The following is a 57,671-nucleotide window of genomic DNA, read 5'->3' on the forward strand; positions in this document are numbered from 1 at the left end:
TCTTCGCCGTGCTGAGTGATGTAGACGACGGTGTGATAAAATTCCGTCCCCTGCGTTTTAGCCGTGGAAATCAGGAGCGATCCAGCCTCCAGTTGTTCGTAGTGTATTTGCGGCGATTCGGCCGCGGCTAAAGAGGCCATCAAGGTGAATACGGCAAACAGTAATGTGGATGCAGTTTTGTTGGTGTTTAGGATTGCCATAGCGGCTTACCTCTTGGTAACGTTCAAAGAGTTATAGCAATACTCAAACCATCGCAGAAAGCCCGGATTGTTTTTTTTCTGGCAAATCGTTCTTCATGAATATTCTTGTATGATCAGCGAGTTAATGCTGATCTGTCTACACTGTTTGTAGTTGTTTAATGGAGTCGCTACATTGGAAATCAAGTCTTCGCCCGTAAAGCTGTTACTACTGGACGAAGCGCGTCGTGAAGAAGCCGATTTCCTGGCACAAAGTCTTGGCGTGAAATGTGTCGCTGAAGAGTCAGTGGATACATTGCGTTATCTCGTTTTTGCTCATCAATATACGGGTCTTCGCTACAGGGAAATAGGCAAGCACAACGACATCTATGTGGACTTTATTGGCGGCAAAGTTGGGCACCGACATCGACAGGGCGAAGGGCGTGGACAAACACTAGCGCGCGCGATAGGAATAAAAGCCAACTATCGTCCGCGTGTGTTGGACGTGACGGCAGGATTGGGAAGGGATGGCTTTGTATTAGCATCGCTTGGTTGCAAAGTGACGCTGCTTGAGCGTTCACCCTGGTTACATGCCTTATTGCGTGATGGAATGTCGCGTGCGTCGCAGGATGAATCTGCAGCCTTGGTGATCAATCGTATGCAGCTGCATTACTCTGATGCCCTGTCATTTTTAGCAAAACTGGCTAAAGACGAAAAACCCGACGTCATTTATCTCGACCCCATGTATCCACATCGCGAAAAATCGGCCCTGGTAAAAAAAGAAATGCGCGTTATACGCGCATTTGTTGGTGATGATACGGATACGCAAACTGTTTTAGATATGGCAATAAGAAGCGCAATGAAACGCATAGTCGTCAAACGGCCGAAAACGGCATCGCCAATTGATGAGGAGCGAGTGAATTTTTCTGTCGCGGGTAAAAACACACGCTACGATGTTTATTTACCCGTTGAACAGAATTAATTGTCTTCTGGCAAAGGTAGGTCGCGCCCGAGCATACGATTGATTGCCGCGATACCAAACAATCTAAAGCCGCGTAACGCTTCTGGCGGATGTCCAGCGACACAGACGATAGGCTTGCCCTGGGCGATACCCATGATTAATGGTCGGCCGGATTTCATCGGTACGCCGTCGACTAACAACTCACCCAGCTCGCGGATTAAATCCGAAATAAAATCACGGCCGCCAACGGCTGTACCGCCGCTGATTAACAACATGTCGTTTTCCTGCAAGGCCTGGCGTGCTGTTTTGACGAAGGCGTCGAAATCATCACCTTGTATTCCCTTGGCAACTGCGATTCCGCCAGCGGCGTTAACTGCCGCAGACAACATTGGCGTGTTGCAATCATAAATAGCGCCGATTCGAAAAGAATCGGTGTGTGGAATAACTTCATCGCCCGATGCAAACACCGCGACGCGTGGCGGCATGCACACCTGCGCCTGGTTTAACCCCAGGCTGGCGAGTGTGCCGATAGCAACTACATCTAAGACCTGTCCTGCGGCAAGAATTTCGCTACCTTTTGCGATATCACAGCCTTGTGCTTCGATGAAAAAACCGGGTGGAAAGGGACGGCTAACGCTGACCTTGTCGCCATCGACCTTGCATTCCCACATGCGTGCGATAGCGAAATCACCTGTTGCCACGACGCTGCCAGTGACGGTTTCTATCGCACCGTCCTTACCGGGATCAGGACAGTTGGCGTCACCAGGGTTCACGCTTCCAATGATATTAAAAGATACGGGGTTTTCTTCGCTTGCTGACTGGGTGCTGGCGCTGGAAACCAGATAGCCTTCAACTATAGCGCGGGGATAGGGTGGCGAATCCATAGGCGCGGTCACGGCTTGATGGAGTGTGGCGCCAAGAAGCTGATCCAGATTTCTGGTCTCCCTTGCCAGGCTACGAAATGCGACTGCCTGGACGAATTTCTCTTGTGCTTCACGTAATGGTGATGTCTCGCTCACGTGTATATCCTCTTGTTATCGTAGTTGTCATTCTAACCCGTTGTTATTGGAGGATATATAAAAAAACAGCGCCAAGATGGCGCTGTTTTACGAATTCGAACCTTTAATCAGGCTCGCACATTGATATTGTTGCCCAGATGAGGCTCTGAGTTCTCTACCTTGGGGATGGAATTGATCAGTTGTGCCGCCTGAGAGCTCTGATGGTTAAGAGCTTTTTTCAGTACCGATACACCGACCGAATCCCCAACCTTGTTGCCGACTCCCAGCGCTGTGGTTGTCGCAATCGGGCTATTGGCTATGTTCACGGTATTTCCTCGCTATAGTATGCCCATATTGCGTATCGTCCTTGATGGGAGATTCATGAATTAAATCAGAGGGTTTAGGCTGGTTTTGTGAACTGGTCTGCAAATGAAAAGGCCCCGTGATAACGGGGCCTGTTTAACTATTTGATTTTTTAGAAAGTGACGCCAACTGCTACCAGAGCGCCTTCATCGTTTTCTTCGTAATTGACCATTACGTGTCCGCTGGCGCCATTTAAAGCGGCCATAATGTCGCTGCCCGCTTTGAAAGTGATGGCGTTGCTGCTTTCCATGTCACGGATAGTAAAAGTTTTATTGTTGGCATCCACTGCTGTGATGTTGCCAATATGTTTGCCGGAATTCGCGCCGCCACAGGCCAGAACCGCACTTGATACTGATGCCATACCGAGCAACAGGCCTACTAATAATACAGATTTCTTAAACATCGTATCCTCCGCAGAAAGTAAAGTAATGGAATCTGAGTCCCGTATTAGGCAATCATAATATGATTCCGTTCCCCGGCGTCAAGCTAAAAAAGTTCGACGCTGTCCGTACCTTTGGTCTTTCCATTACCTTCCGTGGCAATACGGATGGCTTCTTTGATTGAATTGCCCTCCATCATCGCCTCAAAGAAACGACGATCTGCCTCGGTGTTGTAACGACGGTGGACTTCTTCCTTAAAAGCCTTCCATGTAGAGGTGTCTTTTAGTTGTTCGGGTTCCTGCATCATGTCCTGTAGTTGACGGATGCTTTCGGTAGTGTGGGTCAGGCGTTGGGTCAGCTTGTCGTAGAATTGGAAGCCTACTGTGCTTTCTTGCACTTTGTTGAAATACTCATCACAGATGGTGTTAATTTTTTCCAGATTCTTTGCATCAGGGTTGCGGTGCATTTCCTCCGCCAGGGCTTTGATTTCATGTACATCTCTGACCATTTCCATAAACGTGCGAGTCAGCATCTGTACAGAACCACTTGCGTCTTTCATTGAAAGACGAATCTCACCATTGGCAAGTTGAAGAAAAGTGCTCATTTCCTGTTCGAATATGGAATCTGTTTGTGCCGATGAGTTTGCCATGTGTATCCCCTGTAAATTGTGCATAAAAAATTCAAATCTCTGCCTTTCATATCGAGCGAAGCGGATTAAAAGTTGAGTCTCGACTTGATCTAAGTATTATCTAAGGCAAGAAGACTAATTTTGAGGGCCCAGGGAGAAGGAGAAAAATAATGACAAACGGACAAAACCCCTCAATCACCAATCTTACTCAGTTGTTTCATCGTACCTTGATGAAATATCCCGGCGGATCGGCTTACCGGTGGTTCGATGAACAGAAAAATTCCTGGCGCGCCTGCAGTTGGGCGGACGCCTTTCGTCGTACATGTCGAATTAGAATGGCGTTTAGTGAGCTGACACCGGGCCAACGGGTCGCATTGATATTGCCGAACTCACCGGACTGGGTGTGTATCTCACAAGCTGTGCTAAGCAAGGGCGGGCAAATCGTGCCTATTATTCCGTCCACCACATTGGAACGATTGATACATGTTTTGAAAGAAACACGGCCTCAATATCTTTTTATCGACGATAGTCTTGATGATGAATATATCCGGCGGGTATCACGTGTGTTGCCCGAGTGCCAAATAGTAAGTGTTGGAACGCGCGCACGGCAGCAAGTTGTTATCGCAATGTCAGAGTGGATGATCGCAGATGTGAAAGCTGGCGGCGAAACCTATGAGGCCAGGCCAGACGATGTTGCCTTTATCCTGTATAGCGCAGGTAAAAATGGAATACCTCGAGGCGTGTTGATCACCCACGGCTGCATCCTGCAACAATTGCAACAGTTACAATTGCGCACGGAGTTAAGTGAACGGGATAGCATCTTCTGCACCGAACACTTTTCATTTTCGTACGCATTAATCTCGACACTTTACCTCGCTATGCAAGGTTCAGCGTGCGTGATTTTTCCTCATTCTACGAACTTGTTTAAGGACTTTCACCGCCTCGGTGCCACCGTAATAATAGGTGCGCCGGGAGTGTTTGATCACTATCAACGGGCGTTCCAGGCAGATCTGTCTAAGCGCTCACATCTGCGTCTTCAGATGTTTCGATTTATGCGCGTGATTTCCCAGTGGCGATTTAAATCTGGAAAGTGGGCATATGCGACGCTCATGCTGCCTGCTGTCGCTTTTTTTTGTCGAGCGCTGATGAGGCAGATTGCAAGGCGCTTTAACGGCTCGTCGCTGAGATTGAAGATGGTTGTCGGAGCAAGTGCGAGTTGTCAGTTTTACTTAGACCAATTTTGTACCGGCGGAGCGATTTCCGCTATTTACGGTTTAACCGAAGTTGGGCCGCTTGTGGCAATTAATCAGCAGCCATATTGTGCAAACCACATTGGTGAATTTGTCGGAGGTGTGGAATGGAAGTTAGACGATAACGGCGAATTGTTGTTGCGTGGCGGAAGTGTCGCGAGTCGCTACATTTCCGGGAAAGCGGTCAGAAAGCATGGCTGGTTGCCAACCGGTGATAGATTGCGTAGGAGTGGAGATCGCTACTACTTAGACGGAAGAGTCGATGCATCGATCAGGCTTTCTACGGGTGAATATGTATATCCAAGAGTGATCGAGGATCAGCTTACAAAAGACGAATTATTCACACAGGTCGTAGTGCTTGGACACGGGCGTGAATTCTTAAGCGCCATGTTATTTCTCGAAAAATCCAGACTGGCGGCTCTAATGCCTGCTAGAAATACGAGTGATAGTGTTGTGGAGTTGAATGCCTATCGCCTTCGTGATTTTCTGTCTACTCGGGTACGCCTTGCATTGATGCGTTTGCCACACGCGTGGCAGATTAAAGACTTTCTGGTCTATGACCAAAGTTGTCTCAAACCAGAATGGTTTGACGATGAAGGCCGATTGATGCGTGACATGATGATAGACGCGATGCATGCCGATATAGTGCAGCTTTATCAGCCGCCTCATCCCGATACGCGAAATAACTCCCGTATAACTACCCGTAATACCGCTTCGGCACTGATACGCTAGTATGTATATTCAGTGTACACAGGTCGAAAAGCAGTCAATTTGTTTTGTCTATCGTAAATAAAGCAACTGCAAGACATCGTGTGTTTAAGTAAAGATGGAATCGGTTTAGCCCGAGTGTTTGGCATGAAGATTCGTCAGTCGATATTTCATTGCCTGTTTTCGAGAAAACTATAAGTCAACGCAGATGTATCTGCGTTGACTTTCGTGAGGCTAATTTGATTTTGCTTTTTGAAACGCTAGCGCGAAGGCATTGTTACCCGTTTGTGTGGCCTGGGTCGAAGTTTGTTTTTGGCGATTTTTTGGCTTTGACGGTTCTGCACGTTGCGTCTTTTCAACATCACGAGAGGAATCCGTCAGACGCATGGTCAAGGAAATGCGCTTGCGATTGACATCAACTTCCAGCACTTTTACTTTGACGACGTCCCCCGTTTTAACCACGTCGCGTGGATTCTGAACAAATTTGTCTGCCAGCGCGGAGATATGAACCAGTCCGTCCTGATGTACACCGATATCAACGAAAGCACCGAAATTGGTGACATTGGTTACTACGCCCTCCAAAATCATATCGAGTTTCAGGTCAGTAATTTTTTCGACACCTTCCTTGAAACTCGCCGTGGTGAATTCAGGGCGAGGATCGCGTCCCGGTTTCTCGAGTTCCTGCAGAATGTCACGAACAGTAGGCTCTCCAAATTTTTCGTCTGTGTATTCCGCGGCATTAAGGCTGCGTAGTAAATTTGTGTTGCCGATGATGTCATCAATTCGCTTACCCGTGCGAGCCAGAATATTTTCCACAACCGGGTATGCTTCGGGGTGAACCGCCGAACGGTCGAGGGGGTTGCTGCCCTGGTCGATGCGTAAAAAGCCCGCTGATTGTTCGAATGCCTTGTCTCCCAGACGTGCTACCTTCAACAATTGCTTGCGATCCTGGAAGGCGCCATGCTGGTCGCGATAGGCAACAATGTTCTTTGCCAGGGTAGAATTGAGTCCTGAGACATAGGACAACAAGGAAACAGAGGCTGTATTTACATTAACCCCGACCGCATTTACGCAATCCTCAACCACATCCGAAAGACTGCGCGCCAGTTGCGTTTGATTAACATCGTGTTGATACTGACCGACGCCGATTGACTTTGGATCGATCTTCACCAGTTCGGCAAGTGGGTCTTGCAGGCGGCGTGCAATAGAAACCGCGCCGCGCAGAGAAACATCCAGATCCGGAAATTCTTCCGTCGCTAAACTCGACGCAGAATAAACCGAGGCGCCCGCTTCTGAGACCATGATCTTGGTGAGCTTGAGTTCCGGATTGTTTTTGATAAGTTCCAAGGCTAATTGATCAGTTTCACGAGAAGCGGTGCCATTACCGATACTGACAAGTTCAACATTGTGTTTTTTCGCAAGCGTACTAAGTATGGCCAAGGCCTGTTTCCACTGATTTTGCGGTTGATGCGGATAGATTGTCGCCTGTTCTAGTAACTTGCCTGTGATATCAACAACCACGACCTTAACGCCGGTACGGAAACCTGGGTCTAACCCCATGGTGTTGCGCGCGCCTGCAGGCGCTGCCATCAGCAAATCATGTAGATTATGAGCGAAGACCTTGATGGCTTCATTTTCCGCGTTTTCACGTAGGCGTAGTTTGAGCTCGTTATCGAGACGGGTAAGAATTTTTACTTTCCACGTCCATTTCACGCATTCCTGCAACCATTCGTCGGCCGCGCGTCCCTTGTTCTCAATGTTGAAATTGCGCGCAATCAATTGTTGGCAGCGTATATTGTCGCCAGCATTGGCATGTGCTTCCTCACCTTCAGGTAAAGTGATGTTTAATTGCAGTATCCCTTCACTGCGTCCGCGAAACAACGCAAGTGCACGATGTGATGGCAGCTTGTGTATAGACTCTGCGGCATCAAAATAATCGGAAAACTTAATACCCTCTTGTTCCTTGCCTTCGATGATGCTGGATTTGATGCTGCCTTCTTGCCATACATGCTCACGCAGTTTTCCATTGAGCTCGGCATCTTCAGCAAAATCTTCCATCAATATCTGCTTGGCGCCATCGAGCGCAGCTTTGATATCGGCTACATCTTTATCGGCATCGATGTAGTCACTGGCCACTGTAGCAGGGTCAAGAGTCGGGTCTTGCAGTAGCGCTTTAGCTAGTGGTTCCAGCCCTGCTTCACGGGCTATCTGTGCCTTGGTGCGGCGCTTAGGCATGTAAGGGCGGTAGAGATCTTCGAGGCGGGTTTTGGTATCAGCGGCGAGGATCTGCTGTTCGAGTTCCGGCGTAAGTTTGTCCTGTTCGCTGATGCTTTTGATGACGGTCGCCCGGCGTTCCTCCAGTTCGCGCAAATACACCAGGCGCTCCTGTAAGGTACGTAACTGGGCATCGTCCAAGCCTCTGGTGACTTCTTTGCGATATCTCGCGATAAAAGGTACCGTTGCGCCTTCGTCCAAAAGAGTAACTGCCGCCTGGACCTGGGCATCCTGGACGCTAAGTTCATTCGCTATACGGGAAATGATGTTTTGAACTACCAAACTGCATACCTCGAATTTGTCAGACTCATAGAAGGCGCACAGTTTAGGTAGCGGGATGGTATGAGGCAAGCACTAAAACAAAAGCCCCTTGCGGGGCCAGTTTGAAGGCTTCCAGAGTTTGTTGGGGACCCTAGGAAGGAGCTTTATTATGAGAATAGGTGCTCTGAGCCAAACGAGCGAAGAGTCTGACAGCTTTGAACGATTGGCAGGCACATTTAAACAACTGGGACTTAATCGGTTCTTAAACGATCGGAAGCCTAATTGCCGTTGACGTAAAAACGCTTTACCGCAATTGGGACGTCATCTCCAAGAAAATCAAGCACTTCCTGGCGTCGTTCCATGGTATCGCCATAGCCAAGGTGAATAAGTTCGCGGCAGAAAGATTTTTCAAACAGGATATAACTGATCAGATTCGATCCCTTTTCAGGAGAGGCGCCGATACCCTTGAGGAAGAAACGTACGCTCCGAGGGACTTCCTGTGCGTGTTTGGCGGCGATCTTGTACAAGTCCTCGCTAGGTGAAATGTACAACATATCTACCTTGCGCATGGTGCGGCTATCACCAGGCAGGTGTTTGTCTGGAATTTGTTCCAGAGCCTTGTTGATGCGCTGCATGCGTTCCAGGTCGAGGTCGATATTGTCGAGGAAGATACTGTCGAGTACCTGACCTGCGATTTGACCAAAGCTCGGATAACTGTCTGCGACCACGGTCTCACAGGTATCGTCCACGTGTTTAACCCCAATGACGAACAGCTTATCTGCGCCCAAATGTAGCGCCGGGCTAATCGGTGCGGTCTGGCGGATCGTTCCGTCCCCATAGAACTCTGCGCCCAGGCGTTCTGCGGCAAACACAAATGGGATCGCGGACGACGCCATGAGGTGTTTTACGGTCAATTTTGTCGGGATACCCATGTGACGGGAACGATACCAGGCTTCCAATTCTTCGGCACCCTGGAAAAAGGCCACCGAGTTGCCGGAGGTGACGCCAGAGGCCGTCAAGCTTAACGCATGTACAAGTCCATCCTTGATGGAGCGGTCAATATTGTTGAAATCCATGGCGTGGGATAGCAGGCGTTCCAAAGGTCCGCGGTCGAGTAGTGAGACAGGGTTGTACTTGCCAAGCCCACCCAAGGCCATAGCTGCAAGCCAGTGTGAAGCACTGCGTGACAGACCGAACCAGTCAGTCCGGAATACGTGATCCACATGAAAATTCCCCCAAACATGGACCAGGCGCCAGATGGCTTCACGAAACTGATGGGCATAAATGGCAAGCGCGGTTGCGTTGATTGCACCCGCAGATGTACCACAAAGAATAGGAAAAGGGTTCTGTGCACCCTTGGGCAGCATGTCTGCCACCGCTTGTAACACGCCTACCTGATACGCAGCGCGCGCGCCGCCCCCCGAAAGGATCAAGGCGATTTTCGCTGGTGGGTTATTTCGTTCCTTTTTCCAAAGCATATCCCAGTCCCCGGCATCCCAATTTTGCTTGTCCCATTATATGTATCGGTTGCCCTCCACGAAGAACTTAGACCGGGAATCGGGAAAATGATTGCGCCCGGTCACATCATCCGCGGAAATTTTCTATGCCTCTGAACGGAAGAGGTTTTTCTGGTCTAGACCAACTCCATAATGCCGTCCATTTCCACACCCGCATTACGCGGCAGACTGGCGACACCAATGGCTGCACGGGCGGGATAGGGTTGGTCAAAATAACGTCCCATAACCTCGTTGACTAGCGGGAAATGGCTAAGGTCGGTGAGAAAGATGTTGAGTTTGGCGATATCTGCCAGTGTTCCGCCTGCGGCCTCGGCAACCGCAGCAAGATTGTCAAACACGCGCACAATCTGGGCCTCCATATTGCCTTCTACCATTTCCATGGTTTCAGGTACCAACGGAATTTGTCCCGACAAATAGACGGTTTTGCCAACTTTTACGGCCTGTGAATAGGTGCCAATGGCTTTGGGTGCTTTGTCCGTGTGTATGATTTCTCTACTCATGATGGCTGACGTCCTGCAAAGTGGATAAAGATGTTGGCGGATGATAACAAGGCATTACTTCGTGAGAAAGGTTTGGCGTGCGGACTCTAACTATCCCCTATGGGTGTGCATTGATTAACGCGTACGCATGTGTGGTTGTGACACTTGGGTAAAATGTTAGAGGTGTTTGCTTTCTACCGGATATGAGACAAGAAATAGTAAGTGAGTAATTGCTGCGTCTTAAATTCCATTCTTTCGTTTTTTGCGCATAACCAGCATTAGGCACGGCGTATAAATTAGCCCCTGGTTCGTACGATCTTAGAGACGAGTTCAGTGCGCTTCAGACGGCGCATGATTTGCGCCAGGTGTTTGCGATTATGCACGGTGATGACGAAAAAGATGTCAGTAAATTTGCCATCACGATCCTCTATATGGACGTTTTCAATATTGGCTTCCATCTGCGCGATGGTAGATGCAACCGTGGCCAACACGCCTCGCTGATTAGAAACTTCCAGGCGTATTTCAACCGGAAAGTCACCGTCGATGTCTTGCTCCCATTTGAGTTCCAGCCAATTTTCCGGGTGCTTGGTATGTTCACGGATATTTTTACAGCCAGTGGTGTGAACTACGATTCCTCGGCCCGCGCTGAAGATGCCAATAATCGGGTCGCCTGGGATCGGGCGGCAACAACGCGCGTAATTGATGTTTATGCCTTCTGTGCCCTTGATCGCAAGCGGTCTAGGTGAATTTTTGTCACCGCCTAACCAGGAAGGTGCATAGCGGAACAGAATATTTTTCAGGCCAGTCGACCGACCGCGCTGACCGGCTTCCTTGCTCAAAAGGCTGGATACCTGTTTGGCTACCAGCAAAGGCATGCGATTACCCAGGCCGATATCAGAAAGCAATTGATCTAGCGTCTTGAGGTGATAAAGCTCCAGTATCTTGGTGATTTTTTCTCGCGGAATCTTATCTAACGCTAATGAGAACGTTCCCAGGCTACGGTCGAGCAGGCGCTTACCTAAAGACACTGCCTCTTCATCACGCAGTTGCTTGAGAAAATGTCGAATGTGTGTACGCGCCTTTCCGGTTACGACATAGTTAAGCCAAGCTGGATTGGGTTTGGCCCCAGGGGCAGTGATGATTTCAACATTCTGTCCGGTCTGTAACTGAGTTCGCAGAGGCGCAAGGTGTCTGTTGATCTTTGCAGCGATACAGGTGTTGCCGATGTCGGTGTGAACAGCATAGGCAAAATCCACCGGTGTCGCCCCGCGTGGTAGTTCCATGATTTCGCCTTGTGGTGTGAACACATAGACCACATCGGGAAACAGATCAACTTTAACGCTTTCAAGGAACTCGATGGAGTTCCCTGAAGTTTTCTGAATTTCCAGCAGACCACGCAACCATTCACCAGCCTTTGCCTGATTGCTGGGCAGTTTTTCGCTACCGGTTTTGTATAACCAGTGCGCGGCAATCCCTGCTTCGGATATGCGATGCATGTCGATGGTGCGTATCTGGATTTCAATCGGTACACCGTAAGGGCCGAACAATACGGTATGCAGTGACTGGTAACCATTGGCTTTGGGGATGGCGATGTAATCTTTGAAACGACCGGGCAAAGGCTTGTACAGGTTGTGCACCATGCCGAGGGCGCGATAACAGGTGTCTACGCTGTCGACGACAATGCGAAAGGCGTAAACGTCAAACACTTCAGAAAACGAAAGACGTTTTTTGCGCATCTTTTGGTAGATGCTGTAGATGTGTTTTTCTCGGCCTATGACTTCGCTGCTTATTCCCTCCTGCTCCAATCTGTCATGCAGGGCGGAGTTGATCTTGCTGACGATCTCCTTGCGATTACCGGCCGCTTTTTTAATGGCATTTTTCAGTATCTGGTAACGCAATGGGTGGGCAGCCTGAAAACCCAGGTCCTGTAAATCGACACGCATCGAGTTTATGCCCAGGCGATTGGCGATCGGGACGTAAATATCCAGTGTCTCTTTCGCGATTCGGCGTTTCTTCTGCGGCGGCATAATGCCGATAGTGCGCATATTGTGTAGACGATCGGCGAGCTTGATGAGTATGACGCGGATGTCTTTGACCATCGCCAACATCAGTTTGCGGAAATTCTCCGCCTGTGCTTCGGCCTTGGATTCAAATTTGATCTGTGTAAGCTTGCTTACGCCGTCCACTAGTTCGGCTACTTCGTCGCCGAATTCCTGTTTTAGCTGGTCTTTTGCAGTCGGGGTGTCCTCGATAACGTCGTGTAAAATCGCCGCCATCAGGGTTTTGTCGTCCATCTTTAGTTCGGCCAAAATACGGGCGACGGCGAGAGGGTGGTAGATATACGGCTCGCCACTGAGACGTTTCTGACCTTCATGGGCCTCTGCGCCGAATAAATAGGCACGATAGACCTCGGCGACCTGTTTCTCGTCGAGATAGGTCTCCAGCATTTTGCATAGGTCGCTAATCAGAAACAATTTATCCTCTGATATTGATTTAAGCTTTGAAAGCTATTGAAAATACGACGAAAACCGCAGACTTGTCGAGTTTGTCGAAGCGGGAATTTGATTGTATAGGTTTTTGCGTGGGGATGGGAGCGAGGATTTCGGGCAGCGGGTTTCCCCGCTGCACCGCAAAAAGACTATTCCTGCATGAGATCGTCGTCGTCTGCCGATTCAGCGTCTATCTTATCGACAGCGGCGTTGGTGACGTAACCCTCGGCGATTTCGCGTAGGGCCAGCACCGTAGGTTTGTCATTTTCCCAGTCGATCATCGCGGCCTTGCCATTGGCAAGCTGACGGGCGCGCTTGGTTGCCAGGAGAACCAGCTCAAAACGGTTATCTACGTGTTCCAAACAGTCTTCTACAGTAATACGGGCCATGATTGCCTCCAGCCAGAGAAAGCGAACCGCGGATTATAGACCAGACGAAACGCGATTGCCACGCCTAAACCGCCAACAAGTCGGCGATTAACAGGCGATTGCGTTCAGCCATGCGCGGATTCCGGTGTCGTTGCGCACGCACGATACTCTTCAGGTCGGTGAGGGCGGTCTGGAAATCATCGTTGATGACCATAAAATCGAACTCACTATAGTGGGACATTTCAGCCTTGGCTTCCTTGGTGCGGCGTTCAATGACTTCGTCGCTATCCTGTCCGCGGGCGCGTAGTCGTTGGAGTAAGGTGGTACCCGACGGTGGCAATATAAAAATGCCGATGGCGTTGGGGAACAGTTTTTTCACCTGCTGCGCACCCTGCCAATCGATTTCGAGTATCACATCGACGCCATCGTTTAGCTGTTTTTCCAGCCACGGTTTGGACGTGCCGTAGTAGTTGCCGAAGACTTCGGCATATTCGAGAAACTGATTGTCATCACGCATGGCGAGAAAAGCGGCTTCATCGACAAAATTGTAGTGCGTTCCGTTCTGTTCGCCTTCACGAGGTGAACGCGTGGTAAAGGAGACCGATACCACGATGTCGTTGGTGGTTTTAATCAGTTCTCTTACCAGGCTGGTTTTGCCTGCGCCTGAGGGTGCGGTAATGATGTATAGCGTTCCTTGTTCCATACTATCCCTCGAACATTTTTAAAAAAAGTTGCAAGGCCTGACCGCGATGACTAATGCGGTTCTTTTGTTGTGGGTCCAGTTGCGCTGAGGTGCATTGATAGGCTTCGACATAAAAGAGAGGATCGTAGCCAAAACCGTTTTCGCCTTCGGCCGATTCGGTAATGAACCCTTTCCATCCGGCTTGGGCTATCAGGGGAACGGGGTCATCAGCGTGTCGTACATAGACAATTGCACATTGGAAGCTTGCGCCTCTTTGTTCGCGTGGAATCCCGCCGAGTTCGCGCAGCAATAAGGCGTTATTGTCCTGATCGTCGCATTGTGGCCCCGCATAACGAGCCGAGTAAATGCCGGGTTTGCCCTGTAATGCGTCAACACATAGACCAGAATCGTCGGCAATCGCGGGGAGGCCGGTAATGCGCGCGGCGTTTCGTGCCTTGATCAAGGCATTCTCTACGAAACTAAGTCCGTTTTCCTCGGCTTCAGGCACATTGAAATCTGATTGAGGGACGACTTCGATATGCCTGTTGGCGAGTATCGCCTGAATTTCACGAACCTTTCCGCGATTTCCACTGGCGAGTACGATGCGTTGCATATCAGTCGCTCAGGCTCTGACTTTGTTTTTCGGTCAACTGTGCAATGCCTTTGCGCGCGAGATCGAGCATGGCGACTAATTCTTCTGTGCTGAAGGTTTCGCCTTCCGCCGTGCCCTGAACTTCGATGAAGTTTCCATCGCCATTCATCACCACATTCATATCGGTTTCGGCGCCTGAGTCTTCCGGATAGTCGAGATCAAGAATAGGTGTGCCTTCGTAAATGCCAACCGAGACTGACGCCACCTGGCCCTTCAAGGCCTTCTTCGGTAATTTGGCATTCTGTATCGCGTCGGCCAATGCGACATAACCACCGGTGATCGAGGCTGTGCGTGTACCACCATCGGCTTGAATAACATCACAGTCGACGGTAATCGTACGCTCACCTAATTGGGAAAGATCGACGACGGCGCGCAACGAGCGACCGATCAAACGCTGTATTTCCATGGTGCGGCCGCCTTGCTTGCCCTGTGAGGCCTCGCGACCCATACGTTCGCCGGTGGAGCGCGGCAACATGCCGTATTCCGCTGTCACCCAACCTTTGCCCTGACCTTTCAGAAATCGAGGCACACGATCTTCAATAGTGGCAGTGCAGATGACTTTGGTATCGCCGAATTCTACGAGGACAGAGCCTTCGGCATGTTTGGTGAAATTGCGGGTGAAGCGTATTTCGCGTAGTTGATCAGGTGCTCTTCCACTGGGGCGCATAGTCTTTCCTGCATCTGGTGTCGAATGAATGCGGGATTATACGCAGCTTTAATTTTCAATTCGAGGAAATACCTTGCGAAACTCAGCAATGCTCTGTGGACGATTTTCGGGCTGTAACTCCATGGCCCAGTCGATGGCATGCAATAGCTGAGGACTGTATTCGTCCTCAAACATTAGCGCGGCTGGAGGTAATAGATCTTCGGGGCGGCGTTTCTTGGCGGCGATCGGTGGTCGCCCTTCAATACAGGAACGCATAGTGGCACCTATGGCGTAGATGTCAGTCCACGGACCCAGATGTGCGTGCTTTTGGGTCTGCTCAATAGGCGAAAATCCGTGGGAAACCACAGGAAACAGACGAGACTCCGCCGACATCATCAATTTATGCGCCGCTCCGAAATCCAGCAACAAAGGTGAGGCATCGTTGCGGATGAAGATATTGCCGGGCTTGATATCCAGGTGTAACAGGCCGTGTTCGTGGACTTCCTGCACGCACTCCAGAAAAGGGTTAAAGACCGTGAGGATAAAATTCTCACTGCGCTTACCGCCCTTTTTTTTGAGATACGCTTGAAGACTGATGCCCTTTTGGTACAACATAGCCGTGTATACGGTTTCGTTGGCCTGGAAAAATCCAAGAATTTTAACGATGTTTGGATGATCGAGAGCGGCGAGCAGGCTGGCCTCCTGGAAAAACAGCTTCCGGCCCTGCTTGAACATTTTCTCGGTTTTCTCATCCCGTGCGATGACATCAAATCCATTCTGCGCGCGGCGGGCCAATTTTGCTGGAAAGTATTCCTTGATGGCCACTGGTTGATTGTTTTCCAAATCGGTTGCCATATAAACCACACTGAATCCGCCACCACCGAGCACCCGGCCAATGCGATATCGGTCGAGTACGGTGTTTTCAGGTAAATTAGGTGGTAGTGGTGCCATGCAAAATTCCGGTTTAGCAGTTTTATCGCCGACTACCGCAATATTCTGAAGCAAAAATTGAGAGGTAACACATGATTCGAAGTATGACGTCTTTTGCCCGCCAGGACGAAAAACTGGACTATGGCTCTTTGGGCTGGGAACTGCGTTCTGTCAATCATCGTTATCTCGAAATCTTTGTACGCCTGCCTGAAGACTATCGTGTTTTGGAGGCAACAGCCCGTGAACTGGTCGGCAAGTATCTTGATCGCGGCAAAGTCGAGTTGAATATGTATTTCAAGGCTGATCAAGGACGCGCTGATGCCACCGTGTTCAATAAGGACGTCGCAACTCAGGTGGTGAATCTTAGTCAACAGATATGTCAGTTGTCACCTGAAATTAAATCATTGCGAGCCATCGACGTGATGAAGTGGCCGGGGGTGCTTGAGATTAGCGGGCCGGACGTTGATCGGGTGAAGGCCGATGCGGTACGCATACTCGAGACTACACTCAAGGAAATGGTCGAAACACGCGAACGTGAAGGCGAGAAACTACGCATGGCCCTGGAAGAGCGACGCAAAAGCATGGTCGATATCGTCACGAATTTGCGCCCACGCATTCCGGATATCCTCAAAGGTGTGCGTGAGCGTCTCGAAAAACGTTTTGAAGAAATGTCTGTGCAGGCGGACGAAGGCCGATTGGAACAGGAAATGGTTTTCGTCGCACAAAAGACCGATGTCGAAGAAGAATTGAAACGTCTCGAAACCCATCTTGAAGAAATCGAACGTCTGCTCAATCCGAAAGAGTATAAACCAGTGGGTAGACGCCTGGATTTTCTGATGCAGGAACTCAATCGCGAGGCGAATACGCTGTGTTCTAAATCTATCGACGCCGATACAACACGTCTTGGCGTGGAGTTAAAAGTATTTATTGAGCAGATGCGTGAGCAGATTCAGAATATCGAGTAGTTTTTCTCGCTGATTCATCTTAAAAGTTTTAGTTTCAAAATTTTTCTCATCTCGTTTTTATTCTTTGATGTATGCGGTAGATGTTCGATCGTTCTGACGAGCGTCTATCGTTATTCACTTCTCAATTTCAATTCCCGCTTATTGTCTACTTGTAGGTCCTTAATATGTGATCTACACCAACTCCAATACCGGGTATATGTTAAACACGGTCTGAGGTTTCTATGATCGGTATCACAGAATCAATACTTCAAATGCAGAAATAATGTGAAACATTTCACGGATCTGCACTATTTATATGGTTTAAACCCCTGCCTGGACGAAATTGATAAGCAGAATCCGCTTTTAGATTCAGAAGTTTACCTCCCATATCCGGTGTTTGAGTTTTGCTGGTGTGCGGAGGTTTTTACGTTAGTGCAACAGGAAAATTGCTGCCACACTGCTTATGAATTTAGTCACACTTTTCACGCTTGCAAAAGAAAAGAACATGTATGTTCTTGCGCGTGCCTGTGTGACGAACAACTCATTCTCTGAAGTTTTCACTCGTGACATTGTAAAAAAATTTAGCCGTCGTTTTTTATTCCTTTTATATATATTCATATTTTCGGGCTTTCTGTTTTCCCATTCCGCATTTGCAGTAGACAAAATATTTTGGTCTGACACCGTAAACAAAAATATTTCACGCGCCAATCTTGACGGTTCATCTCCAGAAGATGTCTGTACCAGTGCCGACGGTGTGGTTACTGGGCCGAATGCATTGGCAGTTGATACGGCAGGTGGAAATCTCTTTTGGTTGGAGAGTGGCGGTGTGTACAAATCTGGTTTGGCGCCGCCCTGTTCGCGCACTCTCGCATTTGCAGTGGCGAATATCTCTGCCAGTGGTTTGGAGTTTGATCCGGTCAATAGCAAGCTTTATTGGTTTAACACCTCTAAGCAATTGCAACGCGCCAATATCGATGGTACGAGTCTGGAGACGTTTACCAATTTTACGCCTACGGGGACGCCTAATCAGATAGCGCTTGATCCGATAGTAGGAAAAATATATTTCGTTGAGCGCGTAGTTTCGAACTACTTTATTCAAAGTGCCAATATGGATATGACCGGTGGTTCAACCACTGTTTACGATAATGCTACAGGGACGATAAACGGTTTGGAAGTGCGACCAAATATCGGAATTCTATATTTTACAGATCAAAGTTTTTCAATCGTAAGGCGAGTCAACACTGACGGTACAGGGGTGTCCGATGTATTGATTTCACCCGATGTGGATCAGCCCTTCGGTATCGCAATCGACGAACGCAACAATAATCTATATGTCGCTAACTTCGGTGGTGATCAACTGACATCTGCAGGGTTTGACGGATCGCTGCCTACCACAATACTCAATCCGACAGGTACATCCATCTGGGATGTTGAGCTCGCGCTTGCCGACGATACCAATATCGCCTTCCACCCATCAGCAAACGGTACGACAAATAATTTTTCTACGCCAAACTGCGGTGGAGTCGCGAACTGGCAATGTGTTAACGATCAGGCTGGTGATGCCACTGAAGGTCCGGTGGATTTAAACGACGCTGGAACGACTATTGACAGTACCGCAGCCGGCCGCGAGATGTTTAATCTCGTTGATAATCCTTCTTCGTTACCCACTGGTACAACTATAACCGGTATTGAAGTATTCGCACGAGTGGGTCGTGCAGCCGCAGGTGCAGCTCCCTCACTACAGTTGAGTTATGACATTTCTGGAACGCCGGTAGACGGAGTATCCCAGTCAGGGCTGGCGAAATCCTGTTGTTCGGATTTGGTGTCACAGGCGTGGACAGGTCTGGCCTGGTCAATAACTGACTTCAATGCCTTGCAAGTCGGTGTCGTTCACGATGGTGCCGGAACGTTTATGCTGAGCCAGATGTGGGTAACCGTGACATACACGATTCCACCCGTAGGCACCAATAGCATCTCCGGGCGCATTTTTAATGATGCGGATTTTAATGGAACGGCTGCCGACTACGATGGCGGTACCAATGACGTCAACTTATCTGGGGTCGATGTCGAGTTATACGATAACTCAAATGTCTATATCACCTCGGTAACCAGTGATGCCAGCGGCTATACGATTCCGAGTCTTCCGGATGGAACGTATAAGCTTAGGGCCAGAGTCGAGTCGATTAGCGCGACCAACATTCCTGAGATGACGGGCGCCTATGACAGCGGTTCTTCCGGTTTTGTCGCAAAGTATGGTGGCGCGGATGCAGCTATTTCTGACACCGCAACCGCAAACAATGCTGGGCCGGGTGACAACTACACGACCATAACGCTTTCGGGTGGCAATGTAAGCAATGCCAATATTGGTTTTGCCTATAATTTAATTACTAATGTTAACGATAGCGGACAAGGTAGCTTGCGTGAGTTTCTTGAAAACGCGAACGCTGGTGTGTTGGGTGCAAACAATAAAGTCAGCCAATTTAGAATTGGCGTCGCCACTAACCAAAGCAATGCTACTGATGCCTGGTGGCGGATAAATCCCGCGTCTGCGTTTCCTCTATTTAACGTTAATGCATCTGGCATTTCCATCGACGCATCAACGCAAGCGATTAACTCTGGAGTAGATAGTAATACACGCGGCCCCGAGATTGAGTTAAACGGAACTGCATGCGCGAGTTGTAGTGGCTTTAATCTTAGCGCGGCCACAAACGTGACGATTAAAGGTTTCGCGATTAACCAATTTCCCGTTTACGGTATCAGCATTCCGATTTCAGCGACAGGTACAATTGTCCGAGGCAACTATGTCGGTACGGACGCGATCGGTAGCAATGACATGGGTAACGCTTCCTACGGTGTAAGTATCTCGGCCAACAACGTAACGATAGGCGGAACCAGCGCCGGTGATAGAAACGTTTTGTCTGGAAACAATAACTGGCAACTGCGGGTAGGCTCAGTTACCAATTTGTTAGTTCAGGGTAATTATATTGGAACGAATTATCTTGGTAACGCAGTGCTTACGAACGATGTATTGGTAACGGGAATTTTTCTATCTGGCTCCAATGCTACCATCGGTGGTTCTGCAGCCGGTGCGGGAAATATCATTGCCGGAAATGATAACGGTATAGGGACCAACGGCGCGGTAACCAATCTAACAGTACAGGGGAATATTTTTGGTACTGATAGCACCGGTACGATCTCTATGCCGAATCGTCGTGATATATCGCTTTCGACGTCTGCGGCAACGTCCAATATAAAAATTGGAGGCGTGTTGCCCGGTGAAGGTAACGTCTTGGCGAACGCTGGTTTCGACTACGGTATTTTGCTCGACATCGTAAACGGAACGAATGAATTTAGCGGTAACACTGTTCGTAACACAACACGGACAGGTATCTACGTACTCAACGGAACAAATCTAGTCGTACAGAAGAATACCGTATATAACACCGGTAGTTCCGCAGGTGACGACGGTGCCACGCTTTTTCAGGGAACAGGTACCAAGTTCTACCACAATACCTTCTACAATAACTTCGAACGCGGTCTGGATATCGCAACCGGTGCCGCCAGTGTTGTTGCGCAAAATAATATCTTCGTAAACGAAACGCTACACGGCATTAATGACCCGAACAATCGTCTCGTTACCCTGAGCAATAACGCCTACTTTAATAACGGAACGGCATGTGCGGGTACCTTGTGTGCGAGCGAAACAGGAACAGTCACAAGCGACCCACTATTTGTCAATGTTGCTAGTGGCGATTTTTCACTGACCGAATGTACCAGTCCGGCGGTTGAGGCCGGTCTTGACCTTGGTGGCTCTCAACCCGATATGAATGGAGCCAGCGCGGGTAACTTTACCGGTACGGCGCCAGACATGGGCGCGATTGAATCGTCGTGTGGTATTGTCTATTCAAACATCTCTGGACGTGTTTTTGATGATGCCAATTTTACCGGCACTACCAGCGCTTACGATGGCGGCGCCAGTGATTTAAATCTCGCCGGTGTCGATGTCGAGCTATATGACAATTCAAATGTCTATGTTTCTTCTACCGCCACCGCCGCCGACGGTACGTATTCGTTCGCCAGTCTTGCAGACGGAACCTATAAAGTTCGCGTTCGCTCCGCGACGATAAATGTTTCCGCCCTGCCGGAAATGACCTGGGCCAATGGCAGCGCTTTGCTCGGTGGTCAAAACAAATCTGTTGACGATACCTCAACAGCTGACAACGCCGGTATCGGTGATACCTATACAACAGTCGCTATCTCTGGCGTCGATGTGACGAATGTAGACTTTGGTTTTGCCTATAACCTGATCGTTAGCAATAACGACAGCGGGCAGGGCACGCTACGTCAATTCCTGACCAACGCCAATAGTGGCGCAACGACTTCGAAATCCAGTGTCTTCGACACCAGTGTGTTTATTCCAGCAACGCCTGCACAGATTACCTTGCTGAGTAATCTACCTACCATGACCTCGGGTAGTATAACAATCGATGCATCAAACGCCGGTGTTGTAATCGATGGTAATGCGAAAACCTATCACTGTGTATGGATAGCCTCAAGCAATAACACCGTAAAAGGTCTGACCATACAAAACTGTACCCAGTGGGGTGTGCAGGTTCAGAGCGGTACTGGTAATACTATTGGTGGTGACAATACCGTCGGTTCCGTTATCGCGAATGTGAATAATGGTGAAGGTAATATCATCATCAATAACGGTACCATCTCATCCTATGGTGGTATCAAACTCACCAGTAACGACAACTTTGTCTACGGTAACCTCGTCGGTACAGATGGAACCACGGCGCAGGGTAATACCGGCTACGGTATTTATGTGCTAGGTGATGGAAATACTATTGGTGGCACTACCGCAGCACAGCGCAACGTGTCATCGGGCAATGTATACGGTATCTATTTTGTGAGCGCGAATAATAATATTGTCCAGGGTAACTATTTTGGTACCAATATCGATGCGACTGCGGCGATTCCCAATACAACTGACGGTGTGAGGTTTGCGGCCGTTTCAAATGGCAATATTGTCGGCGGGCTAGTCGCCGGTTCTGCAAATGTCATCGCCGGTAATACATCACGCGGCATTTACCACTCCACAACGAATCCAACCGATACCAACAACGTATACGGAAACTTCATCGGTGTGAACGAAGGCGGCACCAGCATCCCCAACGGTAACGGTATCTACATGATGAACGGTACGCTGAATCTGGGGAACGATGCCGAAGTCCAAACCAACATCTTCGGGCCGGTAACGAGTACGGTGTTGACGCTGACGTCGAACGCTACGATCAATATGGCCGGTACATTTGATATCAACGGTACGATGACGATGGCGGGTGGTAACTTAAATATGGGAACCGCCAATATTACCTATGCTGGTGCGAGCTGGAATAATAACAGCGTCGCAACAGTTGATCCTGGCACCTCAAGCATCGTCTTCGATGGCACCAGTAGCCAGTCGATTAAGACCGGTTCACTCGCGAGCTGGAATAATATCGAAATCAAGAATAGTGGTACGGTGACCTTACAAGATGGGCTTGCTGCTAACAATTTCACCGCGCAGACGCCAAATACCTGGATTAATTTTGCCAGCGGTGCGACGTATACGATAAACGGTGCATTTACAATAAACGGGCAGGCATCAGGAACACCCGTGAAGCTGCGCTCTACCGGTGCGCAATACACACTGAATGTCACTTCAGGACCGCAGCAGGTGTATTTCGCCAGCGTGCAGGATTCAAACGCGGCGAGTAACGATATAAGGGCTTACAACTCCACCAATGTGAGCGGTAATGACAACCTGGATGTATCTCCCCATTGGGTGTTCACAACTGCGATTGTTACGACGAATAATAATGACAGTGGCGCAGGAAGTTTTCGTGAAGCCCTGACCACAGCTACAGCTGGTGACGTGATTATTTTTGACACCAGTGTGTTCAATCCTAGTGCACCGGCTACGATTAGTCTCGCATCGAGTCTGCCGGCCATGAGTGTTGGTGACGTGCTCATTGATGCGTCGAACGCTGGCGTCGTACTCGACGGTGCGAATTTCTATAACTGTATTCAAATTAGTTCAAACAACAACACGGTTCGCGGTCTGAAGATACAAAACTGTATTGCCTCGGGTGTAAATATCATTTCCGGTACGGGAAACACAATTGGTGGCGATAGCACCGTCGGCTCTGTTATCGCCGGCGTTACCCACGGACAAGGTAACATCGTAGTCAATAACGCACAGAACGGCATCCGTATCGCCTCGAACAATAATTTTGTCTACGGCAACCTATTGGGTACTACGGGTACAGCCGCAGCGCCGAACATCATCGATGGTGTATATATCCTTGGCAGTAGTAACACCATCGGTGGGACCAGTGCCGGTTATCGAAATGTGATTTCGGGGAACTCTCAGTCCGGTATCTATCTCAGTGCGGCTAGCAATAACCTGATTCAGGGCAACTACATCGGCACAAACGACACAGCTACAGCTTCAATACCGAATGCTTTTTATGGTGTGCATATTGTAGGCGCCTCAACAGCAAACACGATTGGTGGCAGCGTAGTGGGTGCGCGAAATATCATCTCGGGTAATGCCGACGACGGAATACATATCACCGGTGCCGGTACCAACGGCAATATTGTGATTGGTAACTATATTGGTACTGATCGACTTGGCAGTTCCGTAATTGGAAATAGCAATGGTGTTGGGCTTTACCTAGGCGCACAATCAAACACCATCGGTGGCACGAACCCTGGTGAAGGCAACGTACTCTCGGGTAATAGCAGTGGTGTATTCATAACCAGCGCCGGTACCAGTTTTAATACTATTCTAGGTAACTATATCGGTACGGACGCGACAGGTATGTTGGACCTGGGCAATACCAGCAGCGGTGTTCGCTTAGGCACCAGCGCGGACAGCAACACCATTGGTGGAACAACAGCAGCGGCACGGAATATTATTTCCGGTAACAATATCAACGCCATTCAAATCGCAACCAGCTCAAATACTGTTCAAGGCAACTATATCGGGGTGAATGTCACCGGAGATGCGGCGATTAATAACGGTACGGGTATTATTATACAGAGTCCCGCAACAAACACCGTCATCGGTGGTGCCACCGCTGCTGCGGGTAACGTGATCGCCGGTAATACCAATCACGCGATTATGAATCTGTCTACTGGTACGACAGATATCCAAGGTAACTATCTGGGTACCAATAGTGCGAGTGACGCACTGCCCAATGGCCTGATGGGTCTATTCTCAAACAACGGTGTGATTAATCTCGGTAAAACCGGGGATGCGCAGCCCAACGTGATTGCGGCGAATGGCGATGATGGCATTCAGCTGCAAACCGGTACCATCAATCTCGGCAGTACTGTTGATGTAAACGACTTGATGGATCTGCAATCGGGTACGCTAAATCTTGCCGATAGTACGCTGAACCTAAGCGGCGACTGGTTAAATACTGCGGCGACAATTACTGTTGGCACTTCCACCGTGACACTAGACGGTACGGCCCTACAAACGATTACAACTGCGGCAGGCAACTTCAATAATCTTAGTGTTACCAATGCATCTGCCTCAGGCGTTTTCTTCGCCGATGGTTTTAGCTCGGCGAACTTCACCAATACGACGCCTGGCAGTCGTATGACTTTTGCTGCAGGGGGCACCTATACAATTTCAGGAACGTTAAACCTAAATGGTCAAGCAACGGGTACAAAAGTAGTTCTGGTTTCGTCGTCTCCTGGTGCTCGTTATACCTTTGATGTAACCGGTGGTCCGCAAACGGTTAATTTTGTCGATGTAACTGATTCGAATGCTTCAAGCAACAACATCACGGCGAATGACTCCACCGGAGTAGGTCAAAATAATGATAATGCGGAGACGTCACCATTCTGGATTTTTGCCGTGCCTGGTGCGGCCGTTAGTGGGACCGTGACCGATGACACCGAAGTTCAAATTCGCTCTGGTGGATCGACGATAGTCCTAACCCTAACTGGAGATACCTGGGTTGCCGCGGGAGCAACGTTCGACGCGCAACGTCAAAACATAATCAACGGTATTGATTCAGCCCAGGCCGAAGCAAATGGTTGGGATGCAATCGTAAAGACCGGTCTTGCGCTTACCGACGTGGTGCGCACAAGTGATACGGTTGTCACCATTACGCTACCGAGCTTTACCCACTACAACATCACTGCAAATGAAACCATTACCGCGACTATTCCGGCATCGGCATTAGTGACATCGGCGTCGCCATTGGTCGCAACTCCAACATTTAGTATTACCAGTAGCACCGGAAGCACGATTTCGGGGATTGTGTTTGAGGACGCCAATTTTACCGGAACGGCAACCGATTATGACAGTGGTGTAAACGATAACGCGCTAGCAAATGTTGTGGTAGCACTTTATGACAATGCCAATGTGCTTCAGCTATCGACAAGCACGCTCAACGACGGCAGCTACGCCTTTTATGATCTTGCTAATGCAACGTACAGGGTTCGCGTTATTAGCAATACCATTGCCGATGACGTCGCCGACGCGGGGAACACACCAAGCGGTGGCTTTAACGCCTGTGTGCCGGCGACGTGTTCCTATCCGCTCGCAGAAATGACCTGGGCGAATGGGGCGAAGCTCGGTGGTCTTGACAAGAATGTGAGCGACGTAGGCTCTCCGGCGCCAGGCGATACCTTCGCAAACGTTACCGTTGCAGGTGCAGATATCGCAAATTTCAATATGGGTTTTGCCTTTAACCTGATTACCAATACCAATGACAGTGGACAAGGTTCTGCGCGTCAGTTCATTTTGAACGCCAATGCTATTGGTCCGGCCAATGCGACAACTGCCAATACGGCCGTGTTTGACGCCTCCGTGTTTCTTCCTGCGGTGGCGAAGACGATTACACCAACGTCGCCACTACCGGATATTACTGATGATGGAACCACAATTGATGGCTCTAACAACTACGTATTGTTCAGTGGTGCATCAACCGGCGCTGGCGTCAACGGTTTCACCATCAAGTCCAGTAACAATATTTTAAAAGGATTGGGTATCCACAGCTTTAAAGGCGACGGTATCGAAATTTTTAGTGGTAGCGGTAACGTACTTGGCGGCGATATCAGTCAAGGTACGAGTACATTAAAAGAAATCCTGTACATCGTCTTCAATGGCGATGGTTTAGCGAATGGTGGAGATGCATCGGATGATGGTATCGAAATCAATAGCGACGGTAACTTTGTATATGCCACTTATCTCGGAACAAATGGTGCCGTGTCCGAGGCGAATACCGGCAACGGTATTTATATCGCGGGTAACAATAATACCATCGGTAGCGCAGACAGTAATTTCAGTCCATTGATATCCGGTAACGGAGCATCGGGTATTTTAATCGACGGTGGTTCTAACAACACCATACTGGGTAGCCGCATCGGTGTGAATTGGGATATGACAGCGACTGCCGGCAACACATTGTCGGGTATCCGAATCTCGGGTGCGGCCAGTGGCAACACGATTGGTGGCGCGGCGGCAGGCGAAGGAAACATAATTGGCGGTAACGCCGGAAATGGTATCCATCTATTCACCGGAAATACGTCTACCAACACCATGATTAAAGGTAACCTGATCGGTACCAATTCTTTAGGCGTTGCAACCATGGGTAATACCCAGTCAGGTATCGTGATAGACGACGGTAGCAACGTCACGATCGGTGGTCTGCTCGCCGGTGAAGGCAACGTGATAGCCGCGAATGGTGCGGCAGGTATTGCGGTGCCAAACGGTGGTGTCGTCGGTAATGTCTATATTTATGGCAACTATATCGGAACCGATGCTAGCGCCTCTGTCATTCCAAACACAAGCATCGCCTTGAATCTGGGTACTGGTACGATCTTCCTTGGTAACGCCAGTGAAGCGCAAAGCAATATCATCGCCGCCGGTCACACGAAGGGCGTGCAAATTATCGACACGGCAACGGTGAATTTTGGCGGTAGCCTAACGCTGAAAGACAGCTTTAGTATTAACACCGCGACCGCAACAGCGAATCTAAATAATGCAACAATCAACCTATCGTCTGACTGGACCTATGTCGCCGGTACCGTCAATCCCGGTACTTCGACCGTAACCCTTGATGGCGCCGCCTTACAAACTGTCACTAGCGGCGCCGGAAGTTTTAACAATTTAACGGTAACGAATGCGTCGGTAGCAGGCGTAACCTTTGCCGACGGATTTAGCACGGCAAATTTCACGAATGCGACTGCCAGCAGCAAGATGACCTTCAATGCGGCGAGCACGTATACGATCTCCGGAACGATGAATTTGAACGGACAGGCCAGCGTTACCAAAATCGTTCTCGTCTCTTCATTACCCGGTACGCGCTACACATTTGATGTGACAGGTGGCGCGCAAAGCGTTAGCTACGTCGATGTGACCGACTCTAATGCCTCGACTAACAATATCACGGCACTCAACTCAGCAGGCGTTGGACAAAACAATGACGACCTGGAAACCAGTCCGTTCTGGATATTCGCGACGACTTATTCTATTAGTGGCCGTGTCTTCGAAGACGCAAACTTCAACGGCACATCGACACAATATGACGGTGGTGCGAGCGATATCGACCTGTCCGGCGTCGATGTCGAATTGTACGACAACAGCAATGTCTATCTGACGTCAACGACAACTGCTGTTGATGGAACGTATTCCTTCGCTGGTCTAGTCAACGGAACGTATAAAGTCAGGGTGCGCGCCGCCACTATCGACGTAAGCGCGCTACCAGAAATGACAGGCTATAAGAACGAATCGGGAACCTGGACTAATCTTTATGGTGGTCAGAATGCGACGACTTCAGACACCGCTACCGGTGACAATGCTGGCATTGGTGATAACTATGGGGCAATAACAGTCTCCGGTGCAAACGTCAACAATATCGAATTTGGATTTGCGTATAACTTGATCGTCAACACCAACGACAGTGGTCAGGGCTCATTGCGTCAGGTGCTGTTGAACGCTAACACCACCGGAATCGTGACTGCTGCAAAAGGTAACAATACCTCGCAATTCAGAATGCAGGTCGCGACCAATCAAACCGATGGCATTGAGAACTGGTGGCGGATTGCGCCGACCAGTACGCTACCTTCTTTAAGCAGTAACGCGAACAACTTCGCATTGGATGCATCGACACAGCGTTCTAATTCCGCAACCGACAGCAACACTATAGGACCGGAGATCGAAATAAACGGTGCCTCGTGCGCGAGCTGTGATGGATTGACGCTGACAACAGCAACAGGCATTACGATCCGCGAATTTGCAATCAATGCTTTCCGCGACGGCATCAATATTGGTGCTTCTGCTTCTAATACCACAGTTGTGGGTAACTACATCGGTACCAACGCCACGGGCGTTTCGGCCGTGGCCAATAGCAGTGATGGTATCTGGGTGCAGGCGACGAATGCTGTAATCGGCGGCACGACTGCTGCTGACCGCAACGTAATTTCTGGTAACACCGGCAACGGTATTGTAACTGCCAATACAACTACGATTACCAATATCACGATACAAGGTAACTATATTGGAGTTAACGCGACAAACAGCGCAGGCATTGCCAACGCTGGGCGCGGTATTATGCTGCAGTCTGCTGCGGCTACATCGACTGTTGTCGTCGGTGGCGTCAACACCGGCGAAGGCAACGTGATTGCCTATAACGCTATCGGTGGTTTCTATATAGAACTGGGTGGCGGTACTCACGACATCAGCGGCAACACCATACGCAATAATGCCAGCCATGGTTTGTATGTTTTCGCCGCAACAGGTTTGGCGATACAGAAAAACATCATTAGCAATAACGGCGACGCGGCGAGCGAATTCGGTATCGTTATTTTTGGCGGATCGGCGATTAAGCTATACCACAATACGATTTACGGCTCCTTCTCTGACGGTGTCAACATCAATGGTGGTTCCGGTTTTAGTGTCAGAAACAATATCTTTAGCAATAACGGTAACAACGCAATATCGGATAACGTCCCCGCTATCACGACGCTGAGCAATAACAACTATTTCGCCAATGCGGGTACCTGTATTGGTGGCAACTGTGGATCAGAAACCAACAGCATCACCAGTGATCCGTTGTTTGTGAATGCCGCAAGTGATGACTTCTCACTCACAGAATGTAGCAGTGCTGCGATCAATGCCGGTGTCGATCTTGTCAGTGATCAGCCGGATATGAACGGTGCTTCTGCTGGATTGTTCACCGGTAGCGCGCCGGATATGGGTGCCGTTGAATCGACGTGTACCAGCGGTACGGTTGCGCTGTCCGGCACCGTGACTAACGATTCAGAAACTGAAATCAGGGCAGGTGGTTCGACACTGGTGTTGACGCTAAGTGGTGATACCTGGGTGGCCGCCGGTGCAACGTTTGATGCCGAGCGTGCGAACATTATTAACGGATTGACTTCAGCAGGTGCTGAGACCAACGGTTGGAACAATATTGTGAAGGCTGGCCTATTAGTAGCTAATGTGGCGCGCACCAGCGATACCGTCGTGACGGTAACTCTTCCAGCTTTTGCCGCCTATGACATCACCGCTACCGAAACAATCACGGCAACGGTTCCTGCGAGCGCCTTGACGACTTCCGCATCGGCAGTGATAGCAAGCCCAACATTTAACGTCACGCCGAATGCAGCCACAGTCGCCTTGAGTGGAACAGTCACCGACGATAACGAAGATCAAATCCGTACCGGTGGATCGACGATCGTACTGACATTGACCGATGATACCTGGGTATCCGCTGGCGCTGCATTTGATGCCGAGCGCACCAATATCATCAACGGTCTGACCTCAGCCGGTGCCGAGACTAATGGCTGGAACAACGTTGTTAAGACGGGCTTGTCGGTTACCGATGTGGTCCGCACCAGTAACACCGTCGTGACAATTACACTTCCGGCATTTGCGACTTATGACATCACCGCAATCGAAACCATCACCGCGACAGTGCCCGCAAGTGCCTTGACGATATCGGGATCGGCCGTTGTGGCCAATCCTACATTCGATGTTTTGCCTGTCGGTGTTACCGTCACCCTAAGCGGTACAGTGACTGATGACAGTGAAACGGAAATACGTGCTGGTGGCTCAACGATAGTTCTGACACTGACAGACGATACCTGGGTGGCTACGGGTGCAACGTTTGATGCCGAGCGTGCGAACATTATTAACGGATTGACTTCAGCCAGTGGCGAAACCAATGGCTGGAACAACATTGTTAAGACGGGTTTGTTGCTTAGCAATGTGGTCCGTACCAGTAACACTGTCGTGACCATTACGCTTCCGGCATTCACCGCCTACGACATCACCTCAACCGAAACGATTACAGCCACAGTTCCCGCAAGTGCCTTGACGATATCTGCATCAGCAGTCGTAGCCAGCCCAACATTTAACGTCACGCCGATCACCGCAACCGTGGCCTTGAGCGGCACCGTCACCGATGACAGTGAAACCGAAATTCGCGCTGGCGGTTCGACGATTATTCTGACCTTGTCCGATGATACGTGGGTGGCCGCAGGTGCAACGTTTGATGCCGAGCGTGCGAACATTATTAACGGATTGACTTCAGCAGGTGCTGAGACCAACGGTTGGAACAACATTGTGAAGGCTGGTCTGTTAGTAACGAATGTGGTGCGCACTAGCGACACCGTCGTGACTGTTACGCTTCCAGCGTTTGCCGCCTACGACATCACCGCAACCGAAACGATTACCGCGACCGTTCCGGCGAGTGCCTTAACCACATCCGCATCAGCCGTCGTAGCAAGCCCAACATTTAATGTCACGCCGATCGCTGCCACTGTGGCCTTGAGTGGTACCGTCACCGACGACAGTGAAACCGAAATTCGCGCTGGCGGTTCGACGATTATTCTGACCTTGTCCGATGATACGTGGGTGGCCGCAGGTGCAACGTTTGATGCCGAGCGTGCCAACATTATTAACGGATTGACTTCAGCAGGTGCTGAGACCAACGGTTGGAACAACATTGTGAAGGCTGGTCTGTTAGTGACGAATGTGGCTCGCACAAGCGATACCGTCGTGACAGTAACGCTTCCAGCGTTTGCCGCCTACGACATCACCACAACTGAAACGATTACCGCGACCGTTCCGGCGAGTGCCTTAACCACATCCGCATCAGCCGTCGTAGCAAGCCCAACATTTAATGTCACGCCGATCGCTGCAACAGTGGCCTTGAGTGGTACCGTCACCGATGACAGTGAAACCGAAATTCGCGCTGGCGGTTCCACTATCGTCTTAACGTTAAGCGACGATACCTGGGTCGCCGCCGGTGCAACCTTCGACGCGGAACGCATGAATATCATCAACGGATTGACCTCTGCCGGTGCCGAAGGTAATGGCTGGAATAACGTCGTTAAGACGGGCTTGTCGGTCACCGATGTGGTCCGTACAAGTAACACCGTCGTAACTATTACGCTGCCAGCGTTTGCAACGTACGACATCACCGCGACAGAAACAATTACGGTCACCGTGCCTGCCTCGGCACTTACAACATCTGCTTCAGCAGTCGTCGCCAGCCCGACGTTTGATGTGACTTCTGTCGGCACTACAGTGGCACTAAGCGGAACCGTCACCGACGATAGCGAAACAGAGATCCGTGTCGGTGGCTCGACAATTGTCCTGACACTGACCGACGATACCTGGGTAGCCGCCGGTGCAACTTTCGATGCCGAGCGTGCGAACATTATTAATGGTCTGACCTCGGCAGGTGCCGAAACCAACGGCTGGAATAATATTGTGAAAGCTGGTCTGTTAGTAACGAATGTGGTTCGCACCAGCGACACCGTCGTGACAATTACACTTCCGGCATTCACCGCCTACGACATCACCTCAACCGAAACGATTACAGCCACAGTTCCCGCAAGTGCCTTGACGACTTCTGCATCCGCAGTGATTGCCAGCCCAACCTTGAATGTAACTCCAATTACTGCAACAGTAGCCTTGAGTGGTACCGTCACCGACGACAGTGAAACCGAAATTCGCACTGGTGGCTCGACGATTGTTCTGACATTGACCGATGATACCTGGGTTGCTACCGGTGCAACGTTCGATGCCGAGCGTACGAATATTATTAACGGTCTGACGTCGGCTGGTGCCGAAACCAACGGCTGGAATAATATTGTGAAAGCTGGTCTGTTAGTAACGAATGTGGTGCGCACTAGCGACACCGTCGTGACTGTTACGCTTCCAGCGTTTGCTGCATTCGACATCAACGCGAGCGAAACAATTACTGTCACTGTACCTGCGTCAGCGCTAGTGACGACTGCATCCGCACTTATTGCTTCGCCAACATTTGATGTCATTCCAACGACTACCACGGTCGCGTTGAGCGGTACGGTCGTCGACGATAGCGAACTGGATATTCGTAACGGCGCTTCGACGATCGTGTTGACGCTCAGTAACGATACCTGGATAAGTGCTGGTGCGACATTCGATGCCGAACGCGCCAACATTATTAACGGATTGACTTCGGCAGGTGCCGAGAGCAACGGTTGGAATAATATTGTTAAGCCCGGTCTGACTCCGGCAAACGTCGTACGCACCAGTAACACCGTTGTCACGATTACGCTTCCGGCATTCGCCACCTACGATATCAACGTAATGGAAACCATCACCGCTACCGTACCAGCGTCTGCACTGAGCACTTCAGCGATACCAGTGGTGGCTAGCCCAACATTTGATGTCACACCTCTGAGTGCAAGCGTCGCTCTGAGCGGAACTGTTGTAGACGATAGCGAACTCGATATACGTAATGGCGGTTCGACCATCGTGCTGACGCTTACAAATGATACGTGGTTAGCTGCTGGCGCTGCCTTCGATGCCGAACGGGCGAATATCATCAATGGTCTGACGTCTGTCGGCTCCGAAGCCAATGGATGGAATGCGCTTGTAAAAGCAGTTCTATCGCCAGTCGATGTTGTACGCACCAGTAATACCGTCGTAACGATAACGTTGCCGCCGATAGCGACTTACGATATTACAAACATTGAAACCATAACAGCGACGATTCCGGCGTCCGCTCTGAGCTACTCGTCAGTTGTAGTCATTGCCAGCCCAACATTTGATGTCAAACCCGTTAGTGGCGTTGTTGTTTCTCCGATCAGTGGGCTCCTGTCGGAAGCGGGCGATACGGCAAGTTTCAGCGTGGTGTTAAATGCAATACCAAGTGCGGATGTGGTAATTCCAATAAGCAGTTTGGATACGACTGAAGGTGTGGTGGACAAGTCCAGCTTGACCTTTACGTCAACCAACTGGAATGTCGCTCAGCTAGTGACTGTAACAGGCGTAGACGATGTGGAAATTGATGGCGATATCACTTTTATTGTTGAAGTCGGCGATCCCGTGTCAGGTGATAGTGCATACGATGTGTTGAGCAACGCCGATACCGCCGATGTGTCGGTTACAAACCGCGACAACGATCAGGCTATCATTAGTTTCGAGTCGGCGACGAGTAATGTTGTTGATGAAATTGCGAGCAATGTGTCGATTAATGTACGCCTGAATTTGCCAGCCGGGCAGACGACTACGGATATGAGTATTGAAGTTGCAGATGCACAGGACGGTTCGGCCAGATCGGGTGTGGACTATGTGGCCTTGCCAGTGACAGTGCTGACTTTCCCTGCAGGCTCTGTAGACGGTGCTACGCAATCGATTACGATGACAACTATCGCCGACACCGTAATGGAAGGCGAGGAAACGATACGTCTGCGACTGCAGAACCTGTCAGGTGCTAATGCGGCGATTGGTGCACAGGATACTCACCAGGTCCGCATAACAGACATCGCCAATGTAAAGACCAGCAGCAGCGAAAAATCTTTTTCCGCGGCAGAACCTGATCTCGTGAACAGTGACGGTGTGGCCTACACGATAATTACCGCAAATATTCTTGACGACAACCAGCAGCCTTTGGCTGGTCATACGATCTTGTTTAGTTCAGACCGAAATACTGACGATGCGGTGGACATTTTTGAAACTATGGATAGTGTGTCCAATGTCAAACTTGCTTCCTACAAAGCTAACCGTCGACATAATCTCAAGCCGAACCAAACAACGGAATACCGCGCTGTGTCTGATTACGATGGTAAGGTCAGCGTGAAACTATTGTCGAATACGCCTGGACAGACGACGATTAATATCTTTAACGAAACCGACAACTACGCCTTGCGTTCGCCAACCTATATTTTCTTTACCCGCGGGGAAATTCTGAAGCTCAGTGGTGAGCTGAATCCTGTGCATGCGTTACGCGGTGATGTTGTGAATTACCAATATATCATCCGCAATGACACCGACTATTTTGTCGACCCTGCTTATATGCATTTGACCCTGCCGCTGGGCGTGAAATATGTGCCAGGTAGTTTGCGCATCAATGGCGCAGTTGCCAACGAGCCTGTGTACCAGAATACGCTCAAGATAGACTTGGGTGTTGTGCCTGGAAACAACGATTTGAATTCTAATGATCGTGCCGATCCCGGTGAATCAGGTTATGTCGTGGTGACGCTGCAAGCAGTACTGGGCTCTCGCGTAATGCCGGGCAGTTACGATAGCTACGCATATATTGTCGATGCGTGTGATGATTGCGTGGTGTCAAATACGGAAAAATTATCATTGCGCGTAGACGACGATGCCTTGTTTGATCTGGGCACTATCATCGGTAAAGTGTTCAATGACGCCAATAAAAACGGTCTGCAGGACGAAGAAGAAAGCGGCGTACAAGGCGTCACTCTGGTACTGGATAACGGAAGTGTGGTGGTAACAGATAAGCACGGTCGCTATTACATAAATAACATCAAGCCCGGGCCACACTTGCTGAAGATAAATAATACCAATCTGCCGGGTAATAGTAGTCTACTCGATCTTGATCACAAGATTGTTAATATCACGCCTGGCTTGTTGGCCACGGCGAACTTCCCTATCGACGAAAAAGGCGATATGACGACCATAGGTAGCGATACCATTTACGGATTGAAAGTCTCGCGCAGTACCAGCGAAAAGAATATTCTGATCGCGGGTAATACGTCTTCCATGAATCTGATCGTTGACGGTCAGAACATCAGTTTCCCAAGAAGTCGTGTGCAGTTGGATGGCGATTCACAAAGTCACATCGACATAAGCAGTGATCGCATTGAGATTCCTTTCCTGGTGACGGTACAGGAACGCGAACAGATTAAAGCCTGGTCTATTGTTGTTGCGTCGAGAGACGGTCAGGAATTGAAGTCTATAAACGGCAATGGCGCGCCAGAACAAAGAGTCGTATGGAACGGTTTGCTAAAAGATGGCAACGCATTGCCAGGTGGTAAAGTGTATAGCTATCAATTCCAGGGTGCCTATACGAATGGCAAGAAGATCACCAGCGCCAGAAAACTGTTTACGGTGACCAATAATACGGCCTTCGCAAAAGCATTTCCAGATAGCGGTTTTGATAAGGCTAGCGGCCAATTAACGACAACGGGTCAAGCCTTCCTGCAGGAATTGACCGATATCGCGAAGAACTACAAGCGTCCGAGCATATTTATATCTGTTGAAGCGCCGAAGGACAACGCAAGTGCTGAAGAGATAAACGCCCTACGCGCGCGCGCCGCGCAGTTGCGAGACTGGATGAGTGCGCAAGCCGAGACGTCCGGCAAGAATATTATCATCAAGTCTAATGTAAGTGACAAAGTAAAACGTTCGGCTTTGAAACTAAGCGTAGTGCTGAGCGGTAACGAATCTAAAGTCGAACTTAGAGATCAATATCGGCGTCAGCCAAGTGCGGAAATCAACGGTAAGCCATTTACTGTCGATCAATACGGTCGATTCACAGAAAATTATAACCTGGGCGTCTCGCAAGAATTGGTCATTAAACTGACAAACGAGTCTGATGAGTCGGTCATCGCGAATATTCCGTTACCAGAATTCCGCATTATCTTCCCGGATGATGAAGTCACCGTGCAGTATGGTCAGAAGACCAATGATCTTGAAGTGTTGGCATCGGATTACAATCCAAACCTGACAGCAAAGGATATCGTTGCGCGTCAAATCATACGGGGTGAGGCATCGCCGGGTACAGAGGTCAAGATTAACGGTCTGAATGTGTCAGTCGCTGATGATGGAAAATTTACGACGCCGGTCAGTCTGACGTCCGGTAAAAATGTTATCGGTATTGAATCAACCCGCGCGGATGCGCGTAAGCGACTAATCAATATCTTTATCGATGTAACCGATAAAGAAAAGAACGGACAGCCTATTGTTGCCGCTAATCCGATTCCGCATCTATCAGTGTCCATGCCCTCTACCGAATCGCCTATCACCAGTAAAGACGTAGTGGTTTCGGGCACGACATCGCCTGGAAATAAACTAAGCATCAACCAGCAAGAGATTGTCGTAAATCCTTCGGGTGAATTTAGTCATCAACTGTCACTTGAGTATGGTGAGAATCCGCTAAACATGGTGGTAACCGATGAGCAGGGCAATAGCGGTACGATAGAAAAGAATATACAAGTGGTGAAGAACAAGTTATTCATGCTCGCCTTTGGTGACGGTAAAGTCGGTTATGAATCGATCAAAGGCCAGGGCAAGAGTGGTTTCTACAGTGACGGGCGTCTGGCCTTTTATCTAAAAGGGCACATCAAGGGTGAGTACCTGATTACCGCGGCCCTGGATACCGAGCGTGGAAGTTTCAGCGAGCTGTTTAAAGATCTGAATAAACAACAGACCAGGGAATTCGTGGCTAATCTGGATAAAGACAGCTATTACCCGGTCTATGGCGATGACAGTAGTTTGCTCAACGAAACCCAGAGTCAGGGCAAGCTATTCCTGGCAGTATCGTCTGATGAAATCGAAGCCATATTGGGCAACTATGCGCTGAATTTTAACAATGCCGAATTGACCCGTTACCAACGCAACTTCTACGGCCTCAAGGCGCGTTACTATCAGATGTCGAGTGAAGAAAAAGGCAGGGTGGATTCACAGGTCGTTACCTTTGTTGCACAAAATCCGACCGTGCATATTACCAATTATCTGGAGGCCACCGGTGGTTCGCTGTACTACCTCAGCAATCGCGATATCGTGGCTGGTAGTGAAAATCTGCAAATCATTGTGCAGGACCAGCAAACCGGGTTGGTACTGAGCAGGGAAAAACTCCAACGCGAGATCGATTACGATGTTCAATACGCGAATGGACGTATTTTACTGACCACGCCGTTGCAGCAATATGTTGAATCAAGCTCATTGATCAGCAACTATGTTCTGCAAGGAAATAAGATTCTTATTCAGGCGGACTACAATATCGAAGGTAGTATCATGGATAAGACCGCTGCCGGTATGCGTGTGGATCAGAAACTGACAGATCAGGTTACGGTCGGTGCGAGCTACATCGATGATGGTAGTGATGGTCAGCACTATCAGCTCTCAGGCGCGAACATCAACATCAAACTTAAGCCAAACACGCAATTTGCGCTGGAAAGTGCCTCGTCTAAAGGCGCAACACCGAATATTCTCTATAGTGATAACGGTGGTCTGACTTACGAACAACGCGATGACGACACCGATAAACGTGGTGATGCGTGGAAGTTCTCTACACAAGTGGATGTCGGTGAGTGGTTTAATCAACCGGATAAGTATAGTTTCAAGGCCTATGTGTTGAAGCAGGAAGCGGGTTTCAGAAGCAGTAATCGCCTCCTGTCTTTCGCTGAACGTCACTATGGCGTCAATACCGATATCAAGTTAGACAAGACGTCGAGCGCGCACATTGGGTATACCGTTGACTCGATAGATATCACTGAACAGGATCAAACCGCGCGTACCGACACGGGCGTGATCAAGTTGAGCAAGACTATCAGCGCGGTGACTGCATCCGGTGAGCTGCGAACACAGACCTTGCTCGATCGTGAGCGAGACGTGTTGTCCAAAGAGAATACAGCAGCGGCGAAACTGAGCTGGCGCGTAAATGAGAAATTGCGTATCGATGCCAAGCATCAGCAAAACATCACCGGCGAAAGCAAGCAGACCTCTAGCGCAGGCACCGAGTTGCAATTGACGCAAACCATTGCACTGAACGCCGTTGCCGCAACAGGAACCGAAGGTCAAAGTCTACAAGTTGGCGCGAAGGTGAAACTGGATGAGAGCAGTATCTATGTGAACAGGCGCATGACGAACGACACCTCTGCGGAAACAGAGTCGACTATACTCGGAGCAGAATCCCGTATGTCACCGGGACGTCGTTTGTATACCGAATATCAGTGGCGTGATTTCAGCGCCGAAAAAGAACAGGCCTCTTTGCTGGGTATAGAACAGGCCTGGGCGCCGACAGAGCATTTACGATTGAAGACGTTTGGCGAGTATACCGATCTGACACGTTCCGCTGACGAGAAAAAACGTCATGCGGGTGGTATCAAGTTGATCATGAAGCTGCCAGGCGTCGATGCTAATAGCCAGAACGAGGTGCGCAGGGAGCGAGGCGATACCAGCCTGATTCAATACCTGAGCGCCAACCGTCTAGATCTGCAAATCAGCGAGGATTACAAACTGCTGACCAGCATCCGGGTGAGCCGTAGTGAGGCCCTCGATAGTGGTCGCCTGATGTCCAGGTTTAATGACCAAAGCCTTGGTCTGGCCTATCGTCCAATGAGTCACACCCACTACAATGGTCTGCTACGCATTGCACGCTACGAAGACTATAAAGAGAATCTGAATGACAGTCTCAGCCTCGTCGGATCGGCAGAAGGCAGCTATGCGCTACGCCATCTGATGGGCTGGATGAAACGCTATTCGTGGGTTCAAAAACATCAGCGCAAACTTTCATGGCTAAGCGATGTGGAATGGGTGCAGAAAGTGGCGTTCAAGCGTAAACGCTTCAAGGGCAATGACAATACAGATTTGACCAGCGATAGTCTGATGACCATCACCCATTTCAACTACAACTTCTACCGTCAGTTTGACGTGGGTCTGGAGTACCGCACCCTGAGCAACAGCCTGGCCAATGACCTGCAACGGGGCTGGTTGACCGAGGTGAGCTGGCGAGCAAACCCTTATTTACGCGTGGGAACAGGTATCAACTTTAGCCACTTCTCCGACAATATTCTCAGTGACAACGAGACCTCTAGCCGTGGACTTTTCCTGCGCATTCAGGGTAACTACTAATCATTACAGGAAGTTATAGGTGGCCTTGTATCCGTAATAGGTCACGCTTTTTCCCTAAGAATGGGGCAAAACTTTTCCCTCTACGGACCGATATAGATAGATGAAAGTCTCGATAGATCAAACAGCTAGGCCCGAGGTTTGGGGTCTGGCAGTCGACAGCGGAGAGATAGGGTTACAGGGCTAGGACGATTTCGTGAGCACCTTACGTACAGAATTATTTTCATTCGACTCCCTGGTAGAAGCAGTGACCATACTGCTGGTGACCTGCCTGTCTTTCTTTGTCTTCGTTTCGGTGATGTTCTACGTTTTTCCCATTGGCGCTGGATTCGACAAAAGTGTTTTTGCTTTGCCGGTTCAGGCACTATTGCCTGAGCATGAACCAAAGCCGGAATTTAATCTCGTTAAGCAGAACGATCCTGCAAAAGCGCAGACGCCCGAAGCTGCGTATACCGCACTGCTAAATAACACCAAAAACAACGTGCGCCACAAACTAAAAGGCGGCGTTACATGGAAAGTGGCCAATAAAGGTCAAAAGCTTTTCAACGGCGATAGCATACAAACCGGCGCGAAGTCATCAGCGATTGTCGAATTCGATGAGCAAAATTTTCTGAATATCGGACAGAAGTCGCTGGTTGTGATACGTCGACTTGAAAAAGACGTCATCCTGCCTGAAAAACAATCCGTGGTGGTGATATCACACGGTGAGATCTGGGGGCGAATCAAAAAGAAGGATAAAAGCTCTGCTTATGTGGAAGTGGTTACGCCAGATATTACTGCGCGTATAAAAGGGCGCCAGGTGGATGAAACTGAATTCAAAATCAATGTTGAAGAAGGTAAGAAATCTTCGGTCGTGGTATTCGACGGTGAGGTAGAGGTCTCTGACGGAAAGCAAAATATTGTGGTTGCCAAGTCGCAGCAACTGACGGCGATAAGCGGCAGCACATCATCGCCTAAAATCGAAAAGCTCCTGGAAAAAGTGCAAATACATTCTCCCGAGAATAACAGGAAGGTGTTTTTCCAGGACTTGGCGCCCATCGTAAAATTTGCGTGGAAACCACAGACGAACGTCAATGACTATCGTCTGATCATCGCTACCGATCCCAATTTCTTCAATACCGAAATGGACATTCTGACGACAAAAACGGAGTTTTCACATGGAAATCTACAGTCGGGTATTTACTACTGGCGCGTGTTCTCCAAGCGTGACGATAAATACAGCGAGGCGAGCGAGACGTTTAAACTCAATCTCGTAAATGACACGACCCCTCCGTTATTAAAGGTTCAATTTAATGATGTCGTTACTTCTGATGGACGTTATTCCATTTCAGGAACTGCTGAAATCGGAAGTCTTGTGTTCATTGATGGAAAACAGATTGCAACCGACAAGCAAGGGAAATTTGTCTATAGCATGCGATTGAAACCAGGAATAAACCAGATCGTAGTTGAGGCGATGGATGAAGCCAGAAACTCGAGCTACAAAACACACAATATTAGTTACAGATAACTCGTTATGAAACTGCCTCGTACGTCAATTCGTCTCAAGATTATCGCTACCGTTTTGCCGGCGATCTCGGTAATACTTGGCGTCATATCCTATACGATGGCCGGTCTTTTTCACGAAGATAAAAGTACCTATATCCGCGATATCGCGGCAGTAACTGCGCAGAATGTGGGATCAGAAGCGAAATCAATCCTTGAGGCCTACCAGGACAGGCTACAGGTATTCTCGCAGGTGATTTATCAGAGCGGGATTAATCAGTCGAACAAACTAATACTGTTGAAAGACTTGTTTCAATCCTCAAAAGATTTGTTAAGCATTACGATTTACGAGGATGGAGTTGAGCTGGCATCGGTTATGGATTCCGATCGCCTCACCGCTGCACAGATAGATCTTGCCGCGCTGGAAAGTGAGCGTTCGCAAAGACTGCCCTTGCCAGGTGTTCTGAGATCAGGTGAATCACTGTTGTTAAACTCCTCATTGAGTGCGGCATTGCCCACCTTGACGCTGTATTTCAAACCGGTCTTGATCGCGAATAAGAGCGATGTCCAGATTGCAGCTATTATCGATTTGAAACGGCTACAACAACTGTCAACCCGATCTCAGGTCATGGATACCTTCATCATTGACCACAATATGAATATTCTCGTACACAAAGATATGAAGAAAGTCGTGAAGCGAGAAAGATTTTCTGTCATGCCGGAAGTCACGAGCTTTCTCGAAAACCCGATTTCGAGTACGAGTATGGAATATACCATTGACGGAAATGCTCTGGTTGCGGGGTACTCAAAAATAGATGGTTTTAAGCTCATGGCAATCGGCCAGATCCCGGCGAGTCTCGCTTATCTCGGTGCGCGGGAACTACTGATTGATCTTGCCTATGTCGCTCTTGGATTATTGATCGTGTTTTCTATTCTAGGCGTAATTTGGGCCCGACTGATTAGCAAGCCCATCGTCGAGCTTTCTGAGGCGACGAAAGAAGTTGCCAAGGGCAAATTCAATATTCGCGTGGAGCATCGTTCTCGCGATGAAATCGGCATGCTCGCCACATCATTTAATACGATGAATGATGAGCTGGCGAAGCGCGAGTCAGAGTTGAAAAAGACTCAGGATGCGCTGGTTCAATCGGAAAAGATGTCGGCTTTTGGTCAGATTAGCGCGGGTATTGCGCACGAAGTAAAAAATCCGCTGGCGTCGATCTTGGGTTTCGCCCAATTAATCAGGAAAAAAATCGAACCCGAAAATACCCGATTTATCGAGAAGGTTGACATCATCATCAGCGAAACCAAACGCTGTACAGATATCGTCACAAATCTCATGCGTTTCTCACGCAAGGAAACCGTTGAGCATACTCCACAAGATATCAATGACGTTATCGAAAAGAGTGTCACCATTGTGAGTCACCAACTGGGGCAACTCGGGGTCAAGCTGCATCTTGACTTGAAAACAGGGCTTCCAAAGCTAAATGGTAACTCGAATCAATTGCAGCAGGTGATGTTGAATTTTGCCATCAATGCCGCGCAGGCGATGAAAGAATCTGAAGAAAAGATTTTCTCTATTGAGACCGGGCTGGACAAGCAAGGAAATATCTTCGTTGTTGTCAGCGATACGGGACCAGGAGTGCCACAGGAATTTCGTTCCAAATTATTTGAGCCGTTTTTTACCACCAAACCCGCAGGCGAAGGTACGGGGCTTGGTCTGTCGGTAAGTTATGGCATCATCAAGGACCATGGTGGCGAGATTAGTTTGATAGACGTCGAAGGAAGAGGCGCTGTCTTCAAAATAGTATTCCCGGTTTTACAAGGTATGCCGTCGCAGAGAGAGCTGCATGAACAAGCCAGTTGACTTAGCGATCAGGATTTCCAGTTTGTCGGAGGAGATCTTGAAAAACGTGCTCGTTGTTGATGACGAGGCACCGATTCGCATCATGATTCAGGAAATACTTGAAGATAGTCACTATGCCGTTAAAACTGCCGCTAGTGCCGAAGAGGCGCTCGAACTCATTAAAAAAGAAGATTTTGGCGTCATACTGAGCGATATTCGTATGGCCGGTATGAGCGGTGTCGAGCTGTTAAAGAAGATTAAAGTAAAAGGCGCAGCAGTTCCCGTGATAATCATGACGAGCTATGCCTCGCTTGATGCGACAATCGAAGTATTGAAAGCCGGGGCCTTTGATTTTCTAATAAAACCTTTCGACGAGTTGGATTTTGTTGTCAATGCGGTCGACCGTGCCGTGGCACACTATCGTCTTGTACTCGAAAAAGAGCGCTTGATCACCAATCTGGCCATGAAGAACAAAGAAATGGAGCGGGTGATTTATCATCTTTCTGTGCTTGCTATCGTCGACGGATTGACTGGTCTATTCAATTATCGCCATCTACAGGAATTACTGGCGCGTGAGTTGGCCCGCTCCGAGCGTCACAATAATGAGTGCTCAGTGATATTTCTGGATATCGATCACTTCAAGAAATTTAACGATACACTTGGGCATGAAGCGGGAAATCTGCTGCTCAAGGAAATCGCGCAACTCTTTCGCGAAGAACTGCGGAAGAACGACATTATTGCCCGATATGGTGGCGAAGAGTTTGTATTTATCCTGCCGGAAATCGACAAGGAAACGGCGTTTAGTATTGCTGAGAAAGTACGAAAGCTGGTGGAGGAAAGAGAGTTTCTCGCCGGTGATAGTTTTGGCCCGCAACATGTGACGGTTAGCGCCGGGGTTTCCGCCTATCGTGAGGACGGAACCGAAAACGAGCTTTTGTTAAAGGCCGCTGACAAGGCCTTGTTCGACGCTAAACAAAGCGGTAGAAACCGCGTATCCAAAGCATAAACGTCTTCCGCTAATCCGTTTTGCCGTTTAACTATTCAATCAATGTAAGTAAAAGCTCATTCAGAAAGGTCTTGCCTTGTTCTGTGGGTTGTACGTGACGTCGCGTCTCGTCTACCTGTACAAGTTGTTTATTTAATGCCTCAGATAAGCGCTGGTGGAGAAGTGATTCATCTAATCCTGTGTTGTTAACGAACAAGTCGATAGAAAAACCAGTCTCCAGTCTGAGCGCATTCATAAGAAACTCTACGACGATATCTTTCGAGTCCAGCTCCTGGGTGTGTGCAGCAAACTCGTTCCGATCAATCCTGTCCATGTAACTATTGGGGTGCTTCTCCTTCCACTTGCGCGTGATGCTCCCAGTGTCGGCGCGAGAGATCTTTGCGTGTGCACCGGCGCCTATGCCCAGGTAATCACCAAAGTTCCAGTAATTCAAATTGTGTCGTGATTGTTTTCCTTGTTTCGCGTAGGCAGAAATTTCATAGCGGTGATAACCGTGGGCGGCCAGCAACTCAAGACCTCCACTTTGAATTTCCCAGGTGTCGTCGTCGCCGGGTAATTCCGGTGGATGTTGATGAAACCAGGTGTTGGCTTCTATGGTGAGGTGGTAATAAGAAATATGGGTTGGGTTCAACGCGATGGCGGTTTCGACATCTTTTATGGCTTGTGCAGGAGTCTGCCCTGGTAACGCAAACATCAGATCAATATTGAAATTGTCGAATCCTGCGTCGACTGCTGCCTCAATAGCGCTTCTGGCCTGCGCCGCGTCATGTATGCGCCCTATGCTTTTCAATAAGCTGTCGTCAAAGCTTTGCACACCTATCGATAAGCGATTAATACCGGCCTGAAAATAGCCGCCGAGACGCTGATTGTCTAACGTGCCAGGGTTTGCTTCCATGGTGATTTCAGCGTTCGGGCTTACGGGAATGCGAGACTTGATTGAATCGAGTAATAGCGCAATGCCATCTGGCGTAAAAGTACTCGGTGTGCCACCGCCAATAAAAATACTTTGAACACGTCTACCCCAAACGCCAGGCAGCTCATTCTCCAGATCGTTGATGAGCGCGTTAATATATCGTTCTTGTGGGATGCCATCGCGAATCGCGTGTGAGTTAAAGTCGCAGTAGGGACATTTTTTTACGCACCAGGGAATATGTATGTAAAGCGAAAGTGGGGGTAGTGAGCTAAATAGCGGCATCTAAAAAACTTTTCTTCATGTCAGGTAAGTATGGGAAAAAATTGGTGTTTGTGCGTGGAATTCAAGATAAGCCAAACACAATTATCCAATCTTGTCTTCGCGAAACCTCTTTTGAATGATTTCTATCTGAGGTAAATTTTCAACCAATGCCTCTACGCAGTCGCTGTCGAGCTTTTCCCCTGCAAGCTCTCTCAGTAAGGTAATGGCAGCGTCATTAGACCAAGCTTCTTTATACGGACGCTTACTTGTTAATGCATCGAAAATGTCAGCCGTCGCAACAATTCGCGCTTCCAGGGGAATTTCCTTTAAGGAGATTCCTCTTGGATAACCACTACCGTTCACGGCTTCGTGATGATGCTCTGCAATGTTGCGTAATATATCCACGTGCTCAAACTCTTCCAGGCCAAAGTTATCGATTAGATCGTCAATAAGTTCTTTGCCCCTTTGGGTGTGAGTGCGCATGATCGCCTGTTCTTCTTCATCAAGTGGCCCAGGTTTGAGCAGGATGCTGTCGGGTATGGCAATCTTTCCGATGTCATGCAAGGGCGCAAACATAAACACATGCTCAATATAGCTGTCATCCAGTTGGTATTTCTCCGCCAGAGACGCGGCAATCAGTCGACTGTAGCGGGACATACGGTCAAGATGGCTACCGGTTTCCGGATCACGCAAATGGGTCATACGACCGGAAGCTTTGACTGCTGCGCTCAAGGTTCTAATGGATGTCAGTTCGTTTATCACCATTAAACTAATAAGGTGGCCGAACAAGTCCAGCTCAAACAGCGCCTTTTCATCAAATACATCGGTTTTGTCCGAATTGAAAAACAAGAACCCCATGAATTCGCCGTTGTTAAACATAGGTAAGGTATAGCTGGCGACATAGCCAGAGCGACCTATGCGCTGGGTATGTTCCTTATTGGTGTCTTCAAACGTGAGTAAGTTATTGATCACCCGCGGGCGCCCTCTTTCCAGTATCTCTTTTAATGAACTGGCTTCGTCGAGCAGAGTTTGGTAGTTGGGGAGCGGGTTATCGTCGCCACTGCTATGCAAATAGGTCTTGAGTACGCGGGTATCCGGGTCGTATACCGCAATTGCGATGCGCACAATAAATGGCAATTTCTCACATATTGCGGTATGTGCCGTTTTTAATTTTTCGATCAGCGGTAGTTTGCCGTTCAGCTTTTCAAGAGTGTCGCGGTGATCAAACATATACGTCAGTTTCAGCTTGTGTTGAATTAGATGATCTTCGCAAAAATCGTGCTGATTGGCCAATCAATGTCATGAGTCAGCACAAAAAAGGTTAGCAAATAGTCGACGGCCCATGCTGAAGCGTAACGAAAAGGTGGTTTGCCACCTTACCGTATAGGCTAATGTAGAGTCGTCTTCTGCATCTAGCGGCGTAGAATATCTAAAACGACACCCTATTGTTCTGGAAGTACACCCTGCAAAAGTTTCATCTGTTCCTGTATTTGCTGACTCATTTGTTCCAGCTCTTTCTGCGTAGGCATGTCTCCGCTAGACATCGCATTGTTCATTTCGCGTTGCATAAGCTCTTGTTGGGTAATAACCTGGTAGCCGGACGGAATAGCAAACTCTGATGCAGAAAAGCGTGCGTTTATGTTGATTTCTACAGTGTCAAAAAACGGCTTGCCGGAAGCGTCTAGCGAACGCAAAGGGATGCCATTTCGGGAAAACTGCCGCTCAAGTTCGCTTTCGGCATATTCGCAGACGTTGTCGCCAAAATCCATGTGATTCACGGCTGCCTGTTGTTCCATTACCGTCGAAAACTTCTTTATTTCGGGAATATCGCTGAGCTTGTTAGTGATAAAGTGCTCTGAGCACTTAACGCCGTTGGCGTTTAGAACAAAATGTTTGGTTGAGTAACCAGCAATCTTGGGCCCGTTTCCTAATTCACGTAATTCAATATTGGGCTTGCGTGGGGCTTTTTGCGCAGACGTCATAGATGGCATCATTTGGTCAGCGTCGATTTTAATGGCCATTTTATTTTGACCATCCACCACGTAGGTAACATGACTATTCATGTCAATCAGCATGTATTCGTCGGATTGCGACATATCGACGATCTTCGCCCAGTCTTTGTTCATATTGATGGCCGATTTTCCCCCGGTTTCGTCAACCGTAATAACTTGAACATCGGCTATTACCGACGTTGCCAAGAATGCACTGAGAAAACTGAAAAACATTGGATAAGATTTCATGGTTCTGTCCTTGAATAGGTGTTTGATCCCGATTAAATATACATTTTCAACAGGATCACTTTTGTAGTGCATTCATTGAATCAGTTTCAGTCACTATCTGACAAGTGCTAGTTGTCTAGGCCACGTACTTATTATCAGGAAACAAAAAAAGCCCCGCATAGGCGGGGCTTTTTTGTTTGCGTTTTGGGTATGAACGCAGGGCTTACATCATGCCCATGCCGCCCATTCCACCCATGCCGCCCATATCGCCACCAGGCATTCCAGCTGGCTCGTCTTTAGGCAGTTCTGCAACCATAGCTTCGGTTGTGATCATCAGACCAGCAATAGAGGCCGCGTTTTGCAGGGCAGAGCGGGTTACCTTGGTAGGATCCAGGATACCCATTTCGATCATGTCGCCGTACTCTTCAGAGAAGGCATTGAAACCGTAGGTATCGTTACCTTCCATAACTTTGTTGAGTACGACAGAGGCTTCGCCACCGGCATTCTTGACGATCTGACGCAGAGGCTCGGTCATGGCGCGACGCGCAATGGCGATACCGATGTCTTGATCGTGATTCATACCTTTCAGGCTACCCAGTTTGGCTTCTGCACGAACCAGCGCTACGCCACCACCAGGAACCACGCCTTCTTCTACCGCTGCGCGAGTTGCGTGCAGGGCGTCTTCAACGCGTGCTTTCTTTTCCTTCATTTCAACTTCAGTCGCTGCGCCAACCTTGATTACCGCAACGCCGCCGGCCAACTTGGCTACACGCTCTTGAAGTTTTTCCTTGTCGTAATCAGAAGAGGCTTCTTCGATCTGTGCACGGATCTGCTTGACGCGAGCGCCAATTTCAGTTGGTTGACCTGCGCCATCGATGATGGTGGTGTTTTCCTTGCTGATAACAATCTTTTTGGCTTGACCCAGGTCGTCCAGGCTGGCTTTCTCGAGGCTCAGACCCACTTCTTCTGAGATCACCTGGCCGCCAGTCAGGATCGCGATGTCTTGCAACATGGCCTTGCGACGGTCACCGAAACCAGGGGCTTTAACAGCAGCGATTTTAACGATACCGCGGATGTTGTTAACAACCAGAGTGGCCAGTGCTTCGCCTTCGACGTCTTCAGCAATGATCAACAAAGGCTTACCAGACTTGGCAACACCTTCCAGTACGGGAAGCAATTCGCGAATGTTGGAGATTTTCTTGTCGAACAACAGGATGAACGGGCTGTCCAGTTCGGCAGTCATGTTTTCCTGGTTGTTGACGAAATAGGGAGACAAATATCCGCGGTCGAACTGCATACCTTCAACTACGTCGAGTTCGTTTTCCAGACCGGAACCTTCTTCAACCGTGATAACGCCTTCTTTGCCAACTTTGCCCATGGCTTCGGCAATGATGTTACCGATGTGCTCGTCAGAGTTAGCAGAGATAGTACCTACCTGGGCAATGGCTTTGTCATCTGCACATGGCTTGGACATTTCTTGCAGAGTAATAACGGCAGCTTTAACAGCCTGGTCAATACCGCGCTTAAGATCCATCGGGTTCATGCCAGCGGCAACGGCTTTCAGGCCTTCTGTAACGATGGACTGAGCCAGAACGGTAGCCGTAGTGGTACCGTCACCGGCGATGTCAGAAGTCTGGGAAGAAACTTCCTTGACCATCTGCGCGCCCATATTTTCAAACTTGTCTTCAAGTTCGATTTCCTTGGCTACAGATACACCGTCTTTGGTGATGGTAGGTGCGCCGAAGCTCTTTTCCAGAACTACGTTACGGCCTTTTGGGCCCAGGGTAACTTTAACGGCATTGGCCAGAATGTTTACGCCTCTCAGCATACGCTGACGGGCGTCTTCACTAAAACGTACGTCTTTTGCACTCATGTTGCTTTATTCCTCTTGATCGGTCGGATTATTGAATGACAGCTACGATGTCGTCTTCGCGCATGACAAGAAAGTCTTCGCCATCAATTTTGATTTCGGTGCCGGCATACTTGCCGAACAGGATTTTGTCGCCAACTTTAACGTCGAGTGGGCGCAGGTCGCCACTATCAGTGACCTTGCCATTGCCGGCGGCAACGATTTCACCGCGAGAAGGCTTTTCGGTCGCTGCGTCAGGGATAACAATGCCACCAGGGGAAGTGCGTTCTTCTGGTGTGCGACGAACGACAACGCGATCGTGTAGAGGACGTATGTTCATTGAAGTAACTCTCCTTCAAACTGGTTAAATGAATTAGCAGAATTTGGGGCCGCAATAATGGTAGTGGCCTTTAAAATCCACAAGATGACGTTTAGCACTCATCTCAAGTGAGTGCTAATAATAGGGATGAAATTTTGAGAGTCAAGGCCGGTGTGGAAAAAAATCAGTCTTCCCGGCGATATTCGCCTTCAATCACGTGGGGATCGCCCCCCTTACGGCCTGGATTGCCCCCACCGGGCGGTCGGGGTTGGATAATATTCACGTGTTTGAGCAGCCATAACACCAGTCCACGGCGCAGGCCGGGGATTAGCCCGAGAAAGCCCAGGGTGTCGGTGAAAAAGCCCGGGGTGAGGAGCAAGGCGCCGGTAATCAGCAGTACAACCCCTTCCAGTACCTCTAATGCAGGTATCTCGCCCATAGCGAGGGTTTTCTGCATGCGGGCGAAAGTGGAAAGTCCCTGATATTTCAATAGGTAAGCGCCGAGTACCGCCGTGCCGACGACGAGGCCGATAGTTGGTATGGCACCTATAACGCCGCCGACCTTAATTAAAAGATAGATTTCGACAATGGGGACGATAAGAAAAACAAGAAACAGGATTCTAAACATGATGATTTCTTTGTGGGTTTTAGCGGATCGGATTTCAAGCCATGATAAAGGAAAAAGTTCGAAATGGCGAAGACGCACAGTTACAATGGCGCCCCAAATGCGTAAAGTGACTGTTTTTGAAGGCCTATGGAAGGACGATGAGCACAGAATATCGGATAGTTCTAAACACCTGCCCAAACCGTGATGTGGCTGAAAAGCTGGCGATGGCGTTGGTGGAAAAAAAATTGGCAGCCTGTGTAAACATTGTGCCGGGTGTGACGTCTGTATATTCGTGGCAGGGAAAGATTGAAATCGACTCGGAGGTCCTGTTAGTCATCAAAACCCACGATGACATGTATTTGGCCGTGGAAAGGCTGGTTCGGGAACTGCATCCCTATGAACTTCCGGAAGTAGTGTCAGTCCCTATTGATAAGGCCTTGCCGCAATATCTTTCCTGGATAGATGAGAATATAGAAGCAACATGAAGAAATTACTGTCGTTTATATTATTCACCTTGATAACCACCCCAGCTTGGGCGCAATTTGATGACGAGGAGCCGCCACCGGCGGATCAGGTCTTCAAAGGGCGGGCCTTTTCTGTCGATGCCAACACTATCCGTGCAGAGTGGGCCATACTCGACGGTTACTATCTTTATAAAGACAAGTTCAAATTCAAGTCCCTGACCGATGGTGTGACCCTGGGCACACCAAGCTTTCCCAAGGGAAAGATTAAAGAAGACGAATTTTTCGGTAAAGTCGAGTCTTACCGCAAGACCGTCGCCGTCGATATACCGATCACACGCACAGCAGGTGCATCGTATGAAATGGTGCTGGAAACAGTGTCTCAGGGTTGTGCCGATATTGGTCTGTGCTACCCGCCGCAGACTGTCAAAATGAATCTGAGTCTGCTGGCCAAAGACGAAACCGTGGCACCTGCCAAGAGTGCTGGTACCGTATCGTTATTGAGTAGTCTTTCCTCCAGTCTTGGGCTTGGTTCTTCCGCCCAGGAGGAATTTCTCGAGCCTGATAAGGCTTTCATTTTTAATTTAGATGCTATCGATGGCAATACTGTGCTCGCCCATTGGGATATTGCTGACGGTTACTATCTGTATAAAGACAAATTCCGCTTCGAAATCGTGCAGGGTGAAGGCATAAAACTAGGCAAGCCGAGTCTGCCCAAGGGCAAGGAAAAAGACGACGAATTCTTCGGCGTGATGGAGGTGTATTACCACGAGGCGCAGATCAAGTTACCGCTTTTGCGCACCAATACCGGCAAAACCGAAGTTGAAATCAAAGCTGATTTTCAAGGTTGTGCCGACGCAGGCTTTTGTTACCCGCCGATGACCAAGACCATGTTGTTATCCCTGCCTGAGGGTAGCGAAGGTGTTGCCGAACTTGCGTCTACAGCCACAGACTCAGCAGGATTATCCGAGCAGGATACGATCGCCCGGACCCTACGCGATAGCAGCGTGTTGTGGGTGATTTTGAGCTTTTTTGGCTTCGGTCTGTTGCTTTCATTTACCCCCTGCGTGTTCCCAATGATCCCGATTCTGTCGAGTATTATTGCCGGACAGGGCGACAGTCTGACTACGCGTAAAGCCTTTAGCATGTCGTTGGTCTATGTTCTGGCGATGGCGTTGACCTATACCGTCGCAGGAGTGGTTGCAGGTATGTTCGGCCAGAACCTACAAGCGGCGTTTCAAAATCCCTGGATCCTGGGTACGTTTTCGTTGGTGTTTGTGGCACTGGCCTTTTCTATGTTCGGTTTTTATGATTTGCAGCTACCGAGCAAATGGCAGAGCAAACTGACTGAGATCAGCAACAGCCAGAAGGGTGGAACGCTGGTCGGCGTGGGCATAATGGGATTTTTGTCTGCGCTCATCGTCGGGCCATGTGTTGCCGCGCCACTCGCAGGCGCACTGATTTATATTGGCCAGACAGGCGACGCCGTGCTGGGTGGAATTGCTTTGTTTGCCTTGAGTCTGGGTATGGGCGCGCCACTACTGGCTATCGGTACATCCGCAGGTAAGTTGCTGCCGAGAGCGGGTGCGTGGATGGAAGCAGTCAAGGCGTTTTTCGGGGTGATGCTGATTGCGGTTGCAATCTGGATGTTGGAGCGCATCATTCCACCTGCCGTGACCATGTTCCTGTGGGCTATGTTGTTAATCCTCTCCGCTATCTATATGGGCGCATTAACGCACTTACAGATTAATGCAACGGGGTGGAGCAAGCTGTGGAAGGGAATTGGCGTCGCGATGTTGATTTACGGTGGGTTGATGTTGATTGGCGTGGCTTCCAATAGCACTGATCCTTTACAGCCTCTGCGGGGGGTGAGTCTTGGCGCAGGGTCTGGCGCAGCATCTGCCGCACCGGTTATGGATAAGTTGGCCTTTCGTAAAATCAAGTCGCTCGAAGATTTGGACCGGGAAATACGTGCCGCGAACAGTGCAGGAAAGCCTGTAATGCTGGACTTTTACGCAGACTGGTGCGTGTCGTGTAAAGAAATGGAACGTTATACCTTTTCCCAGGCTGGCGTGCAGGCCGCATTAAATCAAGGCATATTGCTCAAGGCGGATGTTACCGCCAACGATGAAATCGACAAGGCATTGATGAAATCATTTGGCATCATAGGGCCGCCGTCCATCTTGTTCTTCGATGCTTCCGGAAAAGAGCTTCGTAATATGCGCCTGGTGGGTTTTCTGGAGGCGAATCGCTTTCAGGGTCACGTCGAAAAGGCTTTTAATCTCTAATTACAGGTGATCTGAATTGGCCAGAATTATTCAATACGTTTTTATGGGCAGTGCACTGGTCGCGGCATTTTTTGCCGGTGACTATGTGATGAAATTAATAAACGATAATTCGGAAGAGGCGCGCGAAGCTTCGTCTATGGTTGGGCAGCAACGCCCCCTTTTTCGCCTGCCAGATCTCCAGGGTAAGGTTCGCAGTGTCGAAGAATGGAGCGGACAAGTGCTGGTGCTGAATTTTTGGGCGACCTGGTGTCCACCTTGTCAGCGGGAAATGCCCAGTTTTGTTCAGATGCAGGATGAGTTTGCCAGTCAGGGGCTGCAATTTGTTGGAATAGCGCTCGATGATGCAGTAAAAGTTGAGAATTTCCTCGACACCATGGGCGTGGAATACCCCAACCTGGTTGGCGGCGATGAGGCATTGATGGTGTCCAATAGCTATGGAAATAGTTTTGGCGCGCTGCCTTATACTGTCGCTATAGGGCGCGACGGCACTATCCTTGCCACCTTTCGCGGCGAAGTAACCAGAGAAAAACTGGAACCCGTTATCGTAAAGGCTCTATAGGTCTTGATTGTGCGTAATCTTGTCGGTAATTTTCGTTAAAAGATAAAAAACTAGACTTTCTCTACGAAACATAGCAAAATCCCAAACAGTTCATATATTTAATTTGTCACGAAAATGCTGGAACGTGACGCAAAAATCGCATAATTCGTATTAATCATCTTGATGACAAAACTACTGGTATTGCATGGGCCTAACCTGAACCTGCTGGGTACGCGTGAGCCCGAGACCTATGGCTCCTCCACTTTGGAGGATATTGATCGGCGCCTAGAGAAAGTGGCGCAGGAATTAGGTGTTTCCCTGCAATGCAAGCAACGTAATTCGGAGTCGGACCTGGTGGAATTGGTTCATCAGGCGAGCCGCGATGGCGTTGCCTTCATCGTGATTAACCCAGCGGCCTACACCCATACCAGTGTTGCGATAAGAGATGCGCTGGCCGGTGTTGCAATTCCTTTCATTGAAGTGCATTTGTCCAATGTGCACGCGCGCGAAGAATTTCGCCAAGTTTCCTATTTTTCAGATATTGCTGTTGGCGTCATCAGCGGGCTCGGTCCAGCAGGATATGAGTCGGCATTGCGCTGTGCGGTGGAGTTATTAAATAAGAGGTCCTAAAACACACGATGGATATACGCAAAATCAAAAAACTGATTGAGCTGCTCGATGAATCGGGCGTCGCCGAAATCGAGATACATGAGGGCGAGGAATCCGTGCGCATCAGTCGCTATGGATCGGGCGCAATAGCTGCGCCTATTGCCTATGCGCCGCCTCCCGTTGCTGCGCCTGCGGCGCCAATGGTTTCAAGTGGTAGTGAATCAGGCGGCTCCAGTAGTGGCCCTGCAATTCCTTCTGGTCATGCGGTCAAATCGCCAATGGTGGGCACTTTTTACCGCGCCCCTTCTCCGGGAGCTAAGGTGTTTGTGGACGTTGGTTCGTCAGTCAGTGTCGGCGATACGTTGTGTATCGTTGAAGCGATGAAGATACTTAACCAGATCGAGGCAGATAAATCGGGCGTGGTGAAGGCGATTCTGGTTGAGAATGGTCAGCCGGTCGAATACGACCAGCCGTTGTTTGTCATCGAATAAATTCAGACGGAAACACAGTAGTCACATGATAGACAAAATAGTAATTGCTAATCGTGGTGAGATTGCGCTGCGCGTTTTACGCGCATGTCGTGAAATGGGAATTAAGACAGTTGCGGTTCATTCCAGCGCCGATCGCGATCTTAAACATGTGCGTCTTGCTGATGAGTCAGTGTGTATTGGTGGCGCGCCATCTGCGGAAAGCTATCTCAATATTCCTGCAATCATCAGCGCAGCGGAAGTGACCGATGCCGAGGCGATACACCCGGGTTATGGGTTTCTTTCTGAGAACGCAGATTTCGCTGAGAGAGTTGAATCCAGCGGATTTATCTTTATCGGCCCCCGTCCGGACACAATACGCCTGATGGGTGATAAAGTTTCTGCTATCAACGCCATGAAAAAATCCGGTGTGCCTTGCGTGCCAGGTTCGGGTGGACCACTGGGCGACGATGGCGATGAAAATATACGCATCGCGCGTGATATCGGCTATCCCGTCATCGTGAAGGCAGCTGGTGGTGGTGGTGGTCGCGGAATGCGCGTCGTACGTAGCGAAGCGGCTTTGTTGAATGCCATCTCATTGACCAAGTCGGAAGCTGCTGCCGCATTTGGCAACGATATGGTCTACATGGAGAAGTTTTTAGAGAATCCTCGCCATATCGAATTTCAAGTACTTTCCGATACTCATGGAAATGCTATTCATCTCGGTGAGCGTGATTGCTCTATGCAGCGTCGCCACCAAAAAGTGGTTGAAGAGGCGCCGGCGCCGGGTATTAGTGCAGATGTTCGCCGTGAAATGGGTGAGCGTTGCGCCGAAGCGTGCCGCAGGATCGGATATCGTGGCGCGGGCACATTCGAATTTTTATATGAAAATGGTGGTTTTTATTTCATCGAAATGAATACACGTTTGCAGGTCGAGCATCCTGTCACTGAGCAGATCACTGGTGTTGATCTGGTGAAGGAGCAGATCCTGATCGCAGCTGGTGAAAAACTGAGTTACAAGCAGGATGACATCAAGATTCGCGGTCATGCAATGGAGTGTCGTATCAATGCTGAAGATGCGCGTACATTTATGCCGTCTCCTGGCAAGATCACGCAATACCATGCGCCTGGTGGGCTTGGTATTCGCGTTGATACGCATATCTATAATGGCTATACCGTCCCACCGCATTATGATTCCATGATTGGCAAATTAATTGCTTTTAGTGACAACAGGGAATCAGCAATCGCGCGCATGCGCACAGCGTTGAGTGAAATTGTGGTCGAAGGCATAAGAACCAATGTGGCATTACACGAAGATATTTTTCGCGATGCTGGATTCATTGCTGGAGGCACCAACATTCATTATCTGGAGAAGAAGCTCGAAGCACTGAAAGCCCAATAGGCTTTACACGATGGCCTGGATACAACTGGCGATATATACCGTTGCAGAAGAAGCGGAAAAACTGGAGTCCATTCTTCATGGCATGGGTGCAGTTGCTGTCACCTTGAGCGATGCCGCTGACGAAGAAATATTCGAGCCGCCGCCAGGTGAAATGCCATTGTGGCAATCGACCAAGCTAACAGGCTTGTTTGAAGATGCTGAAACAGCTGACGCGATCCTTGGTCGTTTGCGGAAGGTATTGCAGCCCAGGCCGCTGCCACAGTACGAGTTTTCACGCCTTGAAGACAAGGACTGGGAGCGCGTATGGCTTGATGAATTCAAGCCTATGCAGTTTGGAAAACGCGTATGGGTAGTGCCCACTGTTTATGATCCGGTTGATCCTGTTGCAGTCAATATTCGTCTGGATCCAGGGCTTGCTTTTGGCACAGGAACACATCCAACCACTGCGCTTTGCCTGGCGTGGTTAGACGGCCAAAATTGGCAAGGACAAGAAGTCATCGACTTTGGCTGCGGCAGCGGCATTCTGGGGATCGCAGCGGCGATGTTGGGCGCGGCCAGAGTGTGGGCGGTGGATATCGATCCACAGGCCGTACAGGCAACCAACAGTAATGCTGTCTTGAATAATGTTGTAGATTTTTTAACCGTCGGCTTACCAAGCGCGATGGTTTTGCCGCAAGTTGAGGTTTTGGTTGCCAATATATTGGCGAATCCCCTGTGTTTTTTGGCAGAGCAATTCGCAAAATTAACGGTTCCGGGCGGACGCATCGCGCTTTCTGGAATTTTATCAGAGCAGGCAGCTATGGTGAGTGAAGCCTATGCGCCGTGGTTTGACCTTGAGCCCATCCGTAAGCAAGAAGATTGGGTTTTGATTTCAGGTATACGTCGATCATGAGAGTCGAGCATTGAATGTTTACTGAGTGCCCTAATTGCCACACTGCATTCCGCGTTTCTACCGCACAATTAAAAATTGCTGGTGGTAGGGCGCGTTGTGGCCGCTGTGACTCGGTGTTCAATGCGGTTGAATATCTGATGGACGACATCCCCGGCAGATCGGCCGCCGCTGGGCAGACTGATTACTTGTCAAATTTAGAGGATGCGGCGCCGGTGGAGGAAGCTTTATCCGACGTTGATATTCCGGGTATGGACAATGTTGACTTCGGTGACGATGGCTCAGGAATGGAAGATTTGGCGTCGGCACCTGTGGACATGGTTGATGAAGATTTGTTCTCCACTCCGGCTGTGGCCGACGTTGAGGGTGAATTGCTTGCTGACGGACTGGACGGTGATGAGCTTGCAGAAGGGTTTGAGGGCATAGACCTGGATGGCGATCTTTCCAGCCCCGAGCTTGACGGCGGTCAATTGGATGCCGTTCTTAACGAAGACGACGAGCTGGCTTTAGATGTCGCCTCTGGGATCGGGATGGATGATCTCGGTGTTGATCTGGATGCTCCAGAGGATCCGGACGCATTCAACGGAAATCTTGACTTGGCTGATGACGATGATACGAACAGGCCTTCGAAGGGGCGGAGAGATGATTTGCTGGAAGAGGACTCTGTTGATTTCAATCTCGATACAGAATTAACTGAAGTTGCGTCCGAGGCATCAGAATTTATCGATCGTCGCGGTTCTGCCACCGATTTTGTGATGCGGGAACTGGGAGAGAAGTCGAGTGCCAGTGGCGCGTTTATGACGTTTACATGGTCATTGATTATTGTGGTTTTGCTTTTAGTGTTGGTCGGCCAGTTTGTTTACTACAAACGAGAAGACTTGGTTAGATATCCTTTAGCGCGCCAGGCCATGGAGCAGATATGTCATTACATTAGTGAATACATGGCTTGTGATGTTCCTGAGCCACGCGATCTTGCCGCCATTGAATTATTGGAGCGCGATGTTCGATCACATCCCACGAGTAAGGGTGCACTACTGATTAGCGCGACAATTCGTAGCTCTGCCGAGTTTGTACAACCGTATCCTAAATTGGTTCTTTCATTTTCTGACATCAATCAGAAGACGATTGCGCGACGGGTCTTTCAACCGAAAGAATATTTGCGTGATGATGTTGATTTGGAAAAAGGCATGGAGCCTGATTTTCCTATTAGAGTGGTGCTCGAAATTGTTGATCCAGGTTCAGAAGCGGTTAACTTCGAATTCGAATTTGAATAGAATTTTTTACGATTCTGCTGTTGACAATCCCCGAAAAGATTTCCTGTTTGTTAATTGGCAAAAGCCTAATATAGGAAGTTTTAATCTGTTCACTATATTTTTATTATAGCTAATACTTAAGCTATTGATTCTTTGTTTATGTTGTCATGCACTCTAATAAACTCGAAAAATTTTTTCAAAGTCAATACTTTTATAAATTTCAGCTTATCGTTATGATGTCTCCCCTTTTTTGTTTGGGCGAGTAAAACGGGTATGAGAATTGGCCCCTACTCGATTACCAGCCGGGCGTTTCTTGCGCCTATGGCTGGGGTAACTGATCAACCTTTTCGTCTGCTGTGCAGACGCTGGGGTGCCGGTCTAGCGACAACCGAAA

General features: G+C 49.2%; 36 protein-coding genes (2 of these 36 only partly in view). 16 read left to right on the forward strand and 20 right to left on the reverse strand.

What is annotated here, in order from left to right:
- Positions 1-200, reverse strand: the 5' end (the start) of a protein-coding gene (locus tag OEZ43_03545) for a YqgE/AlgH family protein (protein MDH5544641.1). 409 nt of this gene lie to the left of the window's left edge; the window shows 200 of its 609 coding nt (coding positions 1-200); it begins with the start codon at positions 198-200; its stop codon lies off the left edge, out of view.
- Between the two features lie 172 nt (positions 201-372).
- Between OEZ43_03545 and OEZ43_03550 the strand changes: the two genes are divergently transcribed.
- Positions 373-1,158 carry a class I SAM-dependent methyltransferase gene (locus OEZ43_03550; GenBank protein ID MDH5544642.1) on the forward strand — a complete coding sequence of 262 codons (786 nt, stop codon included), beginning with the start codon at positions 373-375 and terminating at the stop codon, positions 1,156-1,158.
- On the opposite strand, the gene OEZ43_03555 is transcribed toward OEZ43_03550, so the two are convergent.
- The 4 genes from OEZ43_03555 to OEZ43_03570 all read right to left on the reverse strand — a co-directional run bounded on the left by OEZ43_03555 (position 1,155) and on the right by OEZ43_03570 (position 3,527).
- Positions 1,155-2,156, reverse strand: a complete 1,002-nt coding sequence (locus tag OEZ43_03555) for a molybdopterin molybdotransferase MoeA (protein MDH5544643.1) — start codon at positions 2,154-2,156, stop codon at positions 1,155-1,157. The genes OEZ43_03550 and OEZ43_03555 overlap by 4 nt on opposite strands.
- A 107-nt stretch (positions 2,157-2,263) precedes the next feature.
- Entirely contained in the window at positions 2,264-2,461 is a 198-nt protein-coding gene (locus tag OEZ43_03560; protein MDH5544644.1) for a YjfB family protein, read from the reverse strand.
- A gap of 149 nt (positions 2,462-2,610) precedes the next feature.
- Positions 2,611-2,901 carry a hypothetical protein gene (locus OEZ43_03565; protein MDH5544645.1) on the reverse strand — a complete coding sequence of 97 codons (291 nt, stop codon included), beginning with the start codon at positions 2,899-2,901 and terminating at the stop codon, positions 2,611-2,613.
- Positions 2,902-2,984: 83 nt separating this feature from the next.
- Entirely contained in the window at positions 2,985-3,527 is a 543-nt protein-coding gene (locus OEZ43_03570; protein ID MDH5544646.1) for a hypothetical protein, read from the reverse strand.
- Between the two features lie 149 nt (positions 3,528-3,676).
- On the opposite strand from OEZ43_03570, the gene OEZ43_03575 reads away from it, so the two are divergent.
- A complete protein-coding gene (locus OEZ43_03575) occupies positions 3,677-5,488 on the forward strand; it encodes an AMP-binding protein (protein MDH5544647.1) in 1,812 nt (603 codons plus the stop codon).
- A 210-nt stretch (positions 5,489-5,698) separates the two neighbouring features.
- Here the strand turns inward: OEZ43_03575 and OEZ43_03580 are convergent, their stop codons facing one another.
- The 9 genes from OEZ43_03580 to OEZ43_03620 all read right to left on the reverse strand — a co-directional run bounded on the left by OEZ43_03580 (position 5,699) and on the right by OEZ43_03620 (position 15,783).
- Positions 5,699-8,020 (reverse strand): RNA-binding transcriptional accessory protein, encoded by a 2,322-nt coding sequence (locus OEZ43_03580; GenBank protein ID MDH5544648.1) that lies wholly within the window; start codon positions 8,018-8,020, stop codon positions 5,699-5,701.
- Between the two features lie 257 nt (positions 8,021-8,277).
- Positions 8,278-9,477 carry a patatin-like phospholipase family protein gene (locus OEZ43_03585; protein MDH5544649.1) on the reverse strand — a complete coding sequence of 400 codons (1,200 nt, stop codon included), beginning with the start codon at positions 9,475-9,477 and terminating at the stop codon, positions 8,278-8,280.
- A gap of 155 nt (positions 9,478-9,632) precedes the next feature.
- Complete coding sequence (locus OEZ43_03590) at positions 9,633-10,016, reverse strand: RidA family protein (GenBank protein MDH5544650.1); 384 nt, start codon at positions 10,014-10,016, stop codon at positions 9,633-9,635.
- 275 nt (positions 10,017-10,291) lie between these two features.
- Positions 10,292-12,469 carry a bifunctional GTP diphosphokinase/guanosine-3',5'-bis pyrophosphate 3'-pyrophosphohydrolase gene (spoT, locus tag OEZ43_03595; GenBank protein MDH5544651.1) on the reverse strand — a complete coding sequence of 726 codons (2,178 nt, stop codon included), beginning with the start codon at positions 12,467-12,469 and terminating at the stop codon, positions 10,292-10,294.
- Positions 12,470-12,633: 164 nt separating this feature from the next.
- Positions 12,634-12,873 carry a DNA-directed RNA polymerase subunit omega gene (gene rpoZ, locus OEZ43_03600; GenBank protein MDH5544652.1) on the reverse strand — a complete coding sequence of 80 codons (240 nt, stop codon included), beginning with the start codon at positions 12,871-12,873 and terminating at the stop codon, positions 12,634-12,636.
- A 64-nt stretch (positions 12,874-12,937) separates the two neighbouring features.
- Positions 12,938-13,555: a guanylate kinase gene (gmk, locus tag OEZ43_03605; protein MDH5544653.1), complete on the reverse strand. Its 618-nt coding sequence runs from the start codon at positions 13,553-13,555 to the stop codon at positions 12,938-12,940.
- 1 nt (position 13,556) lies between these two features.
- On the reverse strand, positions 13,557-14,147 hold the full coding sequence (gene rdgB, locus OEZ43_03610) for an RdgB/HAM1 family non-canonical purine NTP pyrophosphatase (GenBank protein MDH5544654.1): 591 nt from the start codon (positions 14,145-14,147) through the stop codon (positions 13,557-13,559).
- Between the two features lies 1 nt (position 14,148).
- Complete coding sequence (gene rph / locus OEZ43_03615) at positions 14,149-14,853, reverse strand: ribonuclease PH (GenBank protein MDH5544655.1); 705 nt, start codon at positions 14,851-14,853, stop codon at positions 14,149-14,151.
- 48 nt (positions 14,854-14,901) lie between these two features.
- Positions 14,902-15,783, reverse strand: coding sequence for a serine/threonine protein kinase (locus OEZ43_03620; protein ID MDH5544656.1), 882 nt, complete (start codon positions 15,781-15,783; stop codon positions 14,902-14,904).
- Between the two features lie 71 nt (positions 15,784-15,854).
- Between OEZ43_03620 and OEZ43_03625 the strand changes: the two genes are divergently transcribed.
- The 5 genes from OEZ43_03625 to OEZ43_03645 all read left to right on the forward strand — a co-directional run bounded on the left by OEZ43_03625 (position 15,855) and on the right by OEZ43_03645 (position 43,202).
- Positions 15,855-16,727 carry a YicC family protein gene (locus OEZ43_03625; protein MDH5544657.1) on the forward strand — a complete coding sequence of 291 codons (873 nt, stop codon included), beginning with the start codon at positions 15,855-15,857 and terminating at the stop codon, positions 16,725-16,727.
- Between the two features lie 484 nt (positions 16,728-17,211).
- The gene (locus OEZ43_03630; GenBank protein ID MDH5544658.1) at positions 17,212-38,874 is read left to right on the forward strand and encodes a right-handed parallel beta-helix repeat-containing protein; all 21,663 of its coding nucleotides are present in this window, start codon (positions 17,212-17,214) and stop codon (positions 38,872-38,874) included.
- Between the two features lie 193 nt (positions 38,875-39,067).
- Entirely contained in the window at positions 39,068-40,378 is a 1,311-nt protein-coding gene (locus tag OEZ43_03635) for a FecR family protein (GenBank protein MDH5544659.1), read from the forward strand.
- Positions 40,379-40,384: 6 nt separating this feature from the next.
- On the forward strand, positions 40,385-42,217 hold the full coding sequence (locus OEZ43_03640; protein ID MDH5544660.1) for an ATP-binding protein: 1,833 nt from the start codon (positions 40,385-40,387) through the stop codon (positions 42,215-42,217).
- Positions 42,201-43,202 carry a diguanylate cyclase gene (locus OEZ43_03645; protein ID MDH5544661.1) on the forward strand — a complete coding sequence of 334 codons (1,002 nt, stop codon included), beginning with the start codon at positions 42,201-42,203 and terminating at the stop codon, positions 43,200-43,202. Before OEZ43_03640 ends, OEZ43_03645 begins: the two co-directional genes overlap by 17 nt.
- 31 nt (positions 43,203-43,233) lie before the next feature.
- Here the strand turns inward: OEZ43_03645 and hemW are convergent, their stop codons facing one another.
- The 6 genes from hemW to OEZ43_03675 all read right to left on the reverse strand — a co-directional run bounded on the left by hemW (position 43,234) and on the right by OEZ43_03675 (position 49,391).
- On the reverse strand, positions 43,234-44,397 hold the full coding sequence (hemW, locus tag OEZ43_03650) for a radical SAM family heme chaperone HemW (protein MDH5544662.1): 1,164 nt from the start codon (positions 44,395-44,397) through the stop codon (positions 43,234-43,236).
- Positions 44,398-44,478: 81 nt separating this feature from the next.
- A complete protein-coding gene (locus OEZ43_03655; GenBank protein MDH5544663.1) occupies positions 44,479-45,606 on the reverse strand; it encodes an HD domain-containing protein in 1,128 nt (375 codons plus the stop codon).
- Positions 45,607-45,818: 212 nt separating this feature from the next.
- A complete protein-coding gene (locus tag OEZ43_03660) occupies positions 45,819-46,616 on the reverse strand; it encodes a hypothetical protein (protein ID MDH5544664.1) in 798 nt (265 codons plus the stop codon).
- A gap of 202 nt (positions 46,617-46,818) precedes the next feature.
- The gene (groL, locus tag OEZ43_03665) at positions 46,819-48,468 is read right to left on the reverse strand and encodes a chaperonin GroEL (protein MDH5544665.1); all 1,650 of its coding nucleotides are present in this window, start codon (positions 48,466-48,468) and stop codon (positions 46,819-46,821) included.
- A 28-nt stretch (positions 48,469-48,496) separates the two neighbouring features.
- On the reverse strand, positions 48,497-48,784 hold the full coding sequence (groES, locus tag OEZ43_03670; GenBank protein ID MDH5544666.1) for a co-chaperone GroES: 288 nt from the start codon (positions 48,782-48,784) through the stop codon (positions 48,497-48,499).
- Positions 48,785-48,947: 163 nt separating this feature from the next.
- Positions 48,948-49,391 (reverse strand): FxsA family protein, encoded by a 444-nt coding sequence (locus OEZ43_03675; protein ID MDH5544667.1) that lies wholly within the window; start codon positions 49,389-49,391, stop codon positions 48,948-48,950.
- Positions 49,392-49,528: 137 nt separating this feature from the next.
- Between OEZ43_03675 and OEZ43_03680 the strand changes: the two genes are divergently transcribed.
- From OEZ43_03680 to dusB, 9 genes are all read left to right on the forward strand, one after another.
- A complete protein-coding gene (locus tag OEZ43_03680) occupies positions 49,529-49,855 on the forward strand; it encodes a divalent-cation tolerance protein CutA (protein MDH5544668.1) in 327 nt (108 codons plus the stop codon).
- Positions 49,852-52,119, forward strand: coding sequence for a protein-disulfide reductase DsbD (locus OEZ43_03685; GenBank protein ID MDH5544669.1), 2,268 nt, complete (start codon positions 49,852-49,854; stop codon positions 52,117-52,119). The genes OEZ43_03680 and OEZ43_03685 overlap by 4 nt, the downstream gene beginning before the upstream one ends.
- Before the next feature lie 16 nt (positions 52,120-52,135).
- Positions 52,136-52,678 (forward strand): TlpA family protein disulfide reductase, encoded by a 543-nt coding sequence (locus tag OEZ43_03690; GenBank protein MDH5544670.1) that lies wholly within the window; start codon positions 52,136-52,138, stop codon positions 52,676-52,678.
- A 162-nt stretch (positions 52,679-52,840) separates the two neighbouring features.
- Complete coding sequence (gene aroQ / locus OEZ43_03695; GenBank protein MDH5544671.1) at positions 52,841-53,287, forward strand: type II 3-dehydroquinate dehydratase; 447 nt, start codon at positions 52,841-52,843, stop codon at positions 53,285-53,287.
- 8 nt (positions 53,288-53,295) lie between these two features.
- On the forward strand, positions 53,296-53,757 hold the full coding sequence (accB, locus tag OEZ43_03700) for an acetyl-CoA carboxylase biotin carboxyl carrier protein (protein MDH5544672.1): 462 nt from the start codon (positions 53,296-53,298) through the stop codon (positions 53,755-53,757).
- Positions 53,758-53,782: 25 nt separating this feature from the next.
- A complete protein-coding gene (gene accC / locus OEZ43_03705) occupies positions 53,783-55,135 on the forward strand; it encodes an acetyl-CoA carboxylase biotin carboxylase subunit (GenBank protein MDH5544673.1) in 1,353 nt (450 codons plus the stop codon).
- 10 nt (positions 55,136-55,145) lie between these two features.
- The gene (gene prmA, locus OEZ43_03710) at positions 55,146-56,027 is read left to right on the forward strand and encodes a 50S ribosomal protein L11 methyltransferase (GenBank protein MDH5544674.1); all 882 of its coding nucleotides are present in this window, start codon (positions 55,146-55,148) and stop codon (positions 56,025-56,027) included.
- Between the two features lie 14 nt (positions 56,028-56,041).
- Positions 56,042-57,298: a DUF3426 domain-containing protein gene (locus OEZ43_03715; protein MDH5544675.1), complete on the forward strand. Its 1,257-nt coding sequence runs from the start codon at positions 56,042-56,044 to the stop codon at positions 57,296-57,298.
- Positions 57,299-57,550: 252 nt separating this feature from the next.
- Positions 57,551-57,671: the start of a tRNA dihydrouridine synthase DusB gene (dusB, locus tag OEZ43_03720; protein ID MDH5544676.1), read on the forward strand. It continues 866 nt past the right edge of the window; the window shows 121 of its 987 coding nt (coding positions 1-121); the start codon lies at positions 57,551-57,553; its stop codon lies beyond the right edge, outside the window.

Source organism: Gammaproteobacteria bacterium (assembly GCA_029881255.1).
Lineage (GTDB): Bacteria > Pseudomonadota > Gammaproteobacteria > S012-40 > S012-40 > JAOUMY01.

Excerpts from the sequence above, each read along its gene's own strand:
- OEZ43_03620 (MDH5544656.1), bottom strand. The coding sequence starts at position 15,783 with ATGGCACCACTACCACCTAATTTACCTGAAAACACCGTACTCGACCGA.
- rdgB (MDH5544654.1), bottom strand. The coding sequence starts at position 14,147 with ATGCAACGCATCGTACTCGCCAGTGGAAATCGCGGAAAGGTTCGTGAA.
- groL (MDH5544665.1), bottom strand. The coding sequence starts at position 48,468 with ATGAGTGCAAAAGACGTACGTTTTAGTGAAGACGCCCGTCAGCGTATG.
- OEZ43_03565 (MDH5544645.1), bottom strand. The coding sequence starts at position 2,901 with ATGTTTAAGAAATCTGTATTATTAGTAGGCCTGTTGCTCGGTATGGCA.
- OEZ43_03715 (MDH5544675.1), top strand. The coding sequence starts at position 56,042 with ATGTTTACTGAGTGCCCTAATTGCCACACTGCATTCCGCGTTTCTACC.
- groES (MDH5544666.1), bottom strand. The coding sequence starts at position 48,784 with ATGAACATACGTCCTCTACACGATCGCGTTGTCGTTCGTCGCACACCA.
- OEZ43_03655 (MDH5544663.1), bottom strand. The coding sequence starts at position 45,606 with ATGTTTGATCACCGCGACACTCTTGAAAAGCTGAACGGCAAACTACCG.
- OEZ43_03645 (MDH5544661.1), top strand. The coding sequence starts at position 42,201 with ATGAACAAGCCAGTTGACTTAGCGATCAGGATTTCCAGTTTGTCGGAG.
- accB (MDH5544672.1), top strand. The coding sequence starts at position 53,296 with ATGGATATACGCAAAATCAAAAAACTGATTGAGCTGCTCGATGAATCG.
- OEZ43_03585 (MDH5544649.1), bottom strand. The coding sequence starts at position 9,477 with ATGCTTTGGAAAAAGGAACGAAATAACCCACCAGCGAAAATCGCCTTG.
- accC (MDH5544673.1), top strand. The coding sequence starts at position 53,783 with ATGATAGACAAAATAGTAATTGCTAATCGTGGTGAGATTGCGCTGCGC.
- aroQ (MDH5544671.1), top strand. The coding sequence starts at position 52,841 with ATGACAAAACTACTGGTATTGCATGGGCCTAACCTGAACCTGCTGGGT.
- OEZ43_03625 (MDH5544657.1), top strand. The coding sequence starts at position 15,855 with ATGATTCGAAGTATGACGTCTTTTGCCCGCCAGGACGAAAAACTGGAC.
- OEZ43_03570 (MDH5544646.1), bottom strand. The coding sequence starts at position 3,527 with ATGGCAAACTCATCGGCACAAACAGATTCCATATTCGAACAGGAAATG.
- OEZ43_03685 (MDH5544669.1), top strand. The coding sequence starts at position 49,852 with ATGAAGAAATTACTGTCGTTTATATTATTCACCTTGATAACCACCCCA.
- rph (MDH5544655.1), bottom strand. The coding sequence starts at position 14,853 with ATGCGCCCCAGTGGAAGAGCACCTGATCAACTACGCGAAATACGCTTC.
- OEZ43_03660 (MDH5544664.1), bottom strand. The coding sequence starts at position 46,616 with ATGAAATCTTATCCAATGTTTTTCAGTTTTCTCAGTGCATTCTTGGCA.
- OEZ43_03590 (MDH5544650.1), bottom strand. The coding sequence starts at position 10,016 with ATGAGTAGAGAAATCATACACACGGACAAAGCACCCAAAGCCATTGGC.
- OEZ43_03680 (MDH5544668.1), top strand. The coding sequence starts at position 49,529 with ATGAGCACAGAATATCGGATAGTTCTAAACACCTGCCCAAACCGTGAT.
- gmk (MDH5544653.1), bottom strand. The coding sequence starts at position 13,555 with ATGGAACAAGGAACGCTATACATCATTACCGCACCCTCAGGCGCAGGC.
- hemW (MDH5544662.1), bottom strand. The coding sequence starts at position 44,397 with ATGCCGCTATTTAGCTCACTACCCCCACTTTCGCTTTACATACATATT.
- OEZ43_03675 (MDH5544667.1), bottom strand. The coding sequence starts at position 49,391 with ATGTTTAGAATCCTGTTTCTTGTTTTTCTTATCGTCCCCATTGTCGAA.
- rpoZ (MDH5544652.1), bottom strand. The coding sequence starts at position 12,873 with ATGGCCCGTATTACTGTAGAAGACTGTTTGGAACACGTAGATAACCGT.
- OEZ43_03640 (MDH5544660.1), top strand. The coding sequence starts at position 40,385 with ATGAAACTGCCTCGTACGTCAATTCGTCTCAAGATTATCGCTACCGTT.
- prmA (MDH5544674.1), top strand. The coding sequence starts at position 55,146 with ATGGCCTGGATACAACTGGCGATATATACCGTTGCAGAAGAAGCGGAA.
- OEZ43_03575 (MDH5544647.1), top strand. The coding sequence starts at position 3,677 with ATGACAAACGGACAAAACCCCTCAATCACCAATCTTACTCAGTTGTTT.
- OEZ43_03630 (MDH5544658.1), top strand. The coding sequence starts at position 17,212 with ATGTATGTTCTTGCGCGTGCCTGTGTGACGAACAACTCATTCTCTGAA.